Annotated in this window: 27 protein-coding genes and 5 pseudogenes (1 of these 32 running past the window's edge); 14 read left to right on the top strand and 18 right to left on the bottom strand. The window is 65.6% G+C overall.

Translation table 11 applies throughout. From position 1 onward, the window contains the following. The 7 genes from ACWPN7_RS34025 to fcl form a co-directional block, all read right to left on the bottom strand. Window positions 1-829 carry the 5' portion of a nucleotide sugar dehydrogenase gene (locus tag ACWPN7_RS34025; protein WP_459198170.1) on the bottom strand. The gene continues 464 nt to the left of window position 1, outside the view, so 829 of the gene's 1,293 nt are visible here — the first part of the coding sequence; its start codon is at window positions 827-829; the stop codon falls past the left edge of the window. A gap of 168 nt (window positions 830-997) precedes the next feature. Next, window positions 998-2,383: a DUF2142 domain-containing protein gene (locus ACWPN7_RS34020; RefSeq protein WP_459198171.1), complete on the bottom strand. Its 1,386-nt coding sequence runs from the start codon at window positions 2,381-2,383 to the stop codon at window positions 998-1,000. 59 nt (window positions 2,384-2,442) lie between these two features. Beyond that, window positions 2,443-3,591: a DUF2142 domain-containing protein gene (locus ACWPN7_RS34015; RefSeq protein ID WP_492273755.1), complete on the bottom strand. Its 1,149-nt coding sequence runs from the start codon at window positions 3,589-3,591 to the stop codon at window positions 2,443-2,445. Beyond that, window positions 3,591-3,809 carry a hypothetical protein gene (locus ACWPN7_RS34010; protein WP_492273754.1) on the bottom strand — a complete coding sequence of 73 codons (219 nt, stop codon included), beginning with the start codon at window positions 3,807-3,809 and terminating at the stop codon, window positions 3,591-3,593. The genes ACWPN7_RS34015 and ACWPN7_RS34010 overlap by 1 nt, the downstream gene beginning before the upstream one ends. A 38-nt stretch (window positions 3,810-3,847) precedes the next feature. Then, window positions 3,848-5,290, bottom strand: a complete 1,443-nt coding sequence (locus tag ACWPN7_RS34005) for a hypothetical protein (RefSeq protein ID WP_459198173.1) — start codon at window positions 5,288-5,290, stop codon at window positions 3,848-3,850. Between the two features lie 194 nt (window positions 5,291-5,484). Then, window positions 5,485-7,029, bottom strand: coding sequence for a M10 family metallopeptidase C-terminal domain-containing protein (locus ACWPN7_RS34000; protein ID WP_459198174.1), 1,545 nt, complete (start codon window positions 7,027-7,029; stop codon window positions 5,485-5,487). 714 nt (window positions 7,030-7,743) lie between these two features. Further along, window positions 7,744-8,727: a GDP-L-fucose synthase gene (gene fcl, locus ACWPN7_RS33995; protein ID WP_459198175.1), complete on the bottom strand. Its 984-nt coding sequence runs from the start codon at window positions 8,725-8,727 to the stop codon at window positions 7,744-7,746. Window positions 8,728-9,345: 618 nt separating this feature from the next. On the opposite strand from fcl, the gene ACWPN7_RS33990 reads away from it, so the two are divergent. From ACWPN7_RS33990 to ACWPN7_RS33980, 3 genes are all read left to right on the top strand, one after another. Next, the gene (locus tag ACWPN7_RS33990; RefSeq protein WP_459198176.1) at window positions 9,346-10,809 is read left to right on the top strand and encodes a mannose-1-phosphate guanylyltransferase/mannose-6-phosphate isomerase; all 1,464 of its coding nucleotides are present in this window, start codon (window positions 9,346-9,348) and stop codon (window positions 10,807-10,809) included. A 149-nt stretch (window positions 10,810-10,958) separates the two neighbouring features. Then, a complete protein-coding gene (locus tag ACWPN7_RS33985; RefSeq protein ID WP_459198177.1) occupies window positions 10,959-11,681 on the top strand; it encodes a DUF4214 domain-containing protein in 723 nt (240 codons plus the stop codon). A 14-nt stretch (window positions 11,682-11,695) separates the two neighbouring features. Then, window positions 11,696-15,847, top strand: coding sequence for a glycosyltransferase family 4 protein (locus tag ACWPN7_RS33980; RefSeq protein WP_459198178.1), 4,152 nt, complete (start codon window positions 11,696-11,698; stop codon window positions 15,845-15,847). Window positions 15,848-15,916: 69 nt separating this feature from the next. Here ACWPN7_RS33980 and ACWPN7_RS33975 read toward each other — a convergent pair. The 4 pseudogenes from ACWPN7_RS33975 to ACWPN7_RS33960 form a co-directional block, all read right to left on the bottom strand. Beyond that, window positions 15,917-16,420: pseudogene (locus ACWPN7_RS33975) on the bottom strand (transposase); the annotation flags it as partial. 18 nt (window positions 16,421-16,438) lie between these two features. Continuing rightward, window positions 16,439-17,608, bottom strand: a pseudogene (locus tag ACWPN7_RS33970) (IS3 family transposase). 307 nt (window positions 17,609-17,915) lie between these two features. Next, window positions 17,916-18,128: pseudogene (locus tag ACWPN7_RS33965) on the bottom strand (transposase family protein); the annotation flags it as partial. A gap of 130 nt (window positions 18,129-18,258) precedes the next feature. Further along, window positions 18,259-18,956: pseudogene (locus ACWPN7_RS33960) on the bottom strand (IS5 family transposase); the annotation flags it as partial. Window positions 18,957-19,127: 171 nt separating this feature from the next. On the opposite strand from ACWPN7_RS33960, the gene ACWPN7_RS33955 reads away from it, so the two are divergent. The 3 genes and pseudogenes from ACWPN7_RS33955 (at window position 19,128) to ACWPN7_RS33945 (ending at window position 22,404) form a co-directional block, all read left to right on the top strand. Then, complete coding sequence (locus tag ACWPN7_RS33955; protein WP_459198179.1) at window positions 19,128-20,195, top strand: GSCFA domain-containing protein; 1,068 nt, start codon at window positions 19,128-19,130, stop codon at window positions 20,193-20,195. Window positions 20,196-20,211: 16 nt separating this feature from the next. Continuing rightward, a complete protein-coding gene (locus ACWPN7_RS33950) occupies window positions 20,212-21,060 on the top strand; it encodes a WcbI family polysaccharide biosynthesis putative acetyltransferase (protein WP_459198180.1) in 849 nt (282 codons plus the stop codon). Between the two features lie 328 nt (window positions 21,061-21,388). After that, window positions 21,389-22,404: pseudogene (locus tag ACWPN7_RS33945) on the top strand (IS66 family transposase). 343 nt (window positions 22,405-22,747) lie between these two features. On the opposite strand, the gene ACWPN7_RS33940 reads toward ACWPN7_RS33945, so the two are convergent. Next, window positions 22,748-23,814 (bottom strand): IS630 family transposase gene (locus ACWPN7_RS33940; protein ID WP_492273753.1). Its coding sequence is split into 2 segments (ribosomal slippage): window positions 22,748-23,326 and window positions 23,329-23,814, totalling 1,065 coding nucleotides; the frame shifts between segments, so codons are not numbered across the junction. Between the two features lie 695 nt (window positions 23,815-24,509). On the opposite strand from ACWPN7_RS33940, the gene ACWPN7_RS33935 reads away from it, so the two are divergent. The 3 genes from ACWPN7_RS33935 to ACWPN7_RS33925 all read left to right on the top strand — a co-directional run bounded on the left by ACWPN7_RS33935 (window position 24,510) and on the right by ACWPN7_RS33925 (window position 40,276). Continuing rightward, window positions 24,510-29,876: an FG-GAP-like repeat-containing protein gene (locus tag ACWPN7_RS33935; RefSeq protein WP_492273752.1), complete on the top strand. Its 5,367-nt coding sequence runs from the start codon at window positions 24,510-24,512 to the stop codon at window positions 29,874-29,876. 610 nt (window positions 29,877-30,486) lie between these two features. Further along, entirely contained in the window at window positions 30,487-30,648 is a 162-nt protein-coding gene (locus tag ACWPN7_RS33930; protein ID WP_456531863.1) for a hypothetical protein, read from the top strand. A 631-nt stretch (window positions 30,649-31,279) separates the two neighbouring features. Further along, on the top strand, window positions 31,280-40,276 hold the full coding sequence (locus tag ACWPN7_RS33925; protein ID WP_492273751.1) for an Ig-like domain-containing protein: 8,997 nt from the start codon (window positions 31,280-31,282) through the stop codon (window positions 40,274-40,276). Here the strand turns inward: ACWPN7_RS33925 and ACWPN7_RS33920 are convergent. Next, on the bottom strand, window positions 40,230-41,837 hold the full coding sequence (locus ACWPN7_RS33920) for an IS110 family RNA-guided transposase (RefSeq protein WP_459198247.1): 1,608 nt from the start codon (window positions 41,835-41,837) through the stop codon (window positions 40,230-40,232). The genes ACWPN7_RS33925 and ACWPN7_RS33920 overlap by 47 nt on opposite strands. 496 nt (window positions 41,838-42,333) lie before the next feature. On the opposite strand from ACWPN7_RS33920, the gene ACWPN7_RS33915 reads away from it, so the two are divergent. From ACWPN7_RS33915 to ACWPN7_RS33905, 3 genes are all read left to right on the top strand, one after another. Further along, window positions 42,334-43,755: an IS4 family transposase gene (locus tag ACWPN7_RS33915; protein WP_492273750.1), complete on the top strand. Its 1,422-nt coding sequence runs from the start codon at window positions 42,334-42,336 to the stop codon at window positions 43,753-43,755. A 332-nt stretch (window positions 43,756-44,087) separates the two neighbouring features. Next, window positions 44,088-44,270 carry a hypothetical protein gene (locus ACWPN7_RS33910; RefSeq protein ID WP_456530950.1) on the top strand — a complete coding sequence of 61 codons (183 nt, stop codon included), beginning with the start codon at window positions 44,088-44,090 and terminating at the stop codon, window positions 44,268-44,270. A gap of 303 nt (window positions 44,271-44,573) precedes the next feature. Further along, on the top strand, window positions 44,574-45,119 hold the full coding sequence (locus tag ACWPN7_RS33905) for a hypothetical protein (RefSeq protein ID WP_459197932.1): 546 nt from the start codon (window positions 44,574-44,576) through the stop codon (window positions 45,117-45,119). Window positions 45,120-45,237: 118 nt separating this feature from the next. On the opposite strand, the gene ACWPN7_RS33900 is transcribed toward ACWPN7_RS33905, so the two are convergent. The 4 genes from ACWPN7_RS33900 to ACWPN7_RS33885 form a co-directional block, all read right to left on the bottom strand. Continuing rightward, complete coding sequence (locus ACWPN7_RS33900; protein WP_459197896.1) at window positions 45,238-46,200, bottom strand: recombinase family protein; 963 nt, start codon at window positions 46,198-46,200, stop codon at window positions 45,238-45,240. An 896-nt stretch (window positions 46,201-47,096) separates the two neighbouring features. Continuing rightward, on the bottom strand, window positions 47,097-48,761 hold the full coding sequence (locus ACWPN7_RS33895) for an SEL1-like repeat protein (RefSeq protein ID WP_103041214.1): 1,665 nt from the start codon (window positions 48,759-48,761) through the stop codon (window positions 47,097-47,099). Window positions 48,762-48,829: 68 nt separating this feature from the next. Next, window positions 48,830-50,200, bottom strand: coding sequence for an HlyD family type I secretion periplasmic adaptor subunit (locus ACWPN7_RS33890; RefSeq protein ID WP_103041213.1), 1,371 nt, complete (start codon window positions 50,198-50,200; stop codon window positions 48,830-48,832). Beyond that, complete coding sequence (locus ACWPN7_RS33885) at window positions 50,163-52,511, bottom strand: peptidase domain-containing ABC transporter (protein WP_459197897.1); 2,349 nt, start codon at window positions 52,509-52,511, stop codon at window positions 50,163-50,165. The genes ACWPN7_RS33890 and ACWPN7_RS33885 overlap by 38 nt, the downstream gene beginning before the upstream one ends. A 446-nt stretch (window positions 52,512-52,957) precedes the next feature. Here ACWPN7_RS33885 and ACWPN7_RS33880 point away from each other — a divergent pair, with 446 nt between their 5' ends. Both ACWPN7_RS33880 and ACWPN7_RS33875 read left to right on the top strand, forming a co-directional pair. Then, window positions 52,958-53,125 (top strand): hypothetical protein, encoded by a 168-nt coding sequence (locus ACWPN7_RS33880; protein WP_459197898.1) that lies wholly within the window; start codon window positions 52,958-52,960, stop codon window positions 53,123-53,125. A gap of 301 nt (window positions 53,126-53,426) precedes the next feature. Then, window positions 53,427-56,270 carry a DUF4347 domain-containing protein gene (locus tag ACWPN7_RS33875; RefSeq protein ID WP_103041211.1) on the top strand — a complete coding sequence of 948 codons (2,844 nt, stop codon included), beginning with the start codon at window positions 53,427-53,429 and terminating at the stop codon, window positions 56,268-56,270. 136 nt (window positions 56,271-56,406) lie between these two features. On the opposite strand, the gene ACWPN7_RS33870 is transcribed toward ACWPN7_RS33875, so the two are convergent. Further along, window positions 56,407-57,525: an NAD(P)/FAD-dependent oxidoreductase gene (locus ACWPN7_RS33870; RefSeq protein WP_103041210.1), complete on the bottom strand. Its 1,119-nt coding sequence runs from the start codon at window positions 57,523-57,525 to the stop codon at window positions 56,407-56,409. Window positions 57,526-57,671: the final 146 nt, after the last annotated feature.

Raw genomic sequence — 57,671 nt, 5'->3', positions numbered from 1 at the left:
TGTGGCCGAGCTGTTCCGCCCGATGGGTGAGATAGTAAGGGTCGACGCCGATGCAGTGCCCGCCGACCAGCCCCGGCTGGAACGACAAGAAGTTCCACTTGGTGCCGGCGGCCTCCAGAACATCGCGGGTGTCGATGCCCATGCGATGGAAGATCACCGCCAGCTCGTTCATCAGCGCGATGTTGACGTCGCGCTGGGTGTTCTCGATGACCTTGGCGGCCTCGGCCACGGCGATGGAGGGAGCCTCGTGCACGCCGACCTTCACCACGCTGCCGTAGACCGCCGCGACGAGAGCCCGCGTCCGCGGGTCCGAGCCGGAAACGACTTTGGTGATGGTTTCGAAGCGGTGCTCCCGGTCACCGGGGTTGATGCGCTCCGGCGAATAACCGACGGTGAAGTCCCGCCCATGGGTCAGACCCGATTCCGCTTCCAGCACCGGCACGCAGTCCATCTCCGTGGCGCCGGGATAGACGGTGGACTCGTACACCACCACATCGCCGCGTTTCAGATGGCGCCCCACGGTGCGGCTGGCGGCCAGCAGCGGGCGCAGGTCCGGGCGGTGGGCGTCGTCGATCGGCGTCGGCACGGTGACGATGTGAAAGTCGGCCCGTGCCAGATCCGCCGGGTCGTCGGTCAGGTGCAGGCTGGCCTCGGCCAGCTCTGCGCCCGGCACCTCGCCCGTGTGGTCGTGCCCGTTCCGCAGCGCCCCGATGCGCTGTGCGTCGATGTCGAAGGCGACGACGGGAGCCCCGGCCCGCCCGAACGCAACGGCCACCGGCAGGCCGACATAGCCGAGCCCGATGACCGAGATGTGGCGGGAATGGGTCATGACGAGAAGGCTCCGCAGTCAGAGAGGTGTGAACCGTGCCGGGTTTTCCGGAGGCCGGTTCGGTTGAGTGACGCCGCCATGACGGCGCCCTCGGTCCAAGGATGATAGCGCGAGAATGATGGCGCGCTTGGGCCTTGGCGACAGAAATGCCGCGGGGGGACCCCGGCCTCAGCCGGCTTGAAGATAGAAGCGCCCGATCACCATCGTCGGCACGGTCAGCAGCGTGGCGACGGGGAAGATCAGAACCGGGACCGCCGTTGCCAGCCGCAGCGCCGCCGGCGCGGCGATGGCCGGCATCAGCAGGCCGGCCGCCGCGGCGAGCGGCAGGAAGTAACGCCCCTGCACCCCCTCCACAAACATTCCGCCGACGCGCGAGAAGCTGAGATACTGGATCACGAGAATGCCAAGGAACGAGGCGCCCACGCTCAGCCAAGCGACGGCGAGCTGCCGCCGCGTCAGGCCCGGCGGACCCAGGACTTCGGTGACGCAGGCCAGCAGCAGCACCACGCCGGCAAGGATGTAGAACCAGGATGGGGCCGTGAAGGCCGCCTGCCCCCACCCCAGAAAGGCGATCATCATGACGTAGTAACCGTGGGTGTACATCAGGGCCGTGTTCCACAGCACCGTGAAGAGGGACAGCGGATCGGCGATCAGGTGGCGGAGTTGATCGCCCATCATCGGGACGATGCCGGAATGGGGTTGCGGCACCTGGACGTAGATGGCCACCCACACGATCCAGGCCAGCGTCGCCGCGACCGCGCCGCCAACCACGGTGAGGGCCGAGAAGCGGCCCGTCAGGCGCGGCGCCACGGAGGGCAGAAGAAGCGGCAGGATGAAGACCAGATTGGTCGGACGCGACATGGACAGCAGGGCGACCAGGACGGCGGCCCCCAGATACTCCGCCCCGGTCGCCGGTCGCCGGCCGCACATCGGGCGGGACAGCAGGGCGGCGAGCAGCACCCCGCCGGACAGCAGCAGCGCATCCTGCGAGCAGGAAGCGAACTGCGCGAGCGACATGGGCAGCAGCATCGTGGCGAAGATCACGAAGCGGCCCCGTGCCGCCAGGGCGATGGCGAGCGCGGTCAGGGACGCGGCAACCGCGCCGTTGATGAGCCGCCCCAGGATCAGCGTCGTCTCCACCGGCAGCTTGGCCGCCTTGCCGATCCAGATGGCCACGGTCACCGGAAGATAGAGGGTGGGAGGATAGACGGCGGTGTTGGGCGTGTTGGCGAACATGCGATTCCCGCTCCACGTCACCGCATGGGACCGGTCCTGCATGCTGCGGGTGACACGCTTGTCGGCCTCGGCCAGGATCGGCCAGTAGACCTCCAGCAGCGACAGAAGGCCGGTGTCGATCGTTCCTCCGGCGTCGAACGGTCCCGTTCGCCAGTTCAGGGGCGTTCCATGGCTCACCTGTTCGGCCCGCATGGCGTGGTTCGTCTCGTCCGGGTTCAGGTAGGCCGGCATCGTGATGGAGAGGAAGATCACCATGGGCAGCGCATAGGCGAGGAACAGCAGGGGCAACCCGCGCTCCAGCCGCGCCAGAATGGCCACGGAGGCCTCGGAGACCCGTTGAAATGCGGAATCGGTGCGCAGGAGGACGTCCATGGGGCTCACGTGGCGTAGTGAAGGGCGATCGTGGTGGGAAGGGTGGCGGCGGCCAGCACCGGCGTCAGAAAGGGGGCGCTCACCGACAACGCCGCCAGCGGCGCCGGCAGCCTCCAGTGCGGGAGAAGCAGGCCGAGGAACAGCGCCGGGGTCAGGAAGTAGCGTCCCTGCACCCCCAGGATGTGGGCGAAGCCCACAGGTGAGAAATCCAGATACTGGACCGTCATGATCAGCAGCCATGTGCCGGCCACGGCGATCACCCCCGTCCCGCGGAACAGCCCGTTGCCGCCGCTGGCGGTGTGGCTGTCCCGCAGCAGGGCGAGCCCGATCCCCAAGGCGGCGACGCCGTAGATCCAGCCGGGCAGGAAGACGTCGAGCAGCCCGAAGACGGCGACGGCCTGGAGGAGATAGCCGTGTCCCAGATCGGACATCGTCCGCCACAGGACAGCGCCGTAGGTGGCCGGGGACGTCAGGATGCCGGTCAACTGCTCCGTTATCGAATAGTGGAAGGGCGAGGCCCACCAGGGCACCTTGATCGTCGTGCCGGCATAGAGCGACCAGCCGGCGGTGACGGCGACCAGCCCGAGCGTCGGCAGGATACTCCATGGGGCGAGCGGGCGTCGGGCGAGCGCCCAGGGCAGAAGGGCGAGCGGCACCAGCGGTGGGCGGGTGACGAAAAGCAGCGCCAGCAGCGCGGTGATCCAGGCGATTTCCACGCCGGTGGCCGCCCGCCGTTCCGACAGGGGGCGGGAGGCCAGTGCGGCGGCGAGCGCCCCGACCGTGATCAGGAGCCCATCCTGCGATACCGCGGCATATTGTGACACCGCCGTCGGGAACAGCAGGAGCGTGGCCGCCACGGTCCTGCCGGTGCGGAACAGGGCGAGCGCCGTCACCAGGACCGCCACGGCGGCGAGGAGGTTCAGGAGGCGCGCCGCGTAGAAGGTCTGGTGGATGCTGGCCCCCAGCGCCTTTCCTCCGAGAATGGCGGTCACCGAGGGGAGATAGAAATAGGGGGGGTAGATCGCGGTGTTGCGGAAATCGATGGTCATCGCCGGGCCGCCCCATTTGATGGCGGCTTCGGGAAGCTCCCGGATGGACGGCGGAGGCGGGCTGCGGTTGATCTGGGCGCTGATGTAGGGAACGAACGCCGCCATCAGGTTGCCGTCGATCGTGCCGCCGGCCTCGGTTCGATCCGCGTCGATCCGGCGGCCCAGCAGCTCCCCCGGCTGATCTGTTCAGCCCGGTAGAGGTGGTTCATCTCGTCGGGGTTGTAAAGCGGCGGCATCAGGATGAGGAAGAGGAGACCGAGCGCCACCGTCACGGCCCCGGCGATCCAGGGCAGCCAATCCGGCCGCTGTGCGTCGTCTCTCATCGCCATCTTCCCGCTCCCGCTGGCGGCATCGGCCTGCGTCAGGTGGCGGGGCGCACGGGGTACTGGGCGGCACGATCCCGGCTCTCGTCGAAATCCATCGGCCAGGCGACGGCGCCGTCCGGCAGATCGCGCACCTTGCGGGCCAGGATGAAGGCGTTGCCGTAGCCGGGATTGATCGGAACGGAGGCGAAGACGCCGCGCCGTTCCTCCGGATACATGTGCATGACGTTCACCATGCCGGCGGCGATCACCTCGAAGCCGGTCGCCGGCCCGAACAGCACTTTCAGCCCTTCGTCGGAATAGCGCCAGAAATCGTTGGGCGTTTCATGCAGCGGGTAGGTCTGCGGGGCGCTGTGGAAGACGATGCCGCCCATGCTCAGCGCGCGGTTGGAGGCCGCCGCCAGCACCCAGGGGCAGGCGAGATGCTCGATCACCGACAGGGAGAAGACGGCGTCGATGCTGCCCTGCCCGACGAGGCGGTCGAGCGCGTGGGCGTCGCCCACCACATCCACGCCGGGGGCGGCGTGGATGTCGATGCCGACGTAGCGCTTCGCCCCGGTGAAATAGCTGCGCATGTTCTCGCTCGCCTCGCCGACATGGCGGGACCCGATTTCGGCGACGACGAGGTTGCGCTCGTTCACCTCCGTGACGAAACGGCCGAGCGTATGGACGAAGTCGTTGATGGTGTCGTGCTGGTACTCCGTCCAGGGCTCCTTCAGCAGGGTGCTCTTGGGAAGCTCGATGGGGATGGAGCGGCTGCCGGCATCGCTGGTCACCTCGAAATGGACCGGCTGGCCGGGTCGGCCCTGCACATAGCCGACGAAGCCGCTGTTCACGACATGCGGATGGTCCGGATAGAAGGCCAGCAGGTCCTCGCGGCGGCGGAACTCCGGCACGTCGTAGACGTCGTCGCCGACCCGGATGCGCAGGCCGCTCAGCCGGTGCTGGTGGCAATGGATCCAGCCCTCGAAATACATCCCGTGCTTGTCGCACCAGAAGACGTCGATGCCATAGGCCACCGGAAGCGCGTCGTCCGAACCGGGCAGAGCCCGCGCCATGCCGAACGTGCTGGCCGACGGAAGCACGACGGGCGGACGGGCGTCGAGCCCGATGCGCCGGGCGTGGGCGGCCAGAGCGGCGGTGGCCGGCGGCGTTTCGCCCTGGGTCACGAACAGATGGAAAACGTCCCCGGCTTCATTGGCGAAGGCCGGGAAGGGAACCGGAAAGCTGTTCCGGAACAGCGTCCAGTCGCGCACGCTCAATTGGCGGGAATCACCGGTGGCCGGCTGCACGACGCTGACCGTGACCGGCCGGTCGGCCGCGAGCGGAGCCCCCTGCAGGTCGAGCCGTATGCTGGCGAGGCCGCCCGTTTCAGCCACGAAGCGTTCGGCCACGATCAGCCGAGGGATGTGTCCCAGGCGGTGGACGAACGGCTGGGCAGGCTCCGGCAAGCGGGCGGCGATACGGGCGAGCAGGCTCATAAGACGGGACTTCCTGGCCGGGCGGGGCAGAGAGGAACGGCGACGGCGCCGGTGTATGCCCGGAGCGGGCCCGGCGATATTGGATAAGTCGCCTTTCCAGAGCAAGCCTCTTGGCCCGGTTGTGCAGCGCCTTCCGGCTGCACGGCTGCCCGCGCGGGATCGGGACGCGCCGGATGGCCGTCCCGATCCCCCTGTCAGGCGAGCGCCCAGATGCTCAGATAGCCCTGGCCGACCGCGGAGGTCAGCGCGTCGATCGGCTTTCCGCTGAAGGTGAGGCAGGCGTCCGGTATGCCGTCGCCGTTGAAGTCGACGTTCGCGGTCGCCCCCTTGCTTCCCTCGGCTCCGGCCATGGCTTCCCAGGTCAGGGAGGAGGTTCCGTTCTGCCAGCCCCAGAGGACGGCCATCTCCCCGGCCTCGATGTCGGTGATGGTCGACCAGACCGGCTGTCCGCTGCGTCCGTCGAGGAAAAAGGTGTCGTGACCGGTGCCGCCGACCAGAAAATTGGAGCCGGTCCCGCCGTCGATCACGTCGTCGCCGGCGCCGCCGACCAGGGCGTCGTTGCCGGCCAGGCCGTGGATGAAGTCGTTGCCGTCCGTTCCGGCGACGGCCTCGCTGGCGTTCGTGCCGATCCATTGCCATTGCAGGAAGTCCACCGGTCCGGCATAGGCCGCCGCCTGCTGCAGCAGGGTCTGGCTCGACGAGACGCTCCCGATCGAAAAGAAGGTGTTTGCCCAGGTGCCCGGAGCGGCATCGGGATTCGGGGCCATTACGATGTTGCCGAAGGACAGGTGCTCGATGTTCCGCAGGATGCTGACACCGTCACGGCCGGAGACCGTCACTTCGTTCGGCGCGGTGTTCATGATCGTGTAGTCATGGAAGGCGCCGCTGAAAAGCGCCGTGTCGAACCCGTTTCCTCCATCCAGCAGATCGTTGCCGCCGCCGCCGCTGAGCGTGTCGTCCCCGTCGCCACCGTAGAGCTGGTTGTCCCGGCTGTTGCCGATCAGCATGTCGTTTCCGGAACCGCCGATCGCCGCCTCGATCCACGTGTCGTAGGCGATGCCGAGCGTTGCCGTTTTCAGGGTGAAGCCGGCCGTCCAGGTGGGGCCCAGGTTGCTGTAGGTGCCGGGGACGAGGCTGATCAGGGCCGGGGTCGTCTGGTTCGACCAGTCGATGGTGTCGTGGCCGCCGGCGTCCCAGATGGTTTCCAGGATCTTCTCTCCAGGCTTCCAGGAATAGACGGTGTTGCCGGCGTTGGTCGTCATGTTGGCACCGTACAATTGCTGGATGGCCAGCACATCGTTCACCATCGGGGTGGTCGGGAAACGGCTTTGCCAATAGCCGAAATCGGCCGGCAGGCTGGGGGTGGAGCGGTAGCTCATCACCGTGTATTGCTGGGCATCGATCTCCCTGGGGGCGGCTGGAAAGACGCCGTCGGTCTCGTGCGGATGTTTCAGGCCGAGCGCGTGGCCGATCTCGTGAACGGCGGTCAGATAGGCGTAGGAACCAGGCTCCCAGGACAGGCCGGGATCGGCGAACTGCATGCCGAACCAGATGTCGCCGCCTTCTGGCAGGGTGCCGTGGGGCATGATCGTGTAGGCAATCGACGGCGCGGCGCTGCCGCCGATGCGGATGTCGCCGCAGGAATCCCCGGTGTCGGGAACCTCGATCAGGGAAATGTTCGCCACCGCGCTCCAATGCGCGAAGGCGGTGCGGATGGCATCCTTGGCCGTGTCGGACAAGGTCCAGGCGCTTGCCGGGTCCGGCGTCGCGTAAAAGGGCTGATAGGTTGATACACCCGCCGTCCCAAAGGAGTAGGTGAGGGTAACGCCTTCTCCCGCCAGATTCCCCCATTGGTATTGTGATATCAAAGAATCGGCAATGATGTTTCCGCTTGGCAGCGCCCTGGTCACAGGGAAAACGGAGCCCGGCGTGCTCATACGACGCCCCTAAATTTTCAGTGGAAAGCGATCTCCTTAATTTGGTGTTTTCTATGAGCGATCAAATTGTTCAGTTGTGTTCAGTAATCTCTATTTGTGACTAATAGATAATGATTGCACAGTTTTCGTATGAAGCAGCAATTATGGAATTTCTGTCTGCGATGGGCTTAGACTGAACAGGCTTGGGGAGAAAGCGGGCGCAAGATCTGTCGGGTGCCTGGGTATTCCCAAGGCGACAGATGAATCCGTCAGGATTATTCGTGTGGATGAGACGCCCGAAAAGCCATTGTGAAGACGATTCCGCGCCTCGCCGACGGCGTGATGCCAGCGGCTTTGGAGGCTGGCTCCGTCCCCTTTGGCAGCCCTGCGGACTCACGCCTGCGAAGGCAAGCGGCCGGACGGCCGCGCCCGCTGTTTGAGAACAAGCGTAGAGCCTGATGCGTCAAGCTCTACGCTTGATGGTATGAGGCCGCAGCCGAATGAGGGGTGTGGATCCGAAGCGAACGGAGGCTTGCTTCAGAGGCCGCGCAATGTGCCTTTGCCGAGATTGCTCCGGTACCACGCATAGGTGCGTGCGAAGCCTTCGTGCAGCGGGGTCGACGCCGTCCAACCCATCGCCTCCATGCGGCTGACGTCCATCACCTTGCGCGGGGCACCGTCGGGCTTGCTGGTGTCGAAGTGGAATCCGCCCTCGTAGCCGATTACCTCCGCCAACAGCTCGGCCAGTCCGCGGATGGAGATCTCCTGGCCGGTGCCGAGATTGACGTGCGGTTCTTCGGAGTAATGCTTGGCCAGGAAAACAAGGCCGTCGGCGAGGTCGTCGACGAACAGGAACTCGCGCATGGGGGTGCCGGTCCCCCAGAGTTCCACCGTGTCCGCCCCGCTTTCCTTGGCCTGGTGAATCTTGGCCAGCAGCGCCGCGGCGACATGGCCCTGCTGCAGGTCGAAATTGTCCCCGTAGCCGAACAGGTTGGTCGGCATGGCGGAGACGAAGTCGCAGCCATACTGCCGCCGGTAGGCTTGGCACAGCTTGATGCCGGCGATCTTGGCGATCGCGTACCACTCGTTGGTCGGTTCCAGCGCCCCGGTGAGGAGGGCGTCCTCACGCATCGGCTGTTCGGCCAGACGCGGGTAGATGCAGGACGAGCCGAGGAAAACCAGCTTCCGGACGCCGGTGCGCCAAGCCGCGTGGATGATGTTCGTCTCGATGGCGAGATTGTCGTACAGGAATTCGGCGGGGCGCGTGCTGTTGGCGTGGATGCCGCCGACCGTCGCCGCGGCCAGAAAGACGGCATCGGGCCGGGCCGCGGCCATCCACTCCTCCACCTCCGCCTGCCGGCGCAGTTCCAACGCCTCCCGGCCGACGGTCAGAACCTCGCAACCCTCCCGCTCCAGGCGGCGCACGATGGCCGAACCGGCCATCCCGCGATGGCCGGCGACCCAGACACGTTTGCCTTCAAGAGAGAAAGGGACAAAGGAGGACGGGGACGACGACGGCATGTCTGGACTCCTGGAAACGGACAGCGAAGCACCATGGATCGGAACGGCGGCGAAAGCCAGCCGCGGCCGTCCGTGATGGCCGGCAACGAGATGGCAGGGCTGCGGGGCGTCGGGCCTTCATGCCCCGGCGCTCTGTTCCAACGAGACGTCAATCCCGGCATAGTGATCCATGGCTGTCCCTCCATGATGCTTGGGGCCGATCCGCTCGGACCCCGTTTCTCACACCATCACTGTGGGGACAGTCGCCTGCCCAAGCCAGAGCTTAGAGCAAGGCCTATTACGGCATCTAGTTCCAAACCTTTAATGATTTAGTGAAATTTTACCATTACTGAGGATAGGTAACAACCTCTTCAGGGGCACCTAACAGCCTATGGCGGTAGTTTCAGATGACGTTGTGAACCCGATCCCACATAACCGTGGCCATTGGCTTTGCGGGCGTTGTCGGACGGTCGTTCCGATGACCCGCATGAGGCCAGAGCCACGCGTCGTCGCTGTCCTGAGCGCCCCCCACCCCCCTGACCGGCACGGGCACACTTCTGTCTCCAAGGGCATTTGCCACACGCCGGGGCCGGAAAGCGCAGCCTTGAAACACAGACGCAGGATAGCTGAGGACACGTTATGGGAACCCGCATTTCCGAAGGATCGGCCGAGGAACTGGTCACACCCGTCATCCTGTCCGGTGGTTCGGGAAGCCGACTGTGGCCGTTGTCCCAGGCGATGCACCCGAAGCAGTTCCTGCCACTGGCCGGCGAGCTGACTATGATCCAGGAGACCGCGCTCAGGGTCGCGGGTTCCCGCTTTGCCCCGCCGCTGGTCATCTGCAACGAGGAGCACCGCTTCCTCGTCGCCGCACAGCTGCGCGCCAAAGCCATCCGCCCCGCCGAGATCATTCTTGAGCCGGTCGGGCGCAACACCGCTCCGGCCGCCTGCATCGCCGCCCTGAAGCTGCTGGAAGCAGGGGGGAGCCCGCTCATTCTGGTGATGCCGTCCAACCACGTCATCACCGCCCCGAACCGCTTCCTGAAGGCCGTCGGGGAGGCATCGGACGCCGCCCTGACCGGCGCCCTGGTGACCTTCGGCATCATGCCGGACCGCACGGAAACCGGCTACGGCTACATCAAAGCGGGCGCCGCCGTCGAGCGGTTCATCGAGAAGCCGGATCGCAACACCGCCGAAGCCTATCTGACGGACGGTTCCTACCTCTGGGACAGCGGCATCTTCCTGTTCTCCGCCGCCTATTTGGCCGAGCTGGACCGGACGAACCCGGCGATGGTCGAAGCCTGCCGCCAGGCGCTGTCGGGCGCTGAACGGGACCTGACCTTCTGCCGGCTGGCGGCGGACGCCTTCGCGGCCTCGCCGTCGGACTCTATCGACTACGCCGTCATGGAGAAGGCCGCGCGGGCCGCCGTGCTGCCCGTGGGCATGGGATGGAACGACGTCGGCGCCTGGTCGGCGCTGTGGGACATCGGCGACAAGGATAGCAACGGCAACGTCGTCCAAGGCGACGTTGTGCTGCACGACGCGCGCAACGTCTATGTCTGGTCCGACGATCATCCGGTCGCCGGGCTGGAGAACATCGTGGTGATCGCCACCGATGACGCCATCCTGCTCACCGTCCACACCCGCGCGCAGGACGTGAAGCATGTGGTTGAACGGCTGAAGGCAGACGGGCGCACCGAGCATTCCCTGCACACCACCGTCCACCGCTCCGGGGGCACCTACCGCGGCGTCGACCTCGGCAACCGCTTCCAAGTCAAGCGCATCGTCGTCAATCCGGGCGAGCGGCTATTCCTGCAGATGCACCATCGCCGGGCCGAGCACTGGATCGTCGTCGAAGGAACGGTGTTGGTGACGCATGACGAGGAGCAGCTCTACGTCTACGAGAACCAGTCCGTCTACATCCCGCTGGGAACGGTGCGCCGGCTCGAAAACCCCGGCCGGGTTCCGCTCCACCTGATTGAGGTCCAGTCGGGCGGCTACCTCGGCGAGGACGACATCGTGCGCTTCGAAGACGCGTACGGCCGGGTGGCGCCCCGCGCGTGCGCCGGCATGACGCCGACGGCACTTGACCACGTCCATTGAGAACGTTTGAGAACGTTGTAAACCCGTATGACTGTTGAATTTTTAGCAGAAGCCGGAACCGTTCAAGCGCCGTCGGCATAACCCGACCGCCGTCCGCGAAAGCCGCTCTGGCCTCTGACCCCTGCAAAGCAAGTGATGGAGCACCCCCAGTGTCCCTGCCTGTGATCCAGCCAACGGCAACAGCGCCCGCGCGCGAGCCCCAGGACATCCTGAGCGTCATCCACGACGTCGTGTCCAAGCTCGGCCGCCGCAACAACCTTCAGGTGGCGGACGCGGGCCCGGAGGCGATGCTGTCGCTCGCGGAGTTCTACCGGCTGGGTGACGCGGAGGCCGTCTTCCTCGCCTACACGACGATCTTCGGCTGCGTGCCGGACCTGGACGGCTTCCGGCACTATGTGTCCACCCTGCGCCGCGGAGCGATGAGCCGTCGGCAGTTTCTGGAAACGATGCGCAACGCGCCACAGGCCCAGGCCCGGCGCCTGCGCATCCTGCAGGACGCCACGGAGCATGAGATGGCCGCGGGCGGACCGCGCCAGGAGGAGCTCCCGCGCACCTTCCACACGGCGGCCGACTTCAGCGCCGACAATGTCGACCAGTTCCTGACGCACGCCTACACCGTTATCCTGAAGCGCGCGCCGGATCCGACGGGCATGGACTCCTACCGTGAGGCGATGGCCAACGGCGCCACCCCCGCCCAGGTCCTGGCATCGCTCCTGACCTCGGACGAACACAAGACGCGGAGGCAGCCGGTCGTCATCTTCGGGATCACGCCGGTGGACGAGGTCTTCAAGGCCCTGTTCGACACGATCGAAGGCATGTCGTCGACGATCATCAACCTTGAGCACCAGCTGCTCGCCATCAAGAACGGCTGAGGCGGAATTCGGACATGAAAAAGCTTCTGGTCCTGTGCTTCTTCCCGGCTTTCACTCCCCCGGTGAGCGGCGGCGAGCTGCGTCTGTTCAACATGTACAAGCGCCTCAGCGAGCGCTTCGAGGTCAGCCTCGTCTCCTGGACGTACGAGCAGAGCCGCTTCGAGATCGTACGGCACAGCCCGAACCTTCGGGAGTACCGCGTGCCAAAGGACTCCTCCTTCGCCGCCGCCTACGACAGTTGCCATCGGGCCGGCATCACCGGCGAGCTGGCCGGCGTCGTCTGCGCCATGGTCGGCCGTGGCGACACCCAGTACCACAAGGTGGTGGCGGAGCTGGCTGCCGATGCGGACGCCGTGGTCCACGAGTTCCCCTACACGCTGCTCTACGACCGCGACATCGGGTTGGACGGCAAGCCGCGCTTCTACAACAGCCACAACCTCGAAAGCGAGATGGTCACCTCGCTCGTCCACGGTGGGCGCGCACAGGAAGCCATTGATCTGGTGGCCCATCTGGAGCGCTCGCTGGCGGCGCAGAGCCGGCTGGTCTTCGCGACCTCCAGCGAGGAGTTGCTGAAATTCCGCCTGCTGTACGGCGTCTCGGCGGAGAAGCTGCGCTTGGCCCCGAACGGCTTCTCGCCGGCCGACTTCGATTTCGAGCGCCCCGCGACTGAAACGGCGGAGCTTTACGCCCTCTTCATGGGGTCGCAGCACCCTCCCAACATCGAGAGCGCCCGCTTCATCGTGGAGACGCTGGCCCCGCAGTTCCCCCAGCAGCGCTTCGTCCTCGCCGGCCGTGTCTGCCAGTCGTTCAGCTGGGCGCCGGACAACGTGCAGCTTCTTGGCGAGGTCAGCAGCGAGGAGAAGAAGACGCTGTTCCAGCGCGCCGGATTTTTCGTGAACCCGATCTTCGCCGGCGCCGGGACCAGCCTGAAGATGGTCGAGGCGATGGCGGCGGGGCTGCCAATCGTCACCACGACGGCGGGGGCTCGTGGCCTGGGGCTGTCGGACACCGTCAACGCCCTGTTCGCCGAGCGCGAGGGCTTCGCGACGGCGACGGGGCGGCTCATCCAGGACGCCGCCCTGCGCCGGACCTTGGGCTCGGCCGCGCGGCGCGCCGCCTTCGAGCGCTTCTCCTGGGTCGGCATCGGCCAAGCGGTCGCCAACGAGATCGAGCGCGCGATCACTGTCCCGGCGGCGGGCGCGGCCCCGCGCCCGCTGGTGCTGGTGGTCAACGACTACTCCGTGCGCAACGCCGTATCCGGCGGGTCGAAGCGCATCCACAGCCTGTTGCGCGAGGTGGGCAAGCAGCGCGACGTCGCCCTGCTCTGCCTGCACGGAAAGCCGGTCGTCGAAGTGGAGGAGCTGGCCCCTGGCTTCACCGAGATCCGTGTTCCCAAGACGGACGAGCAGAAGGCCTTCGAGAGCGGCGTGAATGGCAGCAACTGGATCTCGATCAACGACATCGCGTCGTCGCTGTTCTGCCTGCAGAATGCCTGGCTGGTCCGGCTGTTCCGCCGCATCAGCGACAACGCCGGGTCGATCGTCTTCTCGCACCCCTACATGGCGCCGTTGCTGGAGGTCATGGGGGCGCCACGCGCGGTCATCTACGAATCCCACAATGTCGAAGCCGACATGAAGGCCGACATCCTAAAGCCGCACCACGACGGGGAAATCCTTAGCGCCTTCGTCCGACGGCTTGAGGACTACATGCACGAACGGTCGAACGCCGTGATGACCGTCACCACCGCCGACCGGATGGTTCTGGAGGCGCGGCGGCCCGGCATCCCCGGCACGGTCGTGCTGAACGGCTGCGAGGTGCTGCCTCTTCCGCAGGCCCAGGCGACCGCCACGCAACGCGACGCACGCGACCTCTCCGCCGGCTTCCGCGCGGTCTTCGTCGGCAGCGGGCATCCGCCTAACATCGAGGCGGCCAAGATGCTGTGCACGAAGGTGCTGCCGCGCTTCCCGAACATGCAGCTCTGGGTCATCGGCTCCGCCGGGGAGTCGTTGGACGCTTTCGCCGCCTTGCCCGGCCTGCGCCGCTTCGGCGTGGTGTCCGACCGGGAGAAGCACGACCTCCTGCTCCAGGCGGACATCGCCCTCAACCCGGTGGTTAGCGGCGGCGGTTCCAACCTCAAGCTCTCCGACTATTTCGGCTACGCGCTGCCGACGGTCTCCACCGCGGACGGGGTGCGCGGCTTCGACGTCCGCCACGGCGAGCATCTCCTCGTCGCCCAGGACGCGGAGCAGTTCGTCCAGGCCATCGCGGATCTGGTTGCCGACCGCGGCAAGCGCGCCACGCTCGCCGCCGGGGGGTATGGCTTCGCCTGCAATCACCTGGACTGGCGGCAGCTCGGCCGGCGCTACGAGGAGGTCCTGAATGCGGTCGAGAGCACCATGCCCGGTCCGGCGGCCCCCCTTGCCAAGGACCGGGGGCCGCGCGTGCTGGTGGTGACCTACCGCTACACCGAGCCCTGCCTGGGCGGCGCCGAGGAGTATCTCGTGCGCCTGCTGAAGCGTTACGCGGAGCTGACCAGCGCATCCATCGATCTGGTGGCCCCCAACGTCGGCCACATCAGCAACCTTCATCACTTCGTCTCCGATTACAAGACTGCCGAAACGAAGCCGGAGCAGTTGTTCGCTCCCTTCCTGAACCGGATTGACCTGTTCCCGGCGACCGCCTTCGACGCCTCCATGCAGAAGGCGGCGGCGGAGCGGCTGTCGCAGTCCTGGATGGCCGAACAGCGCCGTCTGGGGCGGCAATCCATTGGAATGCTAGCAGCCTCCTCCCTGTTGGGCGGGTGGCACGGGCTCGAAATCCACGAACAGAACGTCCAATGCTGGTCGAGCGAACACGCCGAGATCTACATCGCGGCGGGCGCTTCCAACCTGCGCCTAACCGGGTGGCATCCCGGCCCAGTGGACATCGATCTGCAGATCGACGACGAGCCACCCGCGCGCCTGATGCTGCAGGACGATTTCTCGTTCGACATGCTCCTGACGCCGGAGACGGGCCACCGCATCAGTCTGGCCATGCCCGCCCGCACGGCCGGCCCCAACGACGTACGCCGGATCGGCATCCTGCTGAAGCGGCTTGAGGTCGTGCAGGGCCGCCAGGGCGTCTGGCAACGGGTGCCGCTGGAGCAGAGCTTCGACGCGTTCTGGCGGGAGAACGATGCCGCCGGCTGGATCGACGCCCTGCGCAACGTGGCGCAGGCGCGCTCCGAAGCCGATGAGGAAGCATTCCTTCACACCCGCGGCCCGCGCTCGCCGGATTTGGTGGAACATGTGCGCAAGGTGGCCGGCCGGTACGACCTAGTCCTGCTTCAGGGCGTTCCGTTCAGCAACTCGGTCGACGTCGTACAGGCGGTCCGCGACGCCGACGTGCCGCTGCTGCTGCTGCCCCACTATCACGTGGACGACGCCTTTTATCACTGGCGCCAATACTATGATGCTTTCGCGAAGGCCGATGCGGTCCTGTCCTTCTCGCACTGGGTCAACGCGCACTTCTTCGACAAGCTGGGCGTGACCGCCCCCATCATCGCCGGCGGCGGTGTCGAGCCGGCCGAGTATCTGGCACGAGGCCACCAGCTGGAGCAGTTCCAGCAGTTCCGGGGCAGCGATCGCCCCTATTTCCTCGTGCTGGGCCGCAAGACGGGGTCCAAAGGCTATCGCACCATCATCAAGGCCCATCAGCAGCTGCTGCACAGCCAGAAGCTCGACGTCGACCTCGTGCTGATCGGGCCCGATGAGGACCGGCAGCCGGTCGAGGGGACGAGCGTTCACTACTATGGTCGCCTCAGCCGCGAGTTGACGCTTGGCGCATTGGCCGGATGTGTAGCATTGGTGACGATGAGCGCCAGCGAGAGCTTTGGCATCGTTCTTATCGAAGCGTGGATGAGCGGCCGGCCGGTCATTGCCAACAAACGTTGCCTGTCCTTCACCGAGCTAATAGAAGAGGGTACAGATGGTTTCCTTGTCGGCAATGTTACTGAACTCAGTGAGGCCATGAGGATATTGGTGAATAACCCAGCACAGGCGGCATCTATGGGCAATGCGGGACATAGTAAGGCAGTCCAACAGTACACTTGGTCTGCCGCTGCGCAGCGATTCCAAAATATTGTCGCAGGCATATGCATACACTCACTGGCGAAGGAGCAACCATAGGAGGATAGTTCCGACAGTCACCGCACCCTCCTCCCCCGTAATTGCTCAGTGGGCTGGCAGCATCGGTGTTCAGGCGACAGCGAAGGTGCCGTTGACGAGGTCGCGGATGGCGATCCAGGCGGATTGGCCTTGCCGGCGCGCAGTTCCAGTGACGGAGCGATAGCCGGCGTGGATGCCCGGCCCCCAGTTGGAGCGGAAGCCATTGGTGACCTTGCGGAAGATCACGGACGGGCGGACTTCCCGCTCGCTGCCGTTGTTGGTCGGCAGCACGCGGCGGTCGCTGAGAAAGGCCGCGCCGCCCATGGCTCCGTCGAGTGTCATCGGGGCGGTGACGCCCGACAACCGAAGGGCGCCGACGAAGGTCGTCGTCTTCCAGTGCCCATGGGGAACCGCAGCGCGGCAGCGCTCGCCTCGTGGTGCGCGGCCATACATCCGCGCCATCTTGGTGGAGGTGCCGCATTCATCGACGAACACCAACCGCTCCGGGTCCAGGTCCGGCTGGGCGTCGAACCAGGCTTGGCGGCGGGCGGCTATGTCCGCTCGATCCTGTTCGGCAGCGTGTGAGCTTCCCCTGAAGCAGTGGACAGCGGGTTATGCGGCCTGTCGCTCGGCCTGCTCAGGGGTGATGTAGCCAATCGCCGAGTGCAGGCGTTGGCGATTGTAGTAGCCTTCGATGTAGGCGAACAGGTCCCGCTTGGCGTCCTCGCGGGTTGCGTACCGTCGATGGTGGACGAGTTCCGATTTCAGGCTTCCAAAAAGCTTTCCATCGGCGCGTTATCCCAGCAGTTCCCCTTGCGGCTCATCGACAGGGTGATGCCGTGGCTTTTCAAGGCCTTGCGGCATTCCGCCGAGGCGTATTGGCACCCGCGATCGGAAGGGTGCAGAAGGCCGGGGGCGGGCCGCTGGCGCTGGAGGGCCATGGTGAGTGCCGCCAGCGGCAATTCGGTGCGCAGATGATCGCGCATCGCCCACCCAACCGCCTTGCGACTGAACAGATCCAAGACCACCGCCAGGTACAGCCAGCCCTCGTCGGTCGGCACGTAGGTGATGTCGGTGAGCCAGACCTGGTTCGGAGTCGCGGGGGCGAAGTTGCGATCGAGGAGGTTGGGGGCGATCGGCAGAGCGTGATTGCTGTCGGTGGTGCGGACCCGGAAGGCCCGGGGACGCTGGGCGCGAAGACCGTGACGGTGCATGAGGCGTTCGACACGCCCCCGGCTGACGGTTCGGCCCTGCGCCCGCAGGGCGGCATGGATTCGCGGGGCTCCGTAGCGCTCGCGGTGATCGGCGTGAAGCCGCCGGATATCATCGAGCAACTGCCGGTTCGCCGCCTTGCGCGGGCTCTCCGGTCGCGTGCGCCAAGCATAGTAGCCGGACGGCGACACGCCGAGCGCATCGCAGAGCACCCGAACCGGGTATTCGTCCCGGCAATCCTCAATGATCCGGAACCTCATTTCAGAGGCTCCGAGAAAATGGCTACAGTTTTTTTTAATATGTCACGTTCCATGCGGACGCGGTCGAGTTCGCGCTTCAGGCGCGCAATTTCCGCCGATTGATCGCCGGCGGCCAGGGGGGGCGGCGCTTGCTTGGTGGGGAGCTGCGCCGGCCCCCTGGCCCGGAAACGCGCCGCCGCCACGTGCGCAGCATCGACGGCTGGATGCCCAAGTCCTTGGCGACGTGCTCCAGGGGCCGGCCACTGCTTTCCAACAGGGCCACGGCCTCCCGCTTGAACTCGTCCGTGAAGAAGCGCCGCTTCGTCGTCATGTCCACCTCTCCGCTCCCCGCGGGAGCTTAACAAAGGTGTCCACCGATTCGGAGGAGGCTCACACTCGTCCACCCCCAGCACCCGAGGCGCCGGGGCGTCAACACGCGGGGCCGTGGTGGCGAGTCGCAGGAGGGTGTCGGCAGAGATCGGCATGGCGAGGCGCTGGACGAGCCGCCCGCCGGCTTCCCCGCCCAGGGCGAGCGCAATGTGACGTTGAATGTCGACGAGGCGCTCGGAGCGGCGGGCGGAGGGTTGCACGATCCCAGGCAGGCCTTCGGCGAAGGTGCGCTTCGGGCAACCGGCCTCTCGGCATAGAAACCGGCGTGCCTGGAGGCGAAGGATCACCGGTCGGCCTTGCCATGGCAGATCGGCCAACCGGCGCTCGTAGCGGCTGTGCACACGGGACGAGGGCGCGTGGCAACGCGGGCACGGGACTGACCGGCGCTGAGGGCGGACGAAGATGGTGATGCGGTCCGGCTCCGGCAGAACATGCTCGACGCAGAGACCATCGGGGATCACGGGGAGGAGGCGCTTGGTCACAGTGAACTGAAGCTGTTGCGATGTTCACCTCATGTGCTCACCTTTGGCGTCCTGCGCCACCAGCATCACGCAAAGTGCGGGAGAACCAAACTTCATTCGGCCTTTACATCCGTTCCACCACCCAGCGGCGCAGCAGCACGTGGAAGCCCTTTTGCTCGGCCAGACGCCGGATCACGGCGACGGTGAAGTCCAGGAAGGCGGCCTTGCTGAGCAGCCGGCCACGGCGTAGGCGCCGTCACCGAACAGATGCTTGAGCCAGGGCCAGCGTTTACGCAGGGCATCCAGGATCAACTGGGCGCCGGCGGAATCCGACAGATCGGCCGGAGTGAGGCGGACCATCAGCAACCGGCCGTCGGTGTCCACCGCGATATGGCGCTTGCGTCCGGTGATCTTCTTGCCGGCGTCGTAGCCGCGCTCCGCGGCATTGGGTGCCTTGACCGACTGGCTGTCCAGGATCGCGGCGGTCGGGCTGCCGGCCCGGCCTTCGATCTCGCGGTCGAGCATGAGAGCGAGGTCGTGGATCGTGCGGAACAGCAGGCGCCGCACCAGACGGCGGAACCACCAGTAGACCGTCTGCCAGGGCGGCAAGTCCTTGGGCAGCATGCGCCAGCCGCAGCCTGTGCGCGCCAAGTAGCGGATGGCGTTCAGAACCTCCCGCAGATCGACACTGCGCCGCCGGCCCCGCTTGGCCGGGCGCGGCAGCCATGGTTTGATCAGAACCCACTCCGTGTTCGTCAGGTCCGTCGGATACCGCTGTGACCGCCGTTCCTGCCGCGCCTGCTTCGCTCGATGAGCCTTCGTCCACATCGCCTGTCTCCCGCTTCCACTCGGAAAACAGGCAAACCCTCATTCCCAAACGGGCTCTCACAACCTTGTGAGACAAAAGTTTCTGACTGCAGTATAGGCTAGCCTTTGTGAGTCGTTGCGCTACTCTGTGATGTAATTTTCCTGATTGGGGCACTCTTAGAGAGGTAACGCATGACACATCCTTACCGCGGTCGTCCGGGCTACAGCTACTGGAAAAGCGGCGTTCAGAGTTTGCGGGCCGCTGATATCGATCCGGTGGTTTCCACTCCCTTCCGCATCGCCAGCACAGATGCCGTCGCTACCGCCGGAAGCTGTTTTGCCCAGCACATCGCCCGCTTCCTCAGCCGCCAGGGCTTTAACTACATGATCACAGAAACAACCCCGCAAAACCAAGATGCCGAAGCGGAGGGATTTGCAATGTTCACTGCGCGCTATGGAAATATATACACTGTACGACAATTACTACAACTTTTCACCCGAGCTTATGGACTTGTAATACCAAATGAAAATACTTGGAAAGTGAATGATTGTAGTTGGGTTGACCCCTTTCGGCCACGAATTCGGAAAACAGGTTGGCCTTCTGTAGCGGAATTAGAGAAAGATCGGAAAATTCATTTGTCTTGTGTGCGAGAAATGTTTGAATCCTGTGATGTGTTCATCTTCACTCTTGGCTTGACCGAGTGCTGGACAGGCGCTGTGGATGGAATGGCTTATCCGCTTGCGCCGGGCGCCATTTATGATTGTGACGATACTAAATACAAGTTCACCAACATGCGCACCGGCGAAATGGTCGTCGACCTTATTGAATTTATTGATAAGTTGCGCATTGTTAACCCTGGGGTGCGAATCATCCTCACCGTCTCGCCAGTACCGCTGATCGCAACCGCTGAGGATCGACATGTCCTAGTTTCTAACACTTACAGTAAAGCTGCGCTTCGAGTTGTTGCGGAAGAGGTCAGTAGCATGCGGCCAAATGTGGCCTATTTTCCTTCTTACGAAATTATTGCTGGACAGCAAGCGGAATCACGCTATTACGCTGACGACCTGCGCAGTGTCACCGATGAGGGGATTGCTCATGTAATGTCAATATTTAGCAGGCATTATTTGTCCAATGCAGAGGGAACCGCCCTCGCTCCTTCCGAGGTAAAGAGCGCGCCTGTGGACACCGAATCTGCCCGACGGTTCGAAACGTTAGCGGCTGTCATTTGTGACGAAGAATCCTTAGTGAAGGACATGTAGTGGAGGTTTAGAAAATATGAAAGTCTTTGTTCTGGGTAACTGTCAGGTTACGGGCCTGAAAAAATCCTTGAGTGCTCTATTGCCTGATGCAGAGGTTTCTGGATGCTTTCCGTTCGGGAGGGGCGATCTAGACCAAGTAGCAGAGAAAATCCGAGGAATGGATTATATATTCACACAGAAACTACCCGATAACATTATAACAGCTCTAGGTATTTCCTCGGATTCTGTGCGTTCCCGGGTATATACTATTCCCAATATTGCCTTCCCCGGCTATCATCCCGACTGTGTTTACCTTCCTGGTATCAACGCTGCTAACAGTAGCCTTCCGACCGATTATAATTCTGCGATTGCTGTCGCCGGATTTCTCAGAGGAAGAACTCCCGAGGAAACGTTAACCCTTTACAATACTTACATTTATGCCATTTCCGGATACTTCAACAGTTTCTCCATGGCGTGCAGAAACCTCGAAGCACATTTCAAGGCATGTGAGTTTGACCTTTCAGAACATTTGAAGCGATGGGTTGCGAAAGGACCATTCATGCATACGATAAACCATCCTCGGATAAACGTCCTATTAGATATTGCTAATATGGCTGTGAAACGTGCTGGTCTATCGCCGGTCGATGTACCTGACGGTGCGGTGAAAGACGATCTAGCCCATTTCACTCGTTGGCCAATTTACCCGGAGCTTGCCCGGCGTCTAGGGTTGGAGGGTAGTACAATGCTGTATCTCAATCCTGATCCAAGTCGTCCAGCCGTCATGACTCTTCTGGAATACGTACAGAATTGCTTCAAAATATTTCCGACCTTAGATCGAGAGAAAATGCTCATCCCAGAAGTTCGAGCCATTTTGCAGCATATTTGATTGTTCAGCAGAAACAACGTTCCGCCATCAAACACTTAGTTGTGTGATGGCGGAACGTTGTTGGGATCCGGTGTGTTGGGGCATTCAGGAATATGGCTGGATGTTCGCGGGGCTTGCCCGGGCGCGCCATGTCAAACGGAGCAAGGGCGCACAGCGGTCCGTCGCCGCCATGACGAGCCCCAAACCCCCGGCCCCGCTGATCCCGGTCAACCCCACCGCCGCCCTTTGGGCAGTGGCCCGCCAGGGCCAGGGTTGACGGGGAGCACTGGCCGGGGATCATGACCAAGGCGGCGATCGCAGGCTCCGTGGCTTCCATGGAGGGGCCGCCATGTACCAGATCCATCCCAACGCCCGAACCACGCCGGCCGTGCGTGCCGCCATCGCGGCGTCTACCGAGTCCTCCCGCGTGCTGGCCAAGCGCTATGGGGTCAGCACCGAGACCATTCGCAAATGGCGCACGCGCGGTGCTGCCGACGTTCAGGACCATTCCTCGCGGCCGCAGCACCTGCGCTGGCGGGCGACCGAGGAAGAGCGTGCCATCGTCTGCGAGCTGCGCCGGAGCGCCGGAGCACCGGCTTCCCGCTCGACGACCTCACCTTCACGGTGCGCCACTTCCTGCCCCACCTGAACCGGCATTCGATCTACCGCATCCTCAAGGCGGAAGGGCTGAACCGCTTGCCACCGCGGCCGTCCACCATGCCGGCCAAGCCGACCAAAAAGTTCAAGACCTACGACCTTGGCTTCCTCCACGTCGACATCAAGCACCTGCCCAAGCTGCAAACCGCCGATGGCGAGCACCGCCCCCGCTGCTGGATGTCCGATCGTTGGGGCGCGCAGCAGGGGCATGCCGACACCCAGCAAGTCTGCTTGGCTCACGTGCTCCGGGACGTCCAGTATGCCATCGACGCCGACGAACCGTGCTTTGCTCCGGCCCTACGCCGCTTGCTGTGCTGGGCCATGGCCGTCGGGCGACGACGGCCAAGCCTGAAGGACAGCACGCTGGCCCAGTATCGCGCCAAGGCCGACCGGATCCTTGACCGTCTGCTCGCCATGCCGACCATCACGGAGGCCGGAGCCGAGCTGCAGCGGCAGACCAAGCGGTGGCGCTCTCAATTCTTCACCTTCCTCACCGATCGCGACGTGCCGCCGACCAACAACGCGTCGGAACGCGCACTGCGGCCCAGCGTCATCTTTCGCAAAGTGACCAACGGCTTCCGCTCGCTCTGGGGTGCCGATGTCCACGCCCAAACCCGGTCCGTCATTGGCACCGGGCGCCTCAACGGCCTTTCGGCACATCAGGCCATTTCACGGGCCATCGCCGGCCAGCCAATCTTTGCCAACTGACCAACCTCGTGAGCAGTTACAGGTCATGAAAGGAGTAGAATATGACAGAGCGCTATTATTTAGTGAATTTCGATATCACTCCATCTAAAGGGCGCGCATATGACTATAAAGCAGTTGAGAATTCATTGAAGTTCCGGTTCGGAAAAGATAATTATTGTTCGTTCGTTAAGCAATGCTGCATCATCAGAACGTCTCGGGACGCAAGGGAAATTCGTGAATCAATTTCTCAGAAATTGGGAAGTAACTGTAACATGCTTATTGTGAGGTTACGGCGCGGATATGCCTTCAAGATCCTTAACAGGGAAAAGAGACAAACCGCGAACCAGGCCTCATACTGCCGAGCTTAAGCACTGACACACGGGAGCCATGGGTAACTGGTGAGGGAGCGTCGGCGTTCGGGCGTAACGGTGAGAGCGTTCCATGCGTCGCAGCAGGCTTGGACGACGGCGTCGTAGTCGTCCAGAAGCTGGTGGGACAGAAAGCGCTCGCGCAGGTACAGCCAGACGCGCTCGACCGGGTTCAGTTCGGGGCTGTAGGGCGGCAGGGGCACCAGTGTGATGTTGTGTGGCACAACCAGCGCCCGTGCTCCATGCCAGCCGGCCTGATCAAGCACGAGCACCGCCTGGACGTCCGGTTCCAGGCTCCGGGAGAAGCCGTCCAGGAACAGGCTCATGGCGGTCGTGGAGACGGTCGGCATCACCAGCGCGAAGTCGGCGCCGCTGGCCGGACAGACGGCGGCGTAGAGGTAAGCCGAGGTGAAGCGCTTGTCGCACAGCCCGGCCGGACGCTGCCCGCGCTCCCACCAGCGATGCGCGGTGCGGCCCTTCTGGCCGATGCGGGCTTCGTCTTGGAACCAGAGTTGGAGGCGGCACCCAGGGTGTGCGGTCGCCGCAGCCTTCAGCGCTTCGCGCAGCCCCTTTTTTGGAAGGCGGCCTGGGCCTTGGCGTTGGACTGCGGGTGACGGGGCCGCGTCTTCTGCTTCGACAGGTTCAGCCGGCGCACGATGCGCGAGAGGCTGGCCGGATGCAGCGTCTTGGCGAAGCGTTCGGCGATCACCTCGCACAGGATCGGCAGGGTCCACTCCACGCAGCCGTGCCGCTTGGGATCAGGGCCGGCGAGGATGATGGCCTTGAGCGTCGCCTGCTCGCCCTCGCTCAGCCATGCCGGCCGGCCGGGCAGCGGACGATCATGGAGCCCGGCCACGCCTTCCGCGTTGTAGCGCACCACCGCATCGCGCAGGGCTTGGCGGTCCATGCCGGCCAGCCGCGCCGCTTCCGCCCGGCTCACCCCGTCGAGCGCATGGGCGATGGCGAACATGCGTGCCGCCACCCGCCCTTTGCTCTCGCGCCGCGCCAGGGCGCGCAACTCGCTGGCGCTCAGGTCTTCCCGGATTGGCAACGCCGCGGGCATTCGTTCCTCCCCGTCGTGGATGGGGAATCGAATCACCGATCGCCAGCTTTGGGAATCCCCCTCGGTGAGTCAGCGGTTCCGCTCTCCGGTATCAGATACCAGCGTAATCACTCCGTTGCAGAAGGGCGGCAATGCCGCCCTTCTGCTGTCGCGAAAGGGCGCGGAAAAGAGCGCTGGTGAGCGGCAGAACTTATGTTCATGCCGCGTTCTAAGAGCCCGTTTGAGAATGCGGAAAATCCGCAGCATATAGGGAAATAACCTCAGACCACCTACTATATGTTGTGTTCTGCGCTAGTTCTCAAACAGGCTCTAACATTCCGGGCAATTTGCGCGCTTTCGTGCAGTAACCCCAATGGTGGGCGTCGGACCAAGCCCGGCGGAATGCCGGGTCGCGATCGGCAGTCGACACCCGCACGTAGCCGATCGCCGCTGTCCCTTGTCCGGAAACCCGTCCGAAAAACTACGTGTCCGGAAAGTCATCGTTCACGCAGGTTACCGCACAGGTTGAAGGTTGCTGTCAAGCGGACGATAAGCGGACACGATGCGCTCCCTCTGGAGACGATTTTACTCATCATACTTCATAGGAAAGAAGAATTTTTGTGACGAAAATCGCGTAAATGGACATATATTCACGTTACCCTCGCCCAGCTTGAGGGCATATCTGGGCCAATCCACACCATGGGGACGGAAGAATAATGGGTATCGTTGCTGGAACAGAAGGACGAGACACGCTGCTCGGAGGCCTTGGCGCGGATCTCCTTGACGGGAATGCTGGTGATGACTCCCTTGAAGGGGGTTACGGCAGCGACACGCTGATGGGCGGTTCCGGCAATGACATGCTGGTGGGGGATCGTGGAGGCTCGGGAGATGAATTTCTGTTCACGCCCCTGGAGCTGGAGTTTGCTCTGCCCGGATATTTTGATTTCAGCCAAGGCTGGACGAACGAGGATAAGACCCCGCGAGCAGTGGCGGACGTCAATGGCGACGGCCGCGTCGACATCATCGGGTTTTCGGCGAACGGCGTGCTGGTCTCGCTCGGCCAAGCCGACGGCACCTTCGCCACGCCGCTGAGCGCCCTTCCCGGCCAGTTCGGCTTCAACTACGGCTGGTCCTCGCAGAACGCCGGCCCGCGTCTTGTCGACGATGTGAACGGCGATGGCCGGGCCGACATCGTCGCTTTCTCCGCGAGCGGCGTGCTGGTCTCCCTGGGGCGGGCCGACGGCACCTTCACCACGCCGGTGAGCGCCTTGACCGGCTACTTCGGCTTGAACCAAGGCTGGGGACAGGACACCACGCCACGCCGGCTGGCGGACGTCAACGGCGATGGCCGAGCCGACATCATCGGGTTCTCATCGAACGGTGTGCGGGTCTCGCTGGCGCAAACCAACGGCACCTTTGCTGCGCCAGTGCTTGCTCTGCCTGGATATTTTGATTTCAGCCAAGGCTGGACGAACGAGGATAGGACCCCGCGAGCGGTGGCGGACGTCAATGGCGACGGCCGTGTCGACATCATCGGGTTTTCGGCGAACGGCGTGCTGGTCTCGCTCGGCCAGGCCGACGGCACCTTCGCCACGCCGCTGAGCGCCCTTCCCGGCCAGTTCGGCTTCAACTACGGCTGGCCCTCGCAGAACACCGGCGCACGTCTTGTCGACGACGTGAACGGCGATGGCCGGGCCGACATCGTCGCATTCTCCGCGAGCGGCGTGCTGGTGTCCCTGGGGCAGGCCGACGGCACCTTCACCACGCCGGTAAGCGCCTTGTCCGGCTACTTCGGCTCGAACCAAGGCTGGGGACAGGGCACCACGCCACGCCGGCTGGCGGACGTCAACGGCGACGGCCGGGCCGACATCATCGGGTTCTCATCGCACGGTGCACGGGTCTCGTTGTCCGTGTCCAACGCCGACCTCCTCGTAGGAGGAGAAGGAGACGACACGCTGGATGGCGGGGCTGGGGCGGACACCCTGATCGGCGGCACCGGCAACGACGTTTACCTCGTGGACAACGCCGGGGATGCGGTCGTCGAACTGGCCGGCGAGGGTGCCGACACGGTGTACAGTTCCATCAACTACACGCTGGGTGATAACGTCGAGGCACTGGTTCTGACTGGAGCCGCGCCAAACGGCATCGGCAACGCGCTGAACAACAGCCTGACCGGCAACGCCGGTGCCAACCGGCTGACTGGCCTCGATGGTGACGACACGCTGATCGGTGGGGCCGGGGCTGACACGCTGGATGGTGGGAACGGCACCGACACCGCCAGCTACGCCGGATCAGCCGCGGGCGTGACCGTTGACCTTTCGACCGGCACAGGGTCCGGCGGCGAAGCGGCCGGGGATGTGCTGATCGGGATCGAGAACCTGACAGGCTCGTTCCATGCTGACAGGCTGACGGGCGATGCCGGAGCCAACCGTCTCGACGGTGGGGCGGGCAACGACACCCTGATCGGCGGTGGCGGGGTCGACACACTGGTTGGCGGGCTCGGCGACGATCTCTATGTGGTCGACAACGCCGCCGACGTGGTGCTCGAACTGGCCGGGGAAGGCACCGACACGGTCAATGCCTCGATCTCCTGGGTGCTCGGCGCCAACCTCGAGAACCTGATCCTGGCGGGCTCGGCCACGATCAACGGAACCGGCAATGCGTTGGACAATGTCCTGACCGGCAATGGTGCTGCCAACCGTCTGGATGGTGGAGCGGGCAACGACAGCCTGATCGGCGGAGCGGGCGACGACACGTTGACCGGCGGAACGGGGGCCGACACGCTGATCGGAGGCCTCGGTGCGGATGTCCTTGATGGGAATGCTGGTGATGACTCCCTTGAAGGGGGGTACGGCAGCGACACGCTGGTGGGCGGTTCCGGCAATGACATGCTGGTGGGGGATCGTGGCGGTTCGGGAGATGAGTTTCTGTTCACGCCCCTGGAGCCGGAGTTTGCTCTGCCCGGATATTTTGATTTCAGCCAAGGCTGGACGAACGAGGATAGGACCCCGCGAGCGGTGGCGGACGTCAATGGCGACGGCCGTGTCGACATCATCGGGTTTTCGGCGAACGGCGTGCTGGTCTCGCTCGGCCAGGCCGACGGCACCTTCGCCACGCCGCTGAGCGCCCTTCCCGGCCAGTTCGGCTTGAACTACGGCTGGTCCTCGCAGAACGCCGGTCCGCGTCTTGTCGACGACGTGAACGGCGATGGCCGGGCCGACATCGTCGCATTCTCCGCGAGCGGCGTGCTGGTGTCCCTGGGGCAGGCCGACGGCACCTTCACCACGCCGGTAAGCGCCTTGTCCGGCTACTTCGGCTCGAACCAAGGCTGGGGACAGGGCACCACGCCACGCTGGCTGGCGGACGTCAACGGCGACGGTCGGGCCGACATCATCGGGTTCTCATCGAACGGTGTGCGGGTCTCGCTGGCGCAAACCAACGGCACCTTTGCTGCGCCAGTGCTTGCTCTGCCTGGATATTTTGATTTCAGCCAAGGCTGGACGAACGAGGATAGGACCCCGCGAGCGGTGGCGGACGTCAATGGCGACGGCCGTGTCGACATCATCGGGTTTTCGGCGAACGGCGTGCTGGTCTCGCTCGGCCAGGCCGACGGCACCTTCGCCACGCCGCTGAGCGCCCTTCCCGGCCAGTTCGGCTTCAACTACGGCTGGCCCTCGCAGAGCGCCGGCGCACGTCTTGTCGACGACGTGAACGGCGATGGCCGGGCCGACATCGTCGCATTCTCCGCGAGCGGCGTGCTGGTGTCCCTGGGGCGGGCCGACGGCACCTTCACCACGCCGGTGAGCGCCTTGACCGGCTACTTCGGCTCGAACCAAGGCTGGGGACAGGGCACCACGCCACGCCGGCTGGCGGACATCAACGGTGACGGCCGGGCCGACATCATCGGGTTCTCATCGCACGGTGCACGGGTCTCGTTGTCCGTGTCCAACGCCGACCTCCTCGTAGGAGGAGAAGGAGACGACACGCTGGATGGCGGGGCTGGGGCGGACACCCTGATCGGCGGCACCGGCAACGACGTTTACCTCGTGGACAACGCCGGGGATGCGGTCGTCGAACTGGCCGGCGAGGGTGCCGACACGGTGTACAGTTCCATCAACTACACGCTGGGTGATAACGTCGAGGCACTGGTTCTGACTGGAGCCGCGCCAAACGGCATCGGCAACGCGCTGAACAACAGCCTGACCGGCAACGCCGGTGCCAACCGGCTGACTGGCCTCGATGGTGACGACACGCTGATCGGTGGGGCCGGGGCTGACACGCTGGATGGTGGGAACGGCACCGACACCGCCAGCTACGCCGGATCAGCCGCGGGCGTGACCGTTGACCTTTCGACCGGCACAGGGTCCGGCGGCGAAGCGGCCGGGGATGTGCTGATCGGGATCGAGAACCTGACAGGCTCGTTCCATGCTGACAGGCTGACGGGCGATGCCGGAGCCAACCGTCTCGACGGTGGGGCGGGCAACGACACCCTGATCGGCGGTGGCGGGGTCGACACACTGGTTGGCGGGCTCGGCGACGATCTCTATGTGGTCGACAACGCCGCCGACGTGGTGCTCGAACTGGCCGGGGAAGGCACCGACACGGTCAATGCCTCGATCTCCTGGGTGCTCGGCGCCAACCTCGAGAACCTGATCCTGGCGGGCTCGGCCACGATCAACGGAACCGGCAATGCGTTGGACAATGTCCTGACCGGCAATGGTGCTGCCAACCGTCTGGATGGTGGAGCGGGCAACGACAGCCTGATCGGCGGAGCGGGCGACGACACGTTGACCGGCGGAGCGGGGGCCGACACGCTGATCGGAGGCGATGGCGACGACCGCTTCTACTTCGACGATGCCGACGCGCCATTGCAGGGTGGTGCCGGCTTCGACACCGCCGTCGTCCAAGGCAGCGTCGGCGCCAGTCTCGATCTGGCGGCGTGCAGCATTGAGCAGGCCTATGGCGGAGGCGGAAACGACAGCCTGATCGGCACCGGCGCCCTCCTCGGCCTTGCGATCAACGGGCGTGACGGTGACGACCTCATCCTTGGCAGCGCCTTCAACGACACACTGACCGGTGGCAATGGCAGCGACACCCTGAGCGCCGGAGACGGCGACGACGTGCTGTACATCGACGCGGACGATGCTCTGGTGAGTGGCGGGGCCGGGTTCGACACCGTCTATGTCCAGGGGGATGGAAACCTCACCCTCGACCTTACCGCCACCAGCATCGAGCGGGTGTTCAGCGGCTCCGGCAACGACATCCTGACCGCCACCGGCTCCGTCACGCTGGTGGAGATCAATGGCGGCGCCGGCGACGACCTCTTGGTTGGCAGCGCCTATGACGACACGCTGCGTGGTGACGCGGGCGATGACACGCTGTTTGGCGGCGCCGGGAACGACGTTCTGGTTGGCGGCGGTGGCAACAACGTGCTGTTTGGCGGCGCCGGTGATGATCGCCTGTATGTCGATACCCAGACCGCATCCTTGGATGGCGGCGCCGGCAACGACACGGTCTATGCCCGATATTCCGGCGGCGTGACGCTGGATCTGTCGGCCTCCATTGAGCTCTTCAACGGCAGCGTCGGCAGCGACACCGTGACGGCGGCCAACGCCTCCTCCGCGGTGGAACTGATCGGTGGGGATGGCGATGACTCGCTCACGGGCGGTGCTTACGCCGACAGCCTGCGCGGTGACAACGGCAACGACTGGCTGGACGGCGGAGACGGAGACGACACGCTGTCCGGAGGCAACGGGAACGACTGGCTGTGCGGGGGTAGCGGAAACGATACCCTGTCCGGCGGCAGCGGAAACGACACGTTGGTTGGTGGTTTCGGCGATGACTCGTTGGTTGGCGGAAGCGGTGCCGACCTGTTCGTCTTCTCCAATGGCGGCGGCAACGACATCCTGCGGGATTTCAACGCCGGACAGGGCGATCTCATCGCTCTGGCGGAAGGTCAAACCTACACTCTGGCCGCCGATATGGGCGGCAACGCACGGATCGTTTTCGGCGCCTCGGATACGGTCACTTTGGTCGGTGTGCAGATCACCGCGGTTTCAAGCTCCTGGTTTGTGACCGTGTGATCTTGTGACGGAGAAGGTGGCGCACCTTCTCCGCTCCACTCTGGGAAAGAAGCTGACTCAAGCTGCAGCGGAAAAGGGTGAATTCGCTCGCCCTGATGCTTGTCGCCGCTGAGTTATTCAGGCGAAAATTGGCTAGGCGCCGCAACGGGTTTAGCGCCGGATAGGCAAGCTAATCAGGAGAAAATCAGACTTGTCCTGGTCAGAATTGCAGAGTTGATCAGGTGAAAAGTGTCGGGCCAAGCGAAGTCGCCTCGCGATCTCATGGATGTACCCGATGATCTTTGGCGGATCGCCCGAGAACGGGAACGGGGTATCCGTCCGCTCGTTTTGCAGCCGCTGGTCTATGGCGCGCGCGGGGAACAGCTTGCCGCTGCCGCGCAGACGCTCAACGTGTCGCAGCCGTATCTCTCGGCTCATTCGGGCCTACCAGGCCGATCCGCGTACCCAATCCCTTTTGGACAAGCGCCCTGATCGCAAGGTCGGCGTGCGCCGGCTCGATGAACGGGTCGAGACGAATCTGAGCTGAGCTGATGTGGTGGATGGCCCTTCCACCTTCCTAAAACGGTGGCAAGCTGAGGTCGTCGAAGAAACCAGCTCAGAGGGGCCGTCGATGGACGAGGTGGTGACGATCGGTCTGGATCTGGCGAAGAACGTTTTCCAGGTCCATGGGATTGCCGCGGATGGAAAGGAGGGCATTCAAGCCGAAACAACCGATATGGTCCGTTCGTCTCCGACTCCTTTGCTGTCTCCGTCGGCTTGCGCGATCGGTTGAGTCACTGCAATCGCCGCCATGAACGAACGCAGCGGCCGACGCCGCCAAGGGGAAGGCCTGGCTGCGGCGCCCGGCCATGAACGGACAGCCCGGTGATCCGCCCAAGTGACGGGTGGATGAGGGATATCGCCGGATGCGCTATTTTTAACTGCAGAGAGAGACGCATCGATCGTTGTCGATGAGAGGTGCCACGTCTCATCTGTGAAACTGGAAAGCCGTCAGGCTTTCAATGAGTTGTGCATCAATGGTCACAGATTCCGCTTGGCCACGCCCTCGTTAGAAAAAACGAGCGAATTCAAATAGATGCCGGCGAAATTCACGAGGTGAATTCTCGCATTCAATCCAATGCATTTTACTAGCCTGAATAGTGCGTGTACTGACTGAAAGGAGTTACCCCTATCAGTCCAAGGAGGAACACCTCCTGTGTCCGATTCGCCGATGCGCCGCTTGAAAGTTGCGTTTCCTGATCCGCGTGTCGCGGATCGGGCGGGCCATGAGGGCTTCCGCCTTGCCGCACTGATGCCGGTCGTTCTCACCGCACCGTCAAGACATTCTGGCCGATACCAGCCTCCTTGAGCTGGGATCTGAAACAAACGCCAAGAATACCAGCCCCATTGGAGCCAGCTGCATTATGACCGACCCGACCTTCACGCTGATGGGAACCGCTTTGTTTGGCTTGAGCCCCAGCGGTTCGGCCACCGTGCTGCGTTATGGGGATTTCGACGGCGACGGCGACCTTGACGTGCTGGTCGGCAACAACAACGGCGATCTGCAGCTTTTCCGGAACATCGGCACCCCCACATCGCCGAGCTTCACGCTGGTTGGCACCAACCCGTTCGGCTTGGCCGACGTTGGCAGCTTCATCGTGCCGGCCTTGGCGGACATCGACGGCGACGGCAAGCTCGATGTGCTGGTCGGCGAACGCGACACCGGAAACCTGTTCCTCTTCCGGAACGTGGGCACCTCCGCGGCGCCGAGCTTCACGTTGGAGGCGACCAACCCCTTTGGCCTCAGCGGGGTCGGATACAAGGCCGCTCCTGTCTTCGTGGATCTTGACGGCGACGACGACCTCGATTTGGTGGTCGGCCAGAGCTCGGGGCTGGTCGTCTTCGAGAACATCGGTACGGCAACGCAGCCCAGTTTCACCCTCGTCGGCACCAACCCCTACGGTCTCGGCAACGTCCAGGATTACTCCACGCCGGTCTTTGCGGACCTCGACAACGACGGCGACCTCGACATGCTGGTCGGCGAAACGAACAATTCTGGCGCGCCCTACGGCAGCGACATCTATTTCTACCGGAACGTCGGCACAGCAACGCAACCCAGCTTCACCTTGGCCGGGACCAACCCCTTCGGTCTCACGCGGGGGACGGCGAGCATGATTGCGCCGTCTCTCTTCGACATCGATGGCGACGGCGATCTCGACGCCTTGGTCGCTCAGGGGAGCGGCACCCTCAGCGTGTACCGCAATGTCGCACCGCCGCCGCCCATCCCGGCTCTGCAAGGCGCTGCGGTCAATGGCGCGTCGCTGGTCCTGACGTACGATCTGGCGCTGTCCAGCACCAACCCTCCGGCGGCCAACCTCTTCACCGTCACGGCCGGAGGGCAGGCGGTCACCGTCAGCAGCGTCGCCGTGGACAGCGTGAACAAGACGGTGACGCTGACGCTGGCCCAGGCGGTCACCAACGCGGACACCGTCACCGTCTCCTACACCGACCCCACCGCGGGCAACGACACCAACGCCATCCAGTCCGTCACCGGCGCCGACGCCGCCAGCTTTACCGCCCACGCCGTCACAAACAATTCGCCCGACACCACCCCGCCGTCGCTGGTTTCGGCGTCGGTGAACGGCACGACCCTGACCCTGACCTATTCGGAAGCGCTGGACGGTGCCGCCGACGCGGCGGGGTCGGCCTTCACCGTGATGGTGAACGGGGTGGCGCGCACGGTGACGGGGGCGGACGCCTCCGGCACGACGGTGACGCTGACGCTGGGAAGCGCGGTGGAACGCTACCAGACGGTCACCGTCGGCTACACGCCGCCGGGCTCGGGCGCCAAGACGCAGGATGTGGCCGGCAACGCCGCCGCCGCGGTGACCGGCCGGGAGGTGCGCAACGTCACCGTGGGCGATGCCAACTTCATCCTGCTCGGCACCAACCCCTTCGGCCTCGTCGACATTGGCACGTCCGCCCGGCCGACCCTGGTCGACATCGACGGCGACGGCGACCTCGACCTGGTGACCGGCAACAGCGGCGCGTCCGTCCGTTTCTACCGCAACGACGGCACCACGGCGGAGCCCAGCTTCACCTTCATCGGCACCAACCCCTTCGGTATCAGCAACACCCCTTACGGCACGCCCACTTTCGTGGACCTCGACGGTGACGGCGACCTCGACCTGCTGCTCGGCCAGGGTCAAGGCAATACGGTGGTATACCGCAACATCGGCACCACCACGGCACCCAGCTTCACCATGGTCGGCACCAACGCCTTCGGCATCGGCCAGGTCGGCGGCGGTTATGCCAAGGCGACGCTCTGGGACTTGGACGGCGACGGCGACCTCGACGTGCTGTTCGGCGGCAATGACGGCTCGTTGACCATGTACCGCAACGTCGGGACGACGGCCTCCCCCAGCTTCACCGTCGTCGGCACCAACGCCTTCGGTCTCGAAGATGTCGGCTTCGCCTCGACGCCGGCCTTCGTGGACATCGACAACGACGGCGACCTCGATGTGCTGGTCGGCAACTTCGACGGCAACACGGTGGTGTTCCGCAACATCGGCACCAACGCGGCGCCCAGCTTCACCGTCGTCGGCACCAACCCCTACGGCCTGGGCGACGTCGGCACCGCGGCCCTGCCGGTGTTCGCCGACCTCAATGGCGACGGCGACCTCGACGCGCTGATCGGCAATGGCGACGGCAATTTCGTCGTCTACCTCCAGGGCCCGCCACCGCCCGCGGCGCCCTCGGCCTTGGCGCTCACGGCCGGCACCAACACCGGCTCGACGGCCGACGCCATCACCGGAAACACCGCGCCGACCATCACCGGCTCGGCTGTGCCGCTGTCGGAGGTGGTGCTGTACGACGGCGCCTCGGCGATCGGCACCGTCACCGCCGACTCCTCGGGCCTGTGGACCCTCACGACGGGCACGCTGGCCGAAGGCGTCCACAACCTGACAGCGAAGGCCACCAGCGCCTATTACACCGGCACATCGCCGGCCTCTACGGCGCTGAGCGTGACCATCGACACGACGGCACCGACGCTGACCGCGGCGGTGCTGAGCGGAACGCAGCTGACGCTGACCTATTCGGAGCTGCTGGACGGCGCCCAGGCTCCGGCCGGGGCCTTCTCGGTGATGGTGGGGGGCGTGGCGCGCACGGTGACCGCGGTCGCCTCCAGCGGCAAGACCGTCACGCTGACGCTCGACGACGGTGTGGTCTCCGTCCATCAGACCGTCACGGTCGATTACGCCCCGCCGGGCTCCGGTGCGAAGACCGCGGACGCGGCCGGCAACGCTGCGGGCGCGCTGACCGGACATGGTGTGACGGTGCCGAAGGACCCCAATTTCGTCCTGGAGGGCACCAACCCCTTCGGTCTCGTCACCACCGGACCCTGGTCGATCCCGACCTTCGCCGACATTGACGGCGATGGCGATCTCGACGCGCTGGTCGGCATGGGCGACGGCACCATCCGGTTCTACCGGAACGATGGAACGGCGACGGCCCCCAGCTTCACGTTGGCGGGCACCCACCCCTTCGGGTTGGGCGCGCTCGATATGAACGCCGCCCCGACCTTCGTGGACATCGACGGAAACGGTACGCTCGACGCGCTGATCGGCGACTTCAACGGCAACACGGTGGTCTACCGCAACGTCGGCACGGCGACGGCTCCCACCTTCACGCTGGTGGGCACCAATCCCTTCGGATTGAGCAGCGTCGGAAGCGCCACCACCCCCTCCTTCGTGGACATCGACGGCGACGGCGACCTCGACGCGCTGATCGGCAACTACGACGGCAACATGGTGTTCTTCCGGAACATCGGCACGGCGACGGCTCCCAGCTTCACGCTGGAGAGCACCAATCCCTTCGGGCTGGATGACGTCGGCAGTTACGCCCAGCCGACCTTCGTGGACGTCGACGGGGACGGCGACCTCGACGCGCTGATCGGTAATTTTGCCGGCGACATGCTGTTTTACCGGAACGTCGGATCGGCAACGGCGCCCAGCTTCACCCTGGAGGGCACCAACCCCTTCGGGCTGAGCAACGTCACCTTCAAGTCCGTTCCGAGCATCGTGGACATCGATGGGGACGGCGATCTCGACGTGCTGGCTGGCGGCGACAGCATCGGCAACAACATCATCCTGTTCCGCAACGTGCCGCAGCCGCCGGCCAGCCTTGCACTGACCCCGGGCAGCAACAGCGGTTCGGCCGCGGACACGCTGACCAACGTCACGAATCCCGCGATTTCCGGCCAAGCCCAGCCGCTGTCCACGGTGGTGCTGTACGACGGGGCGGTGGCGGTGGGCACGGCGACGGCCGACGCAAACGGTCTGTGGACCATCACGACGACCTCCCTGAGCGAAGGCGCCCACTCCTTGACCGCTGTGTCGAGCGATGCCACCAGCTCGTCGCCGGCTTCCAGCACGCTGACGGTGACCATCGACAGCGCGGCTCCGAACGCCCCGACCGTCACGACGGCGCTGAGCAACAGCACCACACCCACCCTGACCGGTACGGCGGAAGCGGACAGCACGGTCACCGTCACGGTGGGTGGGGCGACCTACACCACCACTGCCACCAACGGCAGCTGGAGCCTCAACCTCGCCACGGCGACGCCAACCTCGGGCTCGCTCAGCCTCAACGACAACGGCACGAACGCCGTCTCGGCCACCGCCACCGACGCCGCGGGCAACGTCTCCACGGCCGGCACCCAGTCGCTGACCATCGACACCACAGCGCCCAACCCGCCGGCGGTGACCAGCGCCGCGCTGAGCAACAGCGCCACCCCGACCATTGGCGGTACGGCCGAGACCGGCAGCATGGTCACCGTCACGGTGGGTGGGGCGACCTACACCACCACTGCCACCAACGGCAGCTGGAGCCTCAACCTCGCCACGGCGACGCCAACCTCGGGCTCGCTCAGCCTCAACGCCAACGGCACGAACGCCGTTTCGGCCATCGCCACCGACGCCGCCGGCAACACATCCGCGCCGGGCACCCAGTCGCTGACCATCGACACCACCGCGCCCAACGCCCCGGCGGTGACCAGCGCCGCGCTGACCAAAAACGCCACGCCGATCCTCACCGGCACGGCGGAAGCCGGCAGCACGGTGACCGTCACGGTGGGCGGCGCCACCTACACCACGACGGCAACCAACGGCAGCTGGTCCATCAACCTCGCCACGGCGACGCCGGCCTCCGGGTCGCTGAACCTCAACGCCAACGGCACCAATGCCGTCGCGGCCACCGCCACCGACGCGGCGGGCAACACCTCCACGGCCGGCACCCAGACGCTGACCATCGACACCACCGCGCCGAACGCCCCCACCGTTACGACAGCGCTGAGCAACAGCACGACGCCGACCCTCACCGGCGCGGCCGAGACTGGCAGCACGGTGTCCGTCACGGTGGGCGGTGCCACCTACACCACGACGGCGACCAACGGCAGCTGGAGCCTCAACCTCGCCACGGCGACGCCGGCCTCCGGCACGTTGAGCCTCAACGCCAACGGCAGCAACGCCGTCTCGGCCACCGCCACCGACGCCGCGGGCAACGTCTCCACGGCCGGCACCCAGACGCTGACCATCGACACCACCGCGCCCAACGCCCCGGCGGTGACCAGCGCCACGCTGACCAAGAACGTCACCCCGACCATTGGCGGCACGGCGGAGACCGGCAGCACGGTGACCGTCACGGTGGGCGGCGCCACCTACACCACCACCGCCACCAACGGGACTTGGAGTCTCAACCTCGCCACGGCGACGCCGGCCTCCGGATCGCTGAGCCTCAACGCCAACGGCACCAACACCGTCTCGGCGACGGCAACCGACGCGGCGGGCAACGTCTCCACCGCCGGCACGCAGACGCTGACCATCGACACCACCGCGCCCAACGCCCCGGCGGTGACCAGCGCGGCCCTGACCAAAAACGCAACGCCGATCCTCACCGGCACGGCGGAAGCCGACAGCATGGTGACCATCACGGTGGGTGGGGCGACCTACACCACCACCGCGTCAGGGACCGGCGCCTGGAGCCTCAACCTCGCCACGGCGACGCCGGCCTCCGGCTCGTTGAGCCTGAACGCCAACGGCACGAATGCCGTCTCGGCAACGGCAACCGACGCGGCGGGCAACACCTCCTCGGCCGGCACCCAGACCCTGACCATCGACACCACGGCGCCCAACGCCCCCACCGTTACGACGGCGCTGAGCAACAGCACCACACCCACCCTCACCGGCACGGCGGAAACCGGCAGCACCGTCACCGTCACCGTGGGCGGGGCCACCTACACCACCACCGCCACCAACGGCAGCTGGTCGATCAACCTCGCCACCGCGACGCCGGCCTCCGGGTCGCTGAGCCTCAGCGCCAACGGCACCAACACCGTTTCGGCCACCGCCACCGACGCGGCGGGTAACATCTCCTCGGCCGGCACCCAGACGCTGACCATTGACACCACCCTGCCCGACGCCCCGACGGTAACCAGCGCCGCGCTGACCAAGAACGCGACGCCGATCCTCACCGGCACCGCCGAGGCGAATGCCACGGTCTCCGTTACGGTGGGCGGCGCCACCTACACCACCACCGCCTCGGGGACCGGCGCCTGGAGCGTCAACCTCGCCACGGCCACCCCGACCTCCGGGTCGCTCAGCCTCAACCCCAACGGCAGCAACGCCGTCTCGGCCACCGCCACCGACGCCGCCGGCAACACATCCGCGCCGGGCACCCAGTCGCTGACCATCGACACCACCGCGCCCAACGCCCCGGCGGTGACCAGCGCGGCCCTGACCAACAGCGCCACTCCGACCATTGGCGGCGCCGCCGAGACCGGCAGCACGGTGACGGTGACCGTCGGCGGCGCCACCTACACCACGACGGCGACCAACGGCAGCTGGTCGATCAACCTCGCCACGGCGACGCCGGCCTCCGGCACGCTCAGCCTCAACCCCAACGGCAGCAACGCCGTCTCGGCCACCGCCACCGACGCCGCGGGCAACACCTCCACGGCCGGCACCCAGACGCTGACCATCGACACCACCCTGCCCGACGCCCCGACGGTGACCAGCGCCGCGCTGAGCAACAGCACCACACCCACCCTCACCGGCACCGCCGAGACCGGCAGCACGGTCACCGTCACCATCGGCGGCGCCACCTACACCACCACCGCCACCAACGGGAGCTGGAGCGTCAACCTCGCCACGGCCACCCCGACCGCCGGCTCGCTCAGCCTCAACGCCAACGGCGCCAACACCGTCTCGGCCACCGCCACCGACGCCTCGGGCAACGTCTCCGCGCCGGGCACCCAGACGCTGACCATCGACACCACCCTGCCCGACGCCCCGACCGTCACCACCGCGCTCACCAACAGCACCACCCCCACCCTCACCGGCACCGCCGAGGCCAACGCCACGGTCACCGTCACGGTGGGCGGCGCCACCTACATCACCACCGCCTCGGGGACCGGCGCCTGGAGCCTCGACCTCGCCACCGCCACCCCGACCGCCGGCTCGCTCAGCCTCGACCCCAACGGCGCCAACCCCGTCGCGGCCACCGCCACCGACGCCGCCGGCAACGTGTCGAGCCCCGCCACCCACACGCTGACCGTCGACACCACCCCGCCGACGGCCAGCGTGCTGTTCGACGACGACAGCATCGACGCCCTCGAGCAGTCCAGCACCGCCTTCACCATCAGCGGCGGCGAGGCCGGCGCCGCCTTCACCTGGACGATCACCTCCGCCGGCGGCGGCCAGGTCTCCGGCAGCGGCGTGATGAGCGGCCCGACCGCGCAGGTCGGCGGGCTCGACCTCTCCGGCCTGGGCGACGGCACGCTGACCCTGACGCTCGCCCTGACCGACCCGGCGGGCAACGCCTCGCTGCCCTTCACCGCGACGACGCAGAAGCTCACCGCCACCGTGGACAAGCCCGCCCCGGTCGCCCCGCCGCCGGTCGCCACCGTCGACGGCGCCACCGTCACCGGCGCGGTCACCACCAACGGCGACGGCAGCCGCACCACCACCGTGACCATCGAGGCCAGCACCGGCACCCGCGTCGAGGACACCAGCACCGCCAACCCCGACCTCGCCGACGTCCCGGTGGTGCGCGAGCAGGTGGTCGACCGCCAGACCGGCCATGTCTCCACCCAGACCACGCTGACGGTCAGCGTCTCCACCGGCGTCGCCGTCACCGCCACCGGCGGCGCCGAGCGGCAGACCGCCGCCCAGGCGCTGACCGGGCTGACCGGCCTGATCGCCGCCATCGAGGCGCGCACCGACGAGGGCACCGCCGCGCGCAGCGGGCTGACCGGCGGCGGCTCGGGCTTCCTCTCGGTGCTGTCGGCGCAGGCCCAGCTTCTGGTCCGCGCCATCGACTTCACCGCCCCCGGCGTGGCCGCCGGCCAGGCGGTGCAGACCAAGGTGACCGGCACCACGCTGGGCGGCACCGGCCCGACCAGCACGGCGCCGACCGCGGTGGTGCTCAACACCACGGGCCTGACCGGGCCGGTGACCATCCAGCTCGACAACGTCGAGTTCGCGGCGGTGGTCGGCAACGCCACGCTGATCGGCGGCGACGGCGAGCAGATCGTCTACGGCGACGACCACGAGCAGTACATGCATCTGGGCGAAGGCGACGACCTCCTGCACGGCGGCGGCGGCAACGACACGATCACCAGCGCCGGCGGCAACGACACGCTGTACGGCGACGAGGGCGACGACCTGGTGCACGGCGGCGAGGGCGACGACTGGCTGTTCGGCGGGTCGGGCAACGACCTGATCGGCGGCGGCACGGGCGACGACCGCGGCTTCGGCGGCGAGGGCGACGACGTGCTGTTCGGCGAGGAGGGCGACGACACGCTGACCGGCAACGAGGGCAACGACACGCTGAGCGGCGGGGCGGGCAACGACCTGCTGTTCGGCGAGGACGGCGACGACCTTCTGTACGGCGACGAGGGCGACGACACGCTGAGCGGCGGGGCGGGCAACGACACGGCGCTGGGCGGGTCGGGCAACGACCTGATCGGTCTGGGGTCGGGCAACGACCTGGGGCTGGGCGGCGAGGGCAACGACACGCTGTTCGGCGAGGAGGGCGACGACACGCTGTTCGGCGGGGCGGGCGACGACGTGCTGCACGGCGGGGCGGGCAACGACGTGCTGTTCGCCGACGGCGGGGCGGACACGCTGTGGGGCGGCGAGGGCGCGGACGTCTTCGCCTTCGGGCGCAACTCCGGCGGGTCAGTGGTGATGGACTTCGAGGTGGGGGTGGACCGCCTGGCCTTCTACGAGGCCGGCGTCGACCTTGGCGCGGTGATCCGCTCGGCGCGGGTGGAGGGCGGCAACACCACGCTCGACGTCGGCGGGGGCAACCGCATCACCATCCTCGGCCAGACCGGAAACGTCTCCGCCTGGTTCGGCTGAGCATTCGGCAGCCAGAGACCGCCGCGATCCATTCCCCGCTCCTGAAGGTATGGATCGGCGGTCTGACACCGTGCAGATTGCCGAGACATCGCGGCCTCGTCATGCGCAGTCCAAAGAACACCTCGATAAACCGCCTCTGAGCGCGGGTTGATGCCGATAAGGGGCCACGCGGATGGAAAAGCGGCGTTTTTCGAGGGGACACTCCATAGATACCGTGGCGTTTGTGAAGCGGAAACGCGGGTCGGGGGCCAGACCGGCCGCCCCAGGTCAAGGCGGGCGCTGACGCGCCCCCGCCTACGGCGGCTGCGGCCTTGACCCGCGCCGTCCGGCCCGGCGATGGTTCGGCATGGGTCGGTCGTTCCGACCGACCGCTGGGATTCAGGCGGTCGTCTCCTGAGGGGGTGAGGGCGACCAGGTGCGCCGCTGTTTGGCGACGGTCCAGATGGCGACCATCAGCTTGCGCATCGCGGCGATCAGCGCGACCTTGCCCGGCTTGCCGCGGGCGCAGGCCCTCATAGAAGACGCGCAGCCAGGGGCTGGCGTGCACCGCGTGAACTGTCGGCATCCACAGCGCCCGCCGCAAGGCCGCCTTGCCGATCGGCGACAGCCCCGCCCGCTTCGGCGTCTGCTTGCCAGAGTGTTTGAGGGCCGGCACCAGCCCGATGTAGGAGGCCAACGCTTCCGGCGAGCGAAACCGTGCGGGATCGTCGAGTTCGGCCACCAACCGTGCCGCCGTCGTCGTGCCGATCCCTTCGATGGAGGTCAGCAGACGGGCGACCTGATGGTCTTCGAGCAACGTCTCGATCATCGTGTCGATGGTGAGAAGCCGGGCGCGCCAGAGCGCCAGATCCTCGCAGGCATGCCGGATCCGTACCCGGTAGACATCGCCGCTCTGGGCGGCGACGGTCTGCTTGGCGGCGGCGATGAGCTGGCGCGCCAACGGGTCGCCGACGAAGTGCCGCGGTCCGTGGCGCAGCTTGGCCAGGCGCCGGGGCGTGGCGGCGGCAATGTCCGCCGCGGTTGGGAACGCTTTCAGGATCGTCAGGGCAAGCGCTGTGTCCAGCAGGGCAACATGCTGCTTGAACTCCGGGAAGGTGAGGTCCAGCAGGCGGTGGAGTTGCCGCACGCGGTCGCCGCAGTCCTGGACGAGGCGGTCGCGGTGACGGATCAGTTCGCGCAACTGCTCGGTGGCGTGATCGGGCAAGGTCGCCGGCGCCGGCCGCTTCTGCTGGCCGAGGCGGGCGAGTCCCAGGGCGTCGAGCGCGTCGGTCTTGGTGCGTACCAGTGCTTCCTGCTGGAAGCGGGCGGACTGCAGCGGGTTGAGGATGGCCACCGGAAGGTCGCGGGCGACCAGGGCGGCGGCGAGGTTCTTCCAATAGTGTCCGGTGGCTTCCAGTACGACGAGTTGGACCGGCGCCAGCCGCTCAAGCTCGGTGAACAGGGCGGCGTGTCCCGCTTGGTCTGCGGTAAAGCGGAACGGCTTGCACACCGTTGAGCCTTGATCGTTCACCGCGGCGGCGACATGGGCTTCCGCGCCGATGTCGATGCCCACGAAGGTCATGGCGTCCCTCCTGTCGTTGTGGGCCGCGAAGAGCCTCGGAGCCGCTGCCGGGCACCTGTCCTTGTGAATGCGGCGCCACCGGCCAAGATCGGAGCCGCTGCGTCGTGATACCGTGCAGGCCCGGGGCAACGGGCGAGGGTGCCAATCTATGGCGCGGGGCCGAACCCCGGAACGGGCGACGACACCCCTCTTCCGAACCCACCCCTCTCAACCGCGGATAATCGGCACCGGCGGCCGGAAGGGCGGACACAGAACATACAAGAACGGGCGAAAATATACTCAGCCATTATCAACCAAAGACAGCTACGGCAGAGCAGATGCTGATCCCGCCATCCTTGATCCGCTGGAGTTGGCGCCCGACAGCGTAGCGAAAGGTACGCCTCCGGTGAGGCTTTCAATTACCCACATCCGGCAGCACCGCTGGTGACGGCGGTCTCCACCTCGAACGCGGGCAATCCACGGCCTGTTGACATCGCACGATGTTCGGGAGGTGCCGATGGCCACGGGAGCCAACGCCTGGATCGACAATGAACTCGCTGGCTGCCACTTTGCCGACGAGCGGCTGGGGCGACGCTTGGGCACGTTGCTCGATCAGATGGCCGGGGCGATGGGCGACAGCATTCCCCTGGCCTGCCAGGACTGGGCCAACACCAAGGCGGCCTACCGGTTCTTCGCCAACGAGCGGGTGAGCGACGCGGACATCCTCTCCGGCCACTTCGATTCGACGCGCCAGCGGGTCGCCGCGGCCTCCGGCCCCATCCTGGTCATTCAGGACACCACAGAGTTCTCCTTCCAGCGTGAGCATCCCGAGAAGATCGGCCAGACCGTCCGGGTCAACAGTGGTCAGGACGAGGAGGGCCGGTTCCGCATGCACACCGTGTGTGGGCTGTTGATGCACGCCAGTTTGGCGGTCACGACCGAGGGTCTGCCCCTTGGGCTCGGCGCGGTCAAGTTCTGGACCCGGAGCAAGTTCAAGGGAACCGCCGCCCTCAAGAGAAGGATCAACCCAACGCGGGTTCCCATCGAGCAGAAGGAGAGTGTCCGCTGGCTGGAGAACCTGCGCCGGACCACGGAACTGTTCGGTGATCCGGGACGCTGCATCCACGTCGGCGATCGCGAAAGCGACATCTACGAGCTGTTTTGCCTGGCTCAGAAGATGGGCACGCATTTCCTGGTGCGAACCTGCGTCGATCGGCTCGCCCTTGGTGGCGATACGACCGTCGACGCCGTGATGGATGAGGTCGCCGTCCAAGGCGTGCATGCCGTTGCTGTCCGAGATGGCAAAGGTCACCTCGACACGGCGAAGGTCGAACTGACCTACCGTAGCCTGCGGATTTTGCCGCCGGTCGGAAAGCAGAGTCGCTATCCGGCCCTCTCCCTGACGGTCCTGCGTGCCCGAGAACGTGACGCGCCCGCCAACCGGCCGCGCATTGATTGGAAGCTCCTCACCGATCTGCCCGTCCTCTCGAACGAGGACGCCATTGAGAAGCTCCGTTGCTATTCGGTGAGGTGGAAGATCGAGTTGTTTCACAAAATCCTGAAGTCAGGCTGTAAGGCGGAAGAGGCGCGCCTGCGAAGCGCCGACCGTTTGGTGAAGTTGATCGCCGTCTACTGCTTGGTGAGTTGGCGAGTCTTCTGGCTAACGATGATCAACCGATCGGCGCCGGACATTGACGCAGGGATCGTCTTCACCGAGCGCGAGCAGAAGATCCTCAATTTCCTGATCCCGAACAAGGCTCCAACCACGCCCGGCAGCAACACCCTGGGCATCTATCTCACCAAAGTCGCCAAGCTCGGCGGCTATCTCGCTCGCGGCGGTGATCCACCACCGGGAAACACCGTCATGTGGCGGGGCATGTCTCGCCTGATCGACATTGCATTGGGTTCGGAGATCGCGCCGCAGCTTGTGGGTAATTGAAAGCCGGTGAGGGTCGCCTTGGCAAGGTATGGGGCGGCGTCTGAGGTTTGCGTGGCGCGTCATCGCGCGGACGCAAACGAGTTGCAAACGTCATGGCTTATGGGGTCCGAGTAGCAGCGGAACAGAAATTCCGATTGAGCCAAGGGGGCTGTACGGAAAACCCCAGCGGGACAGTTTCCGTACAGATGATCAAGCCGACAGAGTTTCCTGGCTATGATTCCGGGGCCTTGGGACCGGCGGGAAGGCGGCCCCTGTGCCTGTCGGAAAAACACATGCTTTGCGCGAAAAATTAGTTATAACTAACCGCGTTGCATCACCTAACGGAGGGTAATATGAACTGCGACTGGATTTTTTTAGACAAAGATGGAACAAGGACGGGAGTAACGTTACAAGAGCCAACACTCCCTGTTGTTGGTAACGGAAAATCATACAATCAAAAGAATTATAGAGTTGTTCTGGTTGGAACAAACCGCGTTATTTCAGCGAATCCACTTGTCATTGGTGAAGAAATTTAGTTGCGCCCAAAACGGGAAGCTGGCTTAGCGGCCCAATCGGAGTTTCTGTTCACCTGCTACCCGGCCCCCGAGTTCGAGCGCAACCAGACCCTGCTCGCCGCCAACGCCTACGGCCGGGCCGGCGGCGCGAAATCGGGGCGCGGGGGCCGTGCCCTGCTGATTGGGGTCCTGAGCTGTGCCCGGTGCGGACGGCGCCTGACCGTGTCGTATCGCGGCCGCCAGCCCAGCCAGGCCATATACCGTTGCGAACGTCCCCACCAGATGCTGGGACTGCCACGATGCCTCGGGTTTGGGAGTTCCCGGGTGGACGAGGTGGTCGCCGGCGAACTTCTCCGAGCCGTCGAGCCGATGGCGATCGAGGCCGCGCTGGAAGCCGAGCGGAGGCATATGGAACACCAAGCCGAGCGACGGCGGATGGCGGAGCTGGACCTGCAGAAGGCGCGCTACGAGGCGTCGCTGGCGGAACGGCGCTATGCCGCCTGCGATCCCGACAACCGGCTGATTGCCGCGCAGCTGGAAAAGAACTGGGAAGCAGCGCTTCGGCGTGTCGAGTCCTGCGAGGCGCGGGTCGCGTCCGTGTCGGCTCCCGTTCCGGTGGCCGACGTTCCGGATTTCGCCGGACTGGCGGACGATCTACAGGCCGCCTGGAACGCGCCGACGGTGACCACGAGGGCGCGCCAACGGTTGCTCCGAACCTCATCGTCAACATCATCGCCGACGTCGATGAGGCGGCGCGCGAAGTCATCCTCACCATCCACTGGCAGGGCGGCCAGCACTCGCAGCTGCGTCTCACCAAACCGAAATCCGGCGAGCACGGCTGCCGGACTCCGGAGGAGGCGATGGCGGTGATCCGCAGCATGGCGACGCGCTGGTCGGATGCGGGCATCGCCGCGCAGCTGAACCGGATGGGCATGCGCACCGGGCAGGGACTGACTAGGGGTATTGACTGTCACTGTTATGGGATGCTTTACAGGCCTTTGAGCGATTTGGGCGGACGGCCGCGCCGGCGAGGCGATTCTGGTGCAGGGAGAGGCCGATCTTCCAGAAGACCCTGTGCGACGGCCTGCGCCAGCAGGTTCTGAACCGACGAGACCGACCAGCGCGTTTCGCCGCGGGGCGTCCGGCAGTGCAGCTCTTCAAGATGCCGGGCAATGTTGGTCAGGGTTGGGTTGTCCAGCGTCTTCACCGCCGAAGCGACCAAGGTGACGAGATCGTCGCTGTCCCGCCGCCGCGGCGTACGCTCCAGAACCCCGTTGTCCACGAACCCGTCGCGCGCGAGGCGACGCACAGCGCGCGCCAGGGCCGCTCCGGTCCACGAGCCACCGTCGGGGCGCCGCGAGCCATTTCTGGCCAGGCTGCGGGCCACAGTCGCCCAGGAATAGCCGGGCCGCATCGCACGGACGTGCGGCAGGATTTCGTCGGCCACCCGCAGCACATCGGTGTCGCGCCGCGCCTCGCGGGCGTCGTTGACGGCGCGCACCGCCGCCGCAGAACGGAAGCGCAGGCCCGGATTGCCGCCGATGCGGCCACGGTCCCTGGCGGCCTTCAGCCCGGCCTTGGTGCGCTCGCGAATGAGCGCACGTTCGAACTCGGCCACCGCGCCGAGAATCTGCAAGGTGAAGCGGCCCTGCGGGCTGGTGGTGTCGATGGGATCGCCCAGCGAGCGAAAACCCGCCCCTTGGGCGTCGAGCGCCTCAATGATCTCCAGGAGGTGGGCGAGCGAACGGGCCAGCCGGTCGATGCGCACGACCACCAGCACATCGCCGGCACGGCAGCGCGCGATGGCACGCTTCAGCTCCGGGCGCGACCGGTCGCCGCCGGATCCATGCTCCCGGTGAATCGTTGAGCAACCGGCCGCCTTCAGCGCGTCGAGCTGCGGGTCGGTGGTTTGCTCGTCGGTCGACACGCGGGCGTACCCGATCAGGGCCATGGACCTCTCCCAGCGCAGCGGTCCGGAAACGGTGCACGCCGCCGAATTTTACCCGATTGAGCTTCGGACCCCCTCGCCAGGCGTCCGCCTGGGACATTTTACCAAATACGCAGACGGTACGTAACGGCCGTTTGGTAAAATATCTATGCGCCGCGAGCCGGCTTGCGCTCCGCTGATCGCCTGGGACCGTCAGCTGGAACGGGACAAGATGCCAAGCCGCGTCGGCCTCCCTGACCGGTGGGACATCAGGCAAGGAAGGCCCGCTGGCGGACCGCGTTCTGATCTGTCTTCCTGAAAGAACGTCGGCTTTTCAACGACATGGGGCGATGCCCCGTACGCCGACGGGGAGCTTTTCGCATGAACCGCCCACATTTCGCATGATCCGGTCTGCAAAACGGGGCCAAGCAGGGCGTTAAAACCCCTGGAATCCGGCTTTTCGCACGAACCACCCGACAACGACAGAGCGAAAGGAGCATTGTCCCACGGCGTCCGCCTCGAACAGGCACCGAAGAAAAACCCTCTGGCTCAGAACCAATTTGAACGATCAGTATCATTTCCTGCAATCCAGGAGTGCTCTTTCTTGGCTTCGCTGAAAACAAGATGGCTGAGCCGTTGGAGGAAGCAGCCAAGCCCTACCATCGCGGCGCGGTGGGGAAACCGCGGGTGATGATCGGCCCGTTGGTCGCTGAGTGGGGTTTTGCGCAAGGCATCGGCAAGCGAGGGCGGGGGCGAGAACGATCCACGCGAAAGTCGTGGGAACGCCTTGGTGAGGCAGCCCGCCTCAAGGCGTTCCAGGTTTGGGCAAAGACCGCCGGCGCGCTCAAACCACCGAGCCAACCCCACCCTCGCCCAGCCTTGCTATCGGCGCGTCGGTGGTGCTGTTGGCGCGGAGGGCCTCACGCCGTTTTCTGCTGCTGCTCCCGGAGCTTTGCGAGGAGTGGCTTCGCCCGTGCGTCTCCCGCATCGGCGCCGCGGTTCAGCCAATATTCCGCCCGTTCGGTATCCTTTTCAGGACGCCAGATGCCGAACAATTCGCCAAGCGCGGTCATGGCACCGGCTTCGTTCTGCTGGGCGGCGGCGGTCAACCAGCGTTCGGCTTGCTCGTAGTCCGGAGCCATGCCGAGCCCCTGCATGCAAAAGCGCCCCAGATTGACCTGCGCGAGGGCATGGCCCTGCTCGGCCGCCATGAGCGACCATTTGACGCCTTCCGTATAGTCCTGAGGCACACCATCGCCAGCGGCGTAGATGGCGCCGAGGCGGAACTGCGCCAACATGCTGCCCTGCTCGGCGGCGCGGCGGTACCAGTCGATCGCGTCAACCGTGCTGCGCGGAACGCCGAGGCCCAGGTTGTGCAGCAGGGCGATGTTGTAGCCCGCGTCCGGGTTGCCCTGCTCGGCGGCGCGGCGGAACCAGTCGAGCGCCCGGCCGTAATCGCGGTCGACGCCGCGGCCTTCGGCATAGAAGGCACCGATGCGCAGCTGCGCCTGCGGGTCTCCCTGGCCGGCGGCACGCTCATACCAGCGGGCGGCCTCCAGGTCGTCCTTCGGGACGCCCTGGCCATTCAAATACATCTGGGCAATGATGTGCTGGGCGCGGCGGTTGCCGAGTTCGGCGGCCCCCCGGTACCAGATCGCGGCCTCGAACAGGTTGGGCTGCACGCCGTCGCCGCGGCTGTGCAGTTCGCCCAGAAGGATCATGGCTTCGGCATCGCCTTGGACCGCGGCCTTGCGCAGCCAGGTTTCCGCCTGCTCGATGCTCCGCGGCACGCCGAGGCCGCGGGCGTAGAGCATCCCCAGAGCGCGTTGCGCCGCCGCCGTCCCCGCCTCGGCGGACTTGCGGTAGCACTCCATGGCTTTCTCGCTGTCCTGCTCGACGCCCAGCCCGGCCATGTACTGGCTGCCCAGATAGTACCAAGCCATGGCGTTGCCCTGCTCGGCGGCCTTCTGGAACCAGCCATGGGCGGTTTCGGGGTCGGGAGCCCCGCCATAGCCGCCAGCCAGCAGCGTGCCCAGGCCCAGCTGCGCCGGGGCGCTGCCCTGCTCGGCGGCGCGACGGTACCAGATTTCGGCTTCCTGGTAATCCGGCGTGATGCCGAAGCCGGACGCATACATGTAGCCGAGCATGGCCTGGGCAACGACCGCGCCCTGTTCGGCGGCGGCCCGAGCCCAGCGCAGCGCCTCCTCGTAATTCTGCTCGATCTTGAGGCCGTTGGGGAAAAGCATCTCAAGGACGGCGTCGCTCGGGATGGCGCCTTTGGCGCTGCCGGAGCCGTAATAATACATTTCCGCCAGTCGGACCTGGGCGTCCCTGTTGCCCTGCTCAGCGGCCTGCACGTACCAGCCGACGGCGTCCACGGCGTTGCGCAGGACGCCTTCGCCCAGATCGTAGAGACGACCGATGCGGTATTGCGCCTCCACATGACCGTCGCGCGCCGCAGCCAGCCAGAGGTCGAAGGCTGACTTGTGCTGTCCACGCTCGTAAGCCTTCAGGCCGCGCTCGTAGACGTCTTCTGGTTTGTTCCGTCCGAACAGCCTTTTGGCGGCGCCCAGCACCTGCCGCATGGAATACCCACCTTCGTGCTTTGTGGATGCCGGTGCCGCCCCATGACGGCACCGCTTGCCGTCCCGTTTTATGGCTCCCGGGCGCCTTCCGAAACGTTCTTCATCACACCTTCCATCAGATAGGACAGGATGGTGCGCTTTCCCACCATGATGTCGGCGACGACCGGCATGCCGGGGATCAACCGGAAGTTTTCCGGCACATCGCGCAGAGCCACCTCGGTCAACTCGATGCGCGACCGGTAGAAGGGCTGCTTGGCCTGTTGCGAACCGTCGTCCCGCTGGGTGAAGGCGTCTTCGCTGATCGTCCGCACCACACCCTTGCCCATGCCGTACTTGAGGTAACGGTACGCCTCGAACTTGACCTGCACCTCGTCGCCCAGCTTGACCGAGCCCTGGTCGGCCGTGTTGATCTCCGCCTCGACTTCGAGCTTGGCGTTGAGCGGCATCAGGGTGATGAGCTGGCGGGCGCCTTCGACCACTGAGCCGACGGAGAAGTGGCCGATGTCCAGCACCACCGCGTCCTCGACAGCCCGCAGGGCTATGAGATCCCGGCGCTTCTGGGCCTTGGCCATCTCCTCGGCGGCTTGGCTGAGTTCGGTCCGGCGGGTCACCAGATTGGTCAGCGTCTCGCTGCGCCATTGCTGGACATAGGCGTCGCGTTCCGCGCGCAGGGCTCCCATGTCGTGGGAGGCCGTTCGGATGGTGGCGTCGCTGAGGGCAAGGTTCCGCTCGACCTCGATCCGCGTGTCCGCCGCTTGGAGCGAGTTCAGGCGGCTGCCCACCTGGTTGCGCTCCAGCTCCTGGCGCATCGTCTCCACCTTGGTGAGGATTTCACGCCGGGACTGGTAATAGCGGGCATCCTCACGGCTGCGCGTGATCGTGGCCTGCGCGGTTTCGATGCGCTGGTCGAAGTTCGCCAGCTTCGCCTTGTACTCCGCCTGGCGATACTTCCAGATCGACGCCTGGAGCACCGCATCGGCGTTGCCGGTATCCGCATCGGCCAGCATCAACGGCTTGCCGTCGGCTTCCGCCTGCAGGCGGGCGATCTCCGCCTCCAGGCTCTGAATCTTGGCTTGAACCTGGGCGACGTCGGCCGTCGTGAAGGTCGGGTCGAGCGTCGCCAGCACATCGCCACGGCGCACCGTCTGCCCGATATGGACATCGATGCTGCGGATGATCGATGTTTCAAGCGGCTGGACGACGATGGTTGGCGACTTGGAGACGACGCGCCCCTGCGCCATCACCACGCGGTCGACGCCGACCGTGCCGCCCAGGACGAGCAGGCTGCCCAGCATGCCGGCCAGAACCCAGACCGTCATCCGCGCCTTCCAGGGATACGGCCTGCCGATCAGCTCCGCCGTTTCGCCCTGGAAGTCGTTGATTGCCCGCTCGGCGTCCAGATCAGTTGGTTGCGGTCGGCGCAAGAGAAGCACGGTCATGGATCGGTCCTGGAGCGAGGTGGCGGTTCTGCTGGAACCAAAGGTGCCGGTAGACGTCGCAGCGGTTCAGCAATTCGTCGTGCTTGCCGGCATCGTACAGGGCTCCCCGTTCAAGAACGAGGATCTGATCGCAGTTCACCAGCGAAGCCAGCCGGTGGGAGATGACGATCATCGTGCGGCCCTGCCCGATGCGGTTCAGGTTGTTGTTGATGATCGCCTCGCTGTCGGGGTCGAGGGCGCTCGTCGCTTCGTCCAGGATGAGGACGGAGGGATCGACGAGCAGGGCGCGGGCGATGGCGATGCGCTGACGCTGGCCGCCGGACAGGTTTGCCGACCCTTCCTCGATCATCGTGTCATAGCCGCGGGGCAGGCGCTCGATGAACTCCTCCGCACCGGCCATCCGGGCCGCGCGGATCACTTCGTCGAGCGAGGCGCTCTGGCGCGCCGCCATGATGTTCTCGCGGATCGTGCCGTTGAACAGGAAGTTGTCCTGCAGCACCACGCCAAGGCTGGAGCGCAGATGGCTCAGATCGATCTCGCGGAGATCGACGCCGTCGATCTTGATCAGGCCCTCATACTGCTGGTGCAGACCCTGGAGCAGGCGCGTGATGGTCGTCTTGCCCGAACCGCTTCGGCCCATGATGCCGACGACGGAGCCCTTCTGAATGGTGAAGGTAATATTGTCGAGCGCGTGGTTCTGCGAGCCGGGATAGCGGAAACGGACGTCGGAGAAGGTGATCTCACCCTTGATCTCCGGACGGACGCCGTGCGCGTCGCGCGGCCGCTCCGGCTTCTGATTGACCACTTCCGAAACCTGGCCGACCGCCCCCCGGACCTCCTGGACCTGCTGCATGATGCCCGCGATCTGGACGAAGGGGGCGACCGCGCGCTGCGCGATCATGCTGAAGGCCACGATCGTGCCGGCCTGGACCAGGGCGTTCTCGCCGATGGCGAGATAAGCGCCAAGCGCCAGGGAGCCGACGTAGACGCTCTTTTCCAGCGGTTGCAGGATGGTCTGCGGATGGTTGGCCAGAATGTTCATGTTCGTGGACGCACGCACGGCGTCCGCGACCCGGACATCCCACTCCTGGCGCTTGCGGCCTTCCAGGGCCAGCGACTTCACGGTTCGTATCCCATGCAGGATCTCGATCATGAAGGAGTTCTTGCGCTGCTCGGCCGCGATCACCTTCTTGTAGGCGCGCGCCAGCGGCGCGATGTACAGGAACACGACCAGGAACATCAGGGCCGCCAAGCTGAGCACCATGAGCGACAGATAGGGGCTGAGCGTGAACATCACCGGGATCAGGATGACGAGCGTCAGCGAGTCCAGCACGGTGCCGAACAACTGGTTCGTTAGGAAGTTGCGGATGCGCCAGACTTCGTTGAGACGGTGATTGATCACACCGGTCGGTGTGCGCTCGAAGAAATCGATCGGCAGATTGATCATCCGGTCAAAGATGAACAAGCTGATGCGGGCGTCGATCCGTGCCGTGCCGACGGCGATCAGGTAGCGCCGCAGATAGGCGAACAATGTGTCGAAGATGAGGAGGATCGCGATCCCCCCCAGCAGCACGGCCAGGGTGGACAGGCGCTGGTGAACCAGCACGCGGTCCACGATGACCATGAAGATGAGCGGCGGCATGATGACGAGGATGCTGAGCATCAGCGCGGCGATGCTCACGTCCCGGAAGATCCGCCGCTCCCTCAGGATCTGGTTGATGACCCACCGGAAGCCGAACGGCTGCTCATCGTCGTTCAGCGCGTAGGAGCGCTTGAAGAGGATGGCGTCACCGTCCCAGACGGAGTTCAGCCGCACCTCGTCGACCGCGACGCAGGCCTCTTCGAGGCTCAGCGGATCCTGCAGCAACGCCGCCGGAGCCGATCCATCGTCGGCCTTGCGGAACCCGATGAGCAACATGGCCCGCCCGTCGCGCATGCGCAGCAACGCCGGCAGCGCCTTGCCCAGGTTGGCCAAGTGTTTCCATCGGAGTTTCGTCGGGCGGGCCTGGAGGCCGTTTTCCCTGGCGATCTTGGTCAGCAGGCCGGGACCGACCTCTTCCGCACCGATCGCATGATCACGCAGCAGCTGTTCGATCGACAGATGCAGACCGTGATGGCGCGCCACAATGACGAGACCATGCAGGTTGGTGTGCATGGCCGACGTTGACGGCTCTTGCGAGTTTCTGGCAGTTTGGCTGTGCATCACGGCTCTTTGTTTCCAAGGCTCGGCTGGCGGTCGGACTGTAGTGTATCCTCTCGAAAGGGTACAAGAAAATGTCTGTGACCAGAGAGGGCGAAGCAATCTGCGCATCGAGATTACTCCTTGCGCATGGTCAACAGACCTTTAACAGGACGCGAGAAAAGGCCGTGCGCGGTCTGATGTCCTACGCTGACCACACAAAGCGCGGAAGAAACGCGGATCCGGAAAAGCTCGCATGACTTTTCCGGAAATGCCAAAGCCTTCGGCGGGACACGACGCTCACGCGGTCCCATAAGCGTCTGGAAAGCTTGGCGCCGCGGCGCGCGCAGGCTCCCTCGTCCGCCTGCCCAGCACGCCCTCGATCGGCGGGCACGGCCATCCCCGGGCGGCAGCGACACCAAGCGCAGCCCATTGCCCTCGCAGACTTCTGATCCGCACGGCGCGCTGACGCACGATCAATTCGTGCGTCCGGTGCGGCGGTGGCAGTGGCGGTGGAATCAAGGGGACATGATGGCAAACGCCAGGGCCCGCGTCATGGCCGGTCCAGGCCGGGAACCGTGGCCGCCCACACCGTCACGCCGGGCAACCTTGGGAAGAAAGCCGGCGTGGTTCGCGTCGATCGCAAGAAAAATTCCGGACGGGGCCTTCCACAAAGAACAACGAAAGTCTTCACGCTTTTATTGCAATTAATGAAAATTTTTATTGAAAACAACCCTTTTGGCTGATGGAGAAAACGGCGACGCGCGAAAGGGGTATGTCTGAATACTGGCCCTTACCCTCTCGCATCGAATTTCTTCAATAGAACTAAGTTGTTTTCCCGCTATATCTCCAATGAAAATCCCCAGATGAAATGAATATAAGTATCTACGTCACCTTATATGAGGAGCATGAGTTATCCCTTATTAGGAGATTGCAGAAGTCTACCTTGGAAATTCATGTCATAGGGTGTCGCACGCCTTGCCATATACGCGAGACAGGCGGTCGGGCATCCCAACGATCACAACAAAATTTTACGGAGAGTTTCCCTTGAACGAAGTCATCATCGCGGACGCTGGGCTTGAGGACCTCGACGGGCTGCTCAGCCGCCGCCGTCCCGACGTTCAGGTCGCGCTCGTCTCCGCCACCGACGATGTTCACGCCGTGCTGGCAACGGCCCTTGCCGCGCGTCCAGCCGCCGTGCATCTGGTTGCCCATGGCGAGCCGGGACGGGTCCGGCTGGGAGCCCGGCCCCTGGACGCGCAGTCGCTGCTCGACCGCGCCTGGCCTGACGCGCACGGCACCGAAATCCACATCCACGCCTGCCATGCCGGTTCCGGCGCGGCGGGGCGCCTCCTGCTCGACCGTCTGGCCGCCGCCACCGGCGCCGCCGTCGCCGCGGCCTCCGGTCCGGTCGGCCCCGCCACGCAGGGCGCCTCCTGGACGCTCGACCTGCAAAGCGCGGCCGCTCCCATGTCCGTTCCCTCCCCCTTCGCCGGGGTTGATGGCTGGTCTCACGTGCTGGCCGTCACCGGCACCGCGACGCCGGGCAACGATACGCTGACCAGTGACGACGCTGCGGACAACATCGACGGAGGCGCCGGCAACGACGTTCTGATCGGCAACGGCGGCAATGACACGCTGATCGGCGGCCTTGGCCACGACACCATGGATGGTGGCGCCGGGGCCGACGTGTTCGACGGCGGCGACGGCTTCGACGTCGTCACCTACGAGAACGCCACCGCCGGCATGATCATCGACATCGGCAACCCGGCGAACAGCACGGGCGACGCCGCCGGCGACACCTTCACTGGCATTGAGCGCTGGATCGGCTCCAACTTCGCCGACACCATGGTGGCCGGAAACGACCCGGTGTGGTTCTGGGGCCATGCGGGCGACGATGTGGAGATCGGCGGCGCCGGCAACGACACGATGGAGAGCGGCGACGGCAACGACACCGTCTATGGCGGCGCCGGCGACGACCAGATCTACAGCCGAGCCGACAACGACGTGCTCTATGGCGAGGACGGCAACGACCTGATCTACGGCGGCTGGGGCGACGACATGCTCGACGGCGGGGCCGGCAACGACACCCTGTTCGGTGAAGGGGACACCGACACCATCTACGGGGGCGCCGGCGACGACAGCATGGACGGCGGCCAGGGCAACGATCTGCTGTACGGCGGCGACGGCAACGACACGCTGATCGGCGGCATCGGCCACGACACCATGGAAGGCGGCGCCGGGGCCGACGTGTTCGACGGCGGCGACGGCTTCGACGAGGTGACCTACGCGAACTCGACCGCGGGCGTCGTCCTGGATCTGCGCAACCCGGCGAACAGCACGGGCGACGCCGCCGGCGACACCTTCACCAACGTCGAGCGCTGGATCGGCAGCGAGTTCGCCGACCGTATGGTCGCCAACGACGACGGCGTCTGGTTTTGGGGTCATGGCGGCGACGACGTCGAGATCGGCGGCGCCGGCAACGACACGCTGGAGAGCGGCGCCGGCAACGACACCATTTACGGTGGCGCCGGCGACGACCGGGCTTTCGGCCGCGGCGATGACGACGTGCTGTACGGCGAGGACGGCAACGACCTGCTGGCCGGTGGCGGCGGCAAGGACAGCCTGGACGGCGGCGCCGGCAACGACACGCTGATCGGCGACTGGGACACCGATACGATGATCGGCGGTGACGGCGACGACACCTTCTACAGCGGCGAACACGGCAACTCGTCCGAGGCCGACGTGATCCTGGGCGGGGCCGGCAACGACACCTTCATCGTCGCCTCCCAGGGCGATGCGGGCACGGTGTCCTTCGACGGCGGCGACGGCAACGACACGCTGCGGATCAGCTCCGACAACGTGACCGATCCGGAAGGCAAGATCACCACGGCGACGCCGCAGATCGACATTTCCGGCATGACCCTGGCCGGCGTGGAGAATCTGGAACTGGTCGGCAGCGTCCGCCACACGGTGACGATGACGACCGCCCAGGCCAACGGCTTCACAGGCGGGGTGATCGGGGCCACGGTCGGCGACGTCTTCAGCATCGTCGGCACGGCGATGACGGGCACGGTCACCGCCGGCGACGGCAGCCAGCTCACCGCCGGGCAGGTCCAGGCCGAAACGGTGAATGGCGTCACCCTGCTGCGCATCGGCAACGACGCCAACGCGGGCGCCGACGTGACCCTGCGTTTCGACGGCAGCTTCGCGGCGAGCCAGTTCCAGGTCAGCGGCAGCACCGTCACCTTGGCCAATGCCACGGTCACGCCGCCCACCACCGAACCCCCGGTCACCGAGCCGCCGGTTACCGAACCTCCGGTCACCCAGCCGCCCACCACCGAACCTCCGGCCACCACCATGTTCGACGTCACGGTGGACGGCGAAAGCAGCCGGGTGGCGGCGGAGGCCTACACGGGTCCGGTCACGTCCCTGCAGTGGCAGTTCATCGGCGGCTCCGGCAACGAAGCGATCAACGGCACCGCCGGCAACGACTTCATCAACATGGGCGCCGGCAACGACGCGATCAACGGAGGCGCCGGGGACGACGTGCTGGACGGCGGCTCGGGCTCCAACTGGCTGACCGGTGGAAGCGGTCAGGACGCCTTCTTCGTCGACGGCCGCAACCCGGAGGCCACCTGGTCCACGGTCTCCGACCTGGAGAAGGGCGAGTGGGCGGTCATCTGGGGCTTCAAGGAGGGCGTCTCCAAGCTGACCTGGGACAACATGTCGGGCGCCGACGGCGCCAAGGGGGCCACGGCCTACTGCGACATCGACGGCAACGGCACCATCGACACCGCGATGACCTTCACCGGGGTCTCCGTCTCGTCGCTGATGACCAGCACCTGGACCTCGGGGGACAGCCCCTATCTCGCCATCACCCTGACCTGAGCGGAAACCTCCATCCCCGGACCCGGCCGGGCGCCCTGCGGCGCCCGGTTGGGCATTCCGGTCGACGAACCCGGACGGCCGAGCGGGCAGCCTGACACATCAGGCTGCCCGCTTGACGCATTCAGGAAAGGCGCATTCAGGAAAGACGTTCCGCCACCAGATCGGCGATGGCGAGGCAGGACGTCAGCCCGGGCGATTCCATGCCGAACAGATTGACCAGCCCGGCAACGCCGTGACTGTCCGGTCCCTGGATCAGGAAATCGGCTTGCGGTTGCCCCGGCCCGCTCAGCTTGGGGCGAACGCCGGCGTAGGCGGGCACCAGGGCCCCGTCGGGCAACCCCGGCCAATAGCGGCGAACCTCGCCGTAGAAGGCGTCGGCCCGCCGGGGATCGACCCTGTAGTCGGGTTCGCCATGATCCGCGGGCGCCAGCCATTCCACATCCGGCCCGAAACGGGCCTGCCCGGCAAGGTCCAGCGTCAGGTGGACGCCGAGCCCGCCGTCCACCGGCACTGGGTAGACCAGCCGGGCGAAGGGTGAACGCCCTTGTCCCAGCGCGTAATAGTTCCCCTTGGCCAGCACCCGCGGCGGCACATGCTCTGCCGGGAAACCTTCCAGCCCGCGCGCCACGGCCCAGGCCCCCAGACTCGCGGCGTTGATCAGCGTGCCGCAGGCGATGCGCATCGGTTCCGCCCCGCCGACCTCCAGGTCGAAGCCGTTTCCGGTGCGATGGGCACGCTCCAGCGGGCTCAGGACGGCCAGCATGGCGCCCGCCTCCTCGGCGTCGCCCAGCAGGGCCAGCATCAGACCATGGCTGTCGATGATCCCCGTGGACGGCGACAACAGCGCCCCGACGCAGCGCAGGGCGGGCTCCAGCGCCGTCACCGCGGCCGTCGGAAGCTCGACGAGATCCTCCACGCCATTGACGGCGGCCTGGGCGCGGATGGCCTCCAGCCGGGATCGCTGGCCATCCTCGGTGGCGACGATCAGCTTGCCGATGCGGCGATGCCCGACTCCGTGCTCCGCGCAATAGGCGTAAAGGGCATCCCGCCCGGCCACGCACAACCGCGCGCGCAGGCTGCCCGTTGGGTAGTAGATGCCGGCGTGGATGACCTCGGAGTTGCGCGAGCTGGTGCCGGTGCCGATGGCCTCCGCTGCCTCCAGGATGATCACCTCCCGCCCGGCGCGGGCCAGACGCCGGGCCACCGCCAGCCCGATCACCCCGGCTCCCACCACCACGCAGTCCACCCGCTCCATGCTTTTCCTCCGGCCCCGCTTCGCCCTGCCCTCGATGCAGGATCATAGAAGCCGCACGCCGGGGGGATGAAGCGGGATTTCCCGTTCAGAGCATGATGCCCGCTCAGAGCATGATGATGGAGATGTACGGAACGTTCCCGCTCATG

The sequence above is a fragment of the Azospirillum sp. UENF 312511 genome (assembly GCF_058780635.1).
The sequence above is the reverse complement of the archived record's forward strand: the minus strand, read 5'-3'. Positions and strand labels throughout refer to the sequence as shown.

Bases quoted from the DNA above. Each gene is read 5' to 3' on its own strand.
- ACWPN7_RS34015 (WP_492273755.1), bottom strand. From the start codon at position 3,591: ATGGCGGCGTTCGTTCCCTACATCAGCGCCCAGATCAACCGCAGCCCG.
- ACWPN7_RS34010 (WP_492273754.1), bottom strand. From the start codon at position 3,809: ATGAGAGACGACGCACAGCGGCCGGATTGGCTGCCCTGGATCGCCGGG.
- ACWPN7_RS34005 (WP_459198173.1), bottom strand. From the start codon at position 5,290: ATGAGCCTGCTCGCCCGTATCGCCGCCCGCTTGCCGGAGCCTGCCCAG.
- fcl (WP_459198175.1), bottom strand. From the start codon at position 8,727: ATGCCGTCGTCGTCCCCGTCCTCCTTTGTCCCTTTCTCTCTTGAAGGC.
- ACWPN7_RS33990 (WP_459198176.1), top strand. From the start codon at position 9,346: ATGGGAACCCGCATTTCCGAAGGATCGGCCGAGGAACTGGTCACACCC.
- ACWPN7_RS33980 (WP_459198178.1), top strand. From the start codon at position 11,696: ATGAAAAAGCTTCTGGTCCTGTGCTTCTTCCCGGCTTTCACTCCCCCG.
- ACWPN7_RS33955 (WP_459198179.1), top strand. From the start codon at position 19,128: ATGACACATCCTTACCGCGGTCGTCCGGGCTACAGCTACTGGAAAAGC.
- ACWPN7_RS33950 (WP_459198180.1), top strand. From the start codon at position 20,212: ATGAAAGTCTTTGTTCTGGGTAACTGTCAGGTTACGGGCCTGAAAAAA.
- ACWPN7_RS33935 (WP_492273752.1), top strand. From the start codon at position 24,510: ATGGGTATCGTTGCTGGAACAGAAGGACGAGACACGCTGCTCGGAGGC.
- ACWPN7_RS33930 (WP_456531863.1), top strand. From the start codon at position 30,487: ATGGACGAGGTGGTGACGATCGGTCTGGATCTGGCGAAGAACGTTTTC.
- ACWPN7_RS33925 (WP_492273751.1), top strand. From the start codon at position 31,280: ATGACCGACCCGACCTTCACGCTGATGGGAACCGCTTTGTTTGGCTTG.
- ACWPN7_RS33920 (WP_459198247.1), bottom strand. From the start codon at position 41,837: ATGACCTTCGTGGGCATCGACATCGGCGCGGAAGCCCATGTCGCCGCC.
- ACWPN7_RS33915 (WP_492273750.1), top strand. From the start codon at position 42,334: ATGGCCACGGGAGCCAACGCCTGGATCGACAATGAACTCGCTGGCTGC.
- ACWPN7_RS33910 (WP_456530950.1), top strand. From the start codon at position 44,088: ATGAACTGCGACTGGATTTTTTTAGACAAAGATGGAACAAGGACGGGA.
- ACWPN7_RS33900 (WP_459197896.1), bottom strand. From the start codon at position 46,200: ATGGCCCTGATCGGGTACGCCCGCGTGTCGACCGACGAGCAAACCACC.
- ACWPN7_RS33895 (WP_103041214.1), bottom strand. From the start codon at position 48,761: ATGCGGCAGGTGCTGGGCGCCGCCAAAAGGCTGTTCGGACGGAACAAA.
- ACWPN7_RS33890 (WP_103041213.1), bottom strand. From the start codon at position 50,200: ATGACCGTGCTTCTCTTGCGCCGACCGCAACCAACTGATCTGGACGCC.
- ACWPN7_RS33885 (WP_459197897.1), bottom strand. From the start codon at position 52,511: ATGCGCAGATTGCTTCGCCCTCTCTGGTCACAGACATTTTCTTGTACC.
- ACWPN7_RS33870 (WP_103041210.1), bottom strand. From the start codon at position 57,525: ATGGAGCGGGTGGACTGCGTGGTGGTGGGAGCCGGGGTGATCGGGCTG.